This is a genomic window from Allobosea sp. 10L417, from assembly GCF_056395485.1.
Genome location: NZ_JBFTJP010000001.1, coordinates 442873 through 500543 on the forward strand (window position 1 = coordinate 442873; position 57671 = coordinate 500543).

The window sequence follows — 57671 nt, forward strand, 5'->3', positions numbered from 1 at the left end:
GGGCGTAGTCGACGACGACAAGCCCGCCGTTGGCCTCTCCAACGCGCTCCAACCGCCCGGCTACGCCCGTGAGCCCGGAAATCGCCCGCAGCGCCGCAGCCTTGTCCTCACCGGTCGCGATCGCGAGCCCGGCGGCGACCAACGCATTGCCCGCCATGAAATCGCCGACCAGAGGCAGGGCGACCGAGAACTGCTGCCCGTCGAAGCCGACCGTCAGGCGCTGCGAGAAGCCGTCGCGCTCATTGGCCAGCAGCGTGAGCGTCTCGCCCTTGCGGCCGATGCCGATGATCGGATGCCCGGCGATGGCTGCAGCCTGCGCCGCCTCTTCCGCAAAGGGCTCGTCGCGATTGATCACAACGGGCGCGCCCTCCGGCAACAACATCCAGAGCCGGAGCTTCGCGGCGAGGTAGTCCTCGAGGCTGGGATGATAATCGAGATGGTCCCGCCCGAGATTGAGGAAGGCGCCGGCCTTCAGCCGTACGCCGTCGAGACGACGCTGGTCGAGCCCGTGCGAGGAAGCTTCCATCGCGAGATGCGTGACGCCCTCGCCCGCCAGCATATCAAGCGAGGCATGCAGCGAGAGCGGATCGGGCGTGGTCAGCGAGCCGTAATCGGCCCCTTTGGCCGTCACGACACCAATCGTGCCGACGCTCGCGGCCTCATGACCAAGCGCCTGGAAGATCTGCCGGGTGAAATCCGCGACGGAGGATTTGCCGCTCGTCCCTGTCACGGCGACGATGGTCTCAGGCTGGCGCGGATGGATCTTCGCAGCGGCCAGCGCCAGTGCGAGCCGCGGATCGTCGACCTCAGCGAAGGCGACGCCCGCCGGCAGGTCGGCCGGGCGCGGGCCGCCGGAAATCACGGCGACCGCGCCGTGCCCCACCGCATCCATGATGAAGCGTGCGCCATCCGCCTTCGCGCCGGCGAGCGCGACGAAGACGTCGTCCCCCGTGACCTTGCGGCTGTCGAAGGCGACGCCATGCACCTGCTGGCTGGCGGCGTCGGCGTCGAAAGTCTCGGGGAAGAGGTCTCCGAGGCTGTATCCGGTCATCGTCATGGTCACCGTTATAGGCTGAGTTCAGCGCGAACCCCAGGCCCCGAGCTTGGCCATCAGCGGGAAGGGCGATGGCGGCGGTTCGAAGCGCGGGGACAGGCCGAGGATCGGCGCCGCACGCTCGATCACCTTGCCGGTCGTCACGCCCGCATTCCACGCGGCGGTCGAATAGCCGCCGCTCTCGGCATATCCCTTCGGCTCGTCATAGATCGCGAGGAAGAGATATTTCGGCTTGTCGGAGGGGGCGATCGCCGTGAAGGTCGTGAAGTTCTTGTTCTTGGCATAGCGGCCGTTGACCACCTTTTCGGCCGTCCCGGTCTTACCCCCGACGAAATAGCCGGGGATATCGGCCTTGCGTGCCGAGCCCTTTTCGCCGTTGAGCCTCATGATGAAGCGCATCGCCTCCGAGGTCTCCGGCTTGATCACGCGCGTCGCCACCTTGCGCGCATCCTCCTCGGAGCGCTTCAGGAAGGTCGGCTTCATCAGATAGCCGCCATTGACCAGCGCCGCGACGGCGGCGAGCGCCTGCAGCGGCGCCACCGCGAGGCCGTGGCCGAAGGCGATGGTCGCTGTATTGATCTCGCCCCAGCGCTGCGGAACGATCGGGGCGGCGCTTTCCGGCAGCTCCGTCGTCATCCGGTCGAGCTGCATCATCTTCTTGAGAAAGGCCTTGTGGCCCTCGACGCCGACGGCCAGCGCCATCTTGATCGAGCCCATGTTGGACGAGTGCAGGAAGACCTCCGGCACCGTCAGATTGCGGCCGGTGCCATGGTATTCCTTGATGACCTGGCGGCCGAACCGCATCATGCCGCCGGCGGTCGAAAAGCTCGAATTGATGTTGACCTTGCCGGAGTCGAGAGCCATCGCGATGGTCAGCGCCTTGAAGGTCGAGCCCATCTCGTAGACGCCGACATTCATCCGGTTGATCCGGTCCTTCTCCAGCGCGTCGACCGGGTTGTTCGGGTCGAAATCCGGCAGCGACGCCAGCGCGATCACCTCGCCGGTGTTCACGTCCATGATCGCGCCGGCCGCCGCGATGGCCTTGAAGCGCTCCATGCCTTTGAAAAGCTCGTCGCGCAGCAGGTGCTGGACGCGCAGGTCGATCGAGAGTTGAACCGGCTTGAGATCATTCGCCTCGGTCGCGAGGCCGGCACCGTTGAGGTCCTGCAGCCCCTGCGAGTCGATGTATTTCTCGATACCGGCGATGCCGACATTGTCGACACTCGCGAAGCCCAGCACGTGCGCCGCCGCCGTACCGTTGGGATAGACGCGCTTGTTCTCCGGCACGAAGCCGACGCCGGGGATGCCGAGCCGGTGCACCTCGGCCTGCTGGCGCGGCGTGATCTCGCGCTTGACCCAGACGAAGCCCTTCTTGGTGCCGAGCTTGTCGCGCAGATCCTTGGCGTCGAGATCCGGCAGCACGGCCGTCAGCAGTTCGGTCGCCTCGTCCTTGTCGAGGATCTTGCGCGGTTCGGCGAAGACCGAAACCGTGCGGATGTCGGTGGCCATCACCTCGCCGTTGCGGTCGGTGATGTCCGGCCGCGCGGCGGAGATGGCGTTCGAGGTGGCGCGGCGCAGGCCCACCTGCTCGTTCGGCAGCGTCGCCAGCATGACGAGCCGGCCGGTGATGGCGATGAACAGCGCGGAGAAACCGAGGATGACGAGGCCGACGCGCGGCTGGCTCTTCTCCCCGCTCATGCGGAAAACGTCGCGCAACCAGGCCAGGCGCCCGCGCTTGACCGCACCCTCGGCGGCCTCGTGCTGTTGCTCCATCGGCGCCTCGTTCTGCTTCGGCTCGGTCATGGCATCGCCCCCGGCGTCGTGGCGCTCGTCGTGCCGCCCGTCCTGGCGCTCCTCGGGGTTTCGGTGGGGAGGCCCAGGCCGAGATCCTCGAGCTTGCGGCCGATGGTATCGACCTTCGGCCCGCGATTGGGGATGTCGGAAGGCTTGACGACCTGCGTCACGACGAAGGGCTGCAGGTCGAGATGCCGCTCGGCCAGCGCCTGGACCCGGTCGGGCCTGTTCAGGAACTGCCATTCCGCCTTGAGCACCTGGATGGCGTCGCGCTCGCGCTGGGTCTTGCTCTTGAGCTTCTGGAGGTGTTCGGCCGCCAGCGTCGTCTCGTATTTGATCGAATAGGCATAGACCGCCGAGGAGACCAGTGCACCGATGGCGATGACATGCAGGAGCTTGATCACGCTCAGGATCTCCGGCGCGGCTGCGGATCGGGAACGGTCGAAAGCGCGACGAGCCCGGCATCGGCGCCGCGTGCAGGCGCCTCGTTGCGCTCGGCGGCGCGCAGCTTGGCCGAGCGCGCCCGCGGATTCGTCCGCATCTCCGCGTCGGACGGCGCAACCGCGCCCTTGGCGATCAGCCGGAAGGTCGGCTGCGCCGCCGCCACGGCCGGAGCATGGCGGGAGCCGGACGGCACGCGGCCAGAGCGCTCGGCGAAGAACTGCTTGACGATCCGGTCTTCCAGCGAATGGAAGGTTACGACGACCAGCCGGCCGCCGGGCTTCAGCACCGTCTCCGCCGCGTGCAGGGCTCTGACGAGCTCGCCGAGTTCGTCGTTGACGGCGATGCGCAGCGCCTGGAAGACGCGCGTCGCCGGATGCGCCCCACCCGGTTCCCCGCGCACGATGCCGGCGACAAGGTCTGCGAGCTGCTTGGTGGTGGTGAGCGGAACCTTGCGGCGAGCTTCGACGACGGCGCGGGCGACGGCGCGCGAGCGACGCTCCTCGCCATAGTGGTAGAAGATGTTGGCGAGGAGCCCTTCCTCAGACTGATTGATGATGTCGGCAGCGCTCTGCCCCTGCCCGCTCATCCGCATGTCGAGCGGTCCGTCGAAACGGAACGAGAAGCCGCGCTCCGCCTGGTCAATCTGCATCGACGAGACACCGATATCGAGCACGACGCCGTCGAGCGGCACCATTTTGAAGCGCTGCGCCTCCTCCGCGAGCTCGCCGAAGCAGGCCTGCGACAGCGTCAGCCGCCCGGCCATCGCCGCGACGAGGTCGGCCCCACCGGCGATTGCCGTCGGGTCGCGGTCGAGCCCAAGCAGGATCGCATCCGGCGCCGCATCGAGGATCGCTTTGGTGTAGCCGCCCGCGCCGAAGGTTCCATCGAGATAGCGCCCGCCCGGCCGCGGCGCGAGCGCCTCCAGCACCTCGGCGAGCAGGACCGGCACGTGACGGGCCGCTCCGCCCGCGGCCGCGTCCGAATGACCGGTCATGGACTTGTTCCTCCGGCCGGCCCGGCGAGGCCGCCCAGCGTGCGCTTGACGTCGCGCAGGCGCGTCCGCGCTGCCTCGAGATGGGCGCGGAAACGCTCCGGCTCCCAGATCTGGAATTTGTGGCCGTGGCCGACGAAGGTCACGGTGTCGCCGATCCCGGCATGCGCCTTCAGCGCCTCGCTCAGCACCATCCGCCCCTCCGTATCGACCTTCAGCACCTCGGAGGTGCCGTTGAGCGCCGTCGAAAGCAGCTCCCACTCGTCCGAGAACGGTGAGAAACGCGCCAGAATGTCGTCGATCGTGGCCCGCAGCGCGTTGCCGCCGGCGTCGAGCGCCGGCAGGTCGAGCGCCTGATGGACATAGAGCCCCTCGTAGCCGTCCTTCGCAAGGACCGCCCGGAAACTCGATGGAATGGAAACGCGCCCCTTGGCATCGAGTCGATTGGTGAAGTTCGAGACGAAGCGGTCCGTCAACGCCGCCTCCCGGCTTGCACCTCATGGCGCCGCAGCGCGGCGTGGCGGGCGGCGAAAAGACCCCCCGCCGAAGCAGGCAAGGCGCCTCCGACAGCCAAAATCCGCGCGGCACACGGACCTTGACCCTTGGATTGCCTGCCGGCTTCGACGGGATGATTTGGGATAGCATGGGCAATAATGGGCGTCAATGGAATCACAGGCGCGGAAGCACCCCTGCGAGGACTCCCCGCCATCACAGCTCGTTAAGGTTAAGTATCCGTAAGCGCGCAGAAATTGGCTTCGCCGAGCCGAGCGGCCCGGTGACGCGCGACATCGCCGCACCGAAAAATGTTTGCGGAAAAACGCGGTCATTCCGGGCGAGCCGCGAAGCAGCACCGATCCGGAATCCATCACAAGGCTCCGCCGCCCTGCGATGGATTCCGGGTCAAGCCCGGAATGACCGAGCGCTGCCAGTGAATGGCGGCATGCTCAAACGTCGCGGGACGCCGCCAGCAGCGCGTCACGGACGAGGTCGAGCTGGTCGCGCAGTTGCTCGGCGCCCTGCGCCGTCGCACCCAGAGCCTGCCCGATCAGACCCTGCACGCAGCGCCCCCTCTCCCGCATCTTCTCGCCCTTCTCGGCGAGCCGGACGCGAACCTGGCGCTCGTCGCGCTCGTCACGCTCGCGCCGGATGATGCCGGCGGCGTCGAGCCGTTTGAGCAGCGGCGTCAGCGTGCCGGAATCCAGCATCAGCTTCTCGCCGAGTTCCTTGACGGTGAGCCCATCCCGCTCCCACAGCGCGAGCATCACCAGATACTGCGGATAGGTCAGCCCGAGCTCGGCCAGGATCGGCCGGTAGGCCCGGTTGAAGGCATGGCCGACCTGATAGACGGCAAAGCAGAGCTGCTGCTCCAGCCGGGGCATCTTTTGTTCAGCCTCATCCCGATCAGCCATCTCACCCTCGCCCTTTCGCATTGAGGCAAACCCGAATTTGCTCGTGCGATCAACCGTCGCGAGGTTCGCGCAAATTAATTGTTGACAATCTAATTGTACACAATCTAAATAGCAAGCATCAGTTCACCGCAGAGAAGGAGCGTTCCGATGAAAATCCTCTACACCGCCCATGGTTCCGCCACTGGCGGCCGCGAAGGCCAGGCCGCAACCGATACCGGCAACGTCAAGCTCGTCCTGAACACCCCGAAGGAGCTTGGCGGCGGCGGCGGCGACGGCACCAACCCCGAGCAGCTCTTCTCGATGGGCTATTCGGCCTGCTTCCTCGGTGCGCTCAAATTCGTCGCCGGCAAGGAAGGCGTGAAGATCCCCGAGGACGCCCGCGTCAGCGCCGATGTCGGAATCGGCCCGCGCGATGACGGCACCGGCTTCGGCATTGCGGCCAAGCTGACGATCTCGGTCCCGGGCGTCGACAAGGCGGTGGTCGAGAGCCTCGTCCAGAAGGCCCATATCGTCTGCCCGTATTCCCACGCCACCCGCGGCAACATCGACGTCGAGTTGCAGGTGGCCTGAGCGGCCGCATGTGTCGAAATGCGAAAGGGCCGGGATCACTCCCGGCCCTTTTCGTATCTGGAGGTGCCAGTCGGCCTGTAAGCCGGGTTCTGGATGGCCGGAGGATCGCTCCCCCGACGTGACGGCCATTCCTCTGGGACGCGCATCGCTGCGCGCCTCGAGCAACCAACCCGGACGACGGGGCACAGAAACCTGCCCCTCCCCGCTTGCGCGGAAAGCATCGTCCCTATTCGGTTTTGCTCCCGGTGGGGCTTGCCATGCCGTCCCCGTTGCCGGGTCCGCGGTGCGCTCTTACCGCACCTTTTCACCCTTACCTCGCCAAGAAAGCCGAAGCTCTCAGCGCGAGGCGGTTCGATCTCTGTGGCGCTTTCCCTGGGGTCGCCCCCGCCGGACGTTATCCGGCACCGTGTTTCCGTGGAGCCCGGACTTTCCTCCCCCGCGAGCGGGAGCGGCCGTCCGGCCGACTGGCGAGGGGGAGATGCGCGCTGGCGCGGCCGGCGTCAAGCGCAGCCGCAACAAAGCTGTCAGTTGCGCGCCGAGATCGTGCGCACCTTCGCGCAATAGGTGCGGTTGGCGCCGCTCATATGCGTGGTCATATGGCCGCTCTGATATTTCATGATGGTGCGGCAGGTGTCGCCGCCGGCAAGCCGGTAGGCCATCGCGAGATACTTCATGCCGTAGCGCGCATTGGTCTCGGCATCGAGCAGGCCGCTCGCACTGCCCGAATAGCCCATGCCGCGCGCCGTCTGGTGGCGGATCTGCATCAAGCCGAAATTGCCGGCATGCGCTGCCCGCGGATTGTAGCGGCTCTCGACCCGGATGACAGCATCGGCGAGCGAGAACGGCACGCCATTGGCCGCGGCATGGCGCGCGACGATGGCCTTGATGCCCTCGGAACCGGCCGGCGCAGCCAATGCTCGGATCGCACGCGGCTCCGCCTCGGCAGCCGCGACTTCGGGATGGGCGGCTCGCGCCGCTTCGGCCTTGGCCATCCTCGCCGCCTTGCGCTCGGCCCTGCTGCCCGGCTTCGTGGTGACCGCTTCGGTCTGCGCCTCCCCGGCCTTCTCGCGGGCGATCTCAGCCTCGCGTACGATGAAGGCTCTGGCATCCGTTTCCGCGTTCACGAGTTCCTCCGCCGAAGCCAAGCCGGAGAGGCTAATCAGGCACACAGCCGCGAGACAACCAGAGATATATCGCATGTTGAACTGAACCCACCTTACGCCACGACTGGCTAATGGGGGCGTTCAATTGATGGTCGAATGTGTCGATAATCTGTCTCCAAATGAAGAAAAACGCACAATTAAATACGTAAACAGGAATTTATTCTATATTTATCTATTCAGTATTGATATGTATTGAGGTACCCCAAAAACTTAGCCGGCCCGCACCCACAAGAACGAATCAAGCAGGCCCCCGCGCCGCCCCATTCCCGCCCAATTTCCCGCTCGCGGAACTTTTTCGGCGCGGCAGCGGGCCGCAGCGGCTCCTCTTGCATTGGCAGCGGCGCTCCCCACATCATCCGCCCTTCGGATTCACCAGGGTCATCGTGTTCATGGCTTCCTCCTTTTGGGGTGCACTCGGCGGCGGCGGGCTCGGGCTCGTTCTCGGCGGCCCCCTCGGCGCCTTGCTCGGCGCGGTTGCGGGCCATGTGCTGGTCGACCGTGAAGGGGCACCTTTCGGCCCGGCACCGCGCGAACTCGTCTTCACCACCGGCCTCGTCGCACTTGCCGCCAAGATGGCGCGCTCGGACGGCGTCGTGACCTGCGACGAGGTCACGGCCTTCCGCCGCATCGTCGAGGTTCCTCCTGACCAGCAGCAGCGCATCGAGCACCTGTTCGATCTTGCGAAGCAGACCAGCGCCGGCTTCGAGGCCTATGCCTCGCAGATCGCTGGCGTCTTCAAGGACGAACCCGCCCTGCTGGAGGACGTCCTCGACGGGCTCTTCCTGATCGCGGCCGCCGACGGAGCGATCCATGAGGCTGAGCATGCCTATCTCTGCTCGGTCGCAGGCATCTTCGGCATCGAGGAGCGCGATTTCGCCCGCATCGAGGCGCGCCATGTCCGCCGCGCCGACGATCCCTATCTCGTCCTCGGTGCCAGCCGCGAGATGGACGACGCCGAGCTGAAGCGCCATTACCGCCGCCTTGTCGCCGAGACTCATCCCGACCGCGAGATCGCGCGCGGCCTCCCCGAGGAGGCGATCGCCATCGCGACGAAGCGCCTCTCGGCCATCAACGCCGCCTGGGACACGATCCGGAAAGAACGCGGCATGAGCCGCAATCTCACGCCTGAACCCGCATAAGCCTGCCCGCATGAACGATATCGTGAAGCCGGACGCGGCGACCCCGGACAGCCGTTTCGCCGCCAAGGTGTTCCCCTCGCCCAATCACGGCGAGCGCACGCAGCGGGACGGCGAGAATTCCGACGCCCTTCCCGGCCGCCGGCCGGACATGCTGATCCTGCACTACACCGGCATGCCCGTCGCGGGCGAAGCGCTGCAATGGCTGTGCAACCCGGTCTCGCAGGTCTCGTCGCATTACTTCGTCTTCGAGAACGGCCATACGCTCCAGCTCGTGCCGGAGGGTCGCCGCGCCTGGCATGCGGGCGCCTCGCACTGGGCCGGCGAGACCGACATCAACTCCAGCTCGATCGGGATCGAGATCGCCAATCCCGGCCATCCCGGTGGCCTGCCCGATTTCCCGGAAGAGCAGATCGCTGCGACTCTGAACCTCTGCCGCGACATCTGCGAGCGCTGGTCGATACCGCCCGAGCGCGTGCTCGCCCATTCCGATATCGCGCCCGGCCGCAAGATCGACCCCGGCGAGAAATTCCCCTGGCGGCGCTTTGCCGAGGCCGGCGTCGGCCTGTGGAGCGAACCTGCCCCGATCCGCGGCGGGCGGTTCTTCGCCCGCGGGGAGAGCGGCCAGCCGGTCGAGGCTCTGCAGGCGATGTTCGCCATGCTCGGCTATGGCGTCGCGGTCGACGGCCTCTTCGACGAGAAGCTCGAAGCGGTCGTCGCCGCCTTCCAGCGCCACTGGCGGCCGGAGAAGGTCGATGGCGTCGCCGATTCCTCGACGATCACGACCTTGCGGGACCTGCTCGCGGCAACGCAGGGCGCCCGCACCGCCTGAGCGGTCGCTAGCCCGAAGATTGCAGGAAGTTAACTCGCCCACCGTCCCGCTTTCTGGCAAAGTCGGCGCCAACTGCGCTCGCGCGCCGTGGGATGGGGAAGCGACCTTGCGCAAATGGCTGATTGGAACGGGGCTCGTCGTGCTCGCTGCAGCCGGCGGGTACTGGGCGTTGCGCCCGGCCGGCGGGGCCGCCAATGAGCCACCCTATCGCACCGCCGCGCTCGATCGTGGCCGCATCACGGCCGCCGTGCGCGCCACCGGCACGCTGACACCAGTCACCACTGTCCTCGTCGGCTCCCAGCTTTCCGGCCAGATCGTCGAGATCCTTGTCGACTACAATTCGCAGGTGAAGGCCGGGCAGATCGTCGCCCGCCTCAACAGCGACCAGATCAAGACGCGACGCGACGCAGCGCAGTCGGACCTCGAGCAGGCCAGGGCCGATCTCATCGTCAAGCGCGCTCAGCTGGACCGCGCGCGCACCGCCCGCACCAAGGCCGATTCGATCGTCCGCGATCTCGAAGCGCAGCGCGACCGCACCACCGCCCAGCTCGCCGACGCCAAGCGCACCTTCGAGCGCCAGGAGCAACTCTTCAACCGCAATACCGGCGCGCAGCAGAACCTCGACACTGCCCGCACCCAGGTCGAGATCCAGACCGCGACGCTCGCCTCGAACGAGGCCCAGCTCGCCTCGGCTCGCGCCGAGCTCAAGGGGCTGGACGCCGACATCCAGCTCGCCGAAGGCCAGGTCCAGTCCGGCACCGCCCTGATCGGCAGCCGGGAGGCCAAGCTCAAGGACGTCCTGATCGATCTCGAGCGCACGGACATCCGCTCGCCGGTCGATGGCGTCGTGGTGCAGCGCCAGGTCGATCTCGGCCAGACGGTCGCCGCCTCGCTCTCGACGCCGACGCTGTTCCAGATCGCGCAGGACCTGCGCACCATCGACATCTACTCCAATATCGACGAAGCCGATGTCGGCCGGCTGAGGCCAGGTCAGCCGGTCTCCTTCACCGTCAACGCCTATCCGAACCGCACCTTCCAGGGACGGGTCGAGATGGTCCGCCTCGGCGCTCAGACGATCCAGAACGTCGTCACCTATACCGGCGTCGTGCGCGTCGAAAACCGCGACATGGCGCTGCTGCCGGGCATGACCGCCAATCTCCAGGTCGTGACCGAGGACCGGTCCGAAGCGCTGCGCGTGCCCAATGCGGCTCTGCGTTTCCGCCCCGCCGGCGCTGTGCTCACGCCATCCACCCCCTCCGGCGCCGAGCCCGCTTCCGATGGCGCGGCAAGCGAGCGCGGCCCGCGCGCCGGAGCGGCCTTGCGCGAGCGGATCGAGACCGAGCTGCAGCCGACAATAGAGCAGAAGCAGGCCATCGCCGAAATTCTGAAGGAGCGCCGCGGCAACCGCGAGGCGATGGCTGGCCTCTCCCCGGAGGAGCGCCGCGCCGCCTTCCGCACGGCGCGCAACGAGCTCGCCGCGAAGATCGGCGCGGTTCTCGATCCCGAGCGCCGCGCCAAGTTCGAGGCGATCATGCAGGAAGGCCGCGCCGCCCCGCGCCAGGGCGTTCCGGGTCGGGTCTATGTGCTCGACGATGCCGGGCAGCCCAAGCCGGTGCCGGTCATGCTCGGCCCGACCGACGGCGCCTTCACCGAGCTGCTCGGTGGCGAGGTCAAGGAAGGCACGCAGGTCGTGACCGGCGGCGGCCCGCGCGCCACAGCGGCGCCCGAACCGCCCGCCTCCCGCCCGCGCGGGCCGCGGCTGTTCTGAGGGCGCCGCCATGCCCCTGATCGAAACCCGCGACCTCTCCCGTGTCTACGATCTCGATTCCGGCCGCGTCACCGCCCTGGACCGGGTCTCTCTCGCGATCGAGGCCGGCGACCTCGTCGCCGTGATGGGGCCGTCCGGCTCGGGTAAATCGACCTTCATGAACCTGATCGGCTGCCTCGACCGGCCGAGCGCGGGCCATTACGTGCTGGACGGCGTCGCCGTCGAGACGCTGTCGAGCGACGGCCTCGCCGAGCTGCGCAACCGCAAGCTCGGCTTCGTCTTCCAGCAGTTCAACCTGCTGCCGCGCATCGATGCCTGCGCCAATGTCGAGCTGCCGATGGTCTATGCCGGCGTGGCGCGGGCCGAGCGGCGCCGGCGCGCGCTCGCGGCGCTCGGGCGCGTCGGCCTCGCCGAGCGCGCCCATCATCGCCCGATGCAGCTCTCCGGCGGCCAGCAGCAGCGCGTCGCCATTGCGCGCGCGCTGGTCAACCAGCCGCGCCTCCTGCTCGCCGACGAGCCGACCGGCGCGCTCGACAGCCGCACCGCGCTCGAAATCCTCGCGCTCTTCCAGGATCTGAACCGCGAGGGCGTCACCGTCGTCCTCGTGACGCATGACGCCGAAGTCGCACGCCATGCGCGCCGGCTGATCCGCTTCCGCGACGGGCATCTGCTCAGCGATCTCAGGCAGGAGCCGGCCGACGCTCGCGCTGCGCTGGAAGCGCTCGATACTGGCCTCGTCTTGCCCGAGGTGGATGTGCCGGAGGCCGCCGCATGAGCCTCGTCGAGGCCCTCCGCTCAGCCCTCTCCGCCATCGGCGCCAATGCGTTGCGCTCGGCGCTGACCATGCTCGGCATCATCATCGGCGTCGCCGCCGTCATCGCCATGGTCGCGATCGGCTCGGGCGCGCGCGAGCGCGTCACCAGCCAGATCAAGTCGCTCGGCGCCAATCTCGCCATCATCCAGTCCGGCAACGTCACCCAGGGCGGCGTCAGGCTCGGCGCCGGTGCCTCCTCGACCCTGACCGACGAGGACGCCGCCGCGATCCTGAAGGAGGTCGAGGGCACCACCGCTGCCGCGCCGATCATCGTCACCCGCGCCCAGGCGGTCTATGCCGGTACGAACTGGTCGACGCAGATCACCGCGACCAATCTCGACTTCTTCGCCGCCCGCGAATGGGAGCTCGCCGACGGCCGGCTGTTCGAGCCCGAGGAGCTGCGCAAGGGCGAGATCGTCGCCGTGATCGGCCAGACCGTGGCGCGCAATCTCTTCGGCGAGGAGAACCCGCTCGACCAGCAGTTCCGCATCCGCAACGTGCCCTTCAAGGTCATCGGCGTGATGGCGCCCAAGGGCCAGTCGGCGCTCGGACAGGACCAGGACGACGTCATCTTCGTGCCGCTCGACACCGGCCGGCGCCGCATCGTCGGCCGCAACTATGCCCGCGACCGCTCGGTCCAGAGCATCATGGTGAAGTTCGCGAGCGAAGAGGCGATCAATCCGGGCATCGCCGACGTCACGGCCCTGCTGCGCCAGCGTCACCGGCTGATGGAGGATCAGGACGACGATTTCATCGTCCGCAACCTCACCGAGATCGCCAACACCGCGACGGCGGCCGCAACGACCCTGTCCTGGCTGCTTGCGGCGGTGGCCGCCGTGTCGTTGCTGGTCGGCGGCATCGGCATCATGAACATCATGCTGGTCTCGGTCACCGAGCGCACCCGCGAGATCGGTCTCAGGCTTGCTGTCGGCGCCCGCCAGAGCGCGGTGCTGATCCAGTTCCTGATCGAAGCGACGACTCTCGCGACCATCGGCGGCGCGGCCGGCGTCGCGCTCGGCATCGCGGCGGCGCTCACCATCGCCAATATCGCCGGCTGGCCCTCGGTGATCTCGATCGAGACGATCCTGATCGCGGTCGGCGTCTCCGGGCTGATCGGCGTCTTCTTCGGTTTCTATCCGGCGCAGCGCGCCGCGAGGCTCGATCCGATCGAGGCGTTGCGGCGCGAATGAAAATCCGGCATCCGCGCGGCAGCGCAAAGGTCCCTTAACGGACCGGGCCTAGGGTTGCCCCATCGGCACAGGAGGGCGCCTTGAACAGCCAGCAGCTCGTCGCGGCGACCCGTCCCCTCTATGATCGCGCCGTGGCGACGGCGGCCATCGGCGCCTGGGAATGCAACCTCGCCAATGAATCGCTGAGCTGGACCGACGGTGTCTACGACCTCTTCGGCCTGAAGCACGGCTCAGCCATCTACCGGAGCGCGACCCTGGATCTCTACGAGGACCAGTCGCGCCGCGAGATGAACCAGTTGCGCAGCACCGCCATCCGCACCGGCCAGGGCTTCGCGCTCGACTGCCGGATCAGGGCAGCGACCGGCGAGAAGCGCTGGATGCGCCTCGTCGTCGGCGTCGGCCATCAGCATGGCCGCCCGCTCCGCATCTTCGGCTCCAAGCAGGACGTCACCGCCGAAAAGGGGCTCTGGACCGAGCTTGCCGGCATGGCGCGCAGCGAACCGCTCACCGGCCATTCCGTGCCCCACAGCTTTTCCGACGCGCTGCGGCAGATCAGGCACGACCCGCGCTCCGGTCCCGACCGCCTGGCCCTCGCGATCTTCCAGATCGACCGTTTCCAGAACCTGACCGAAGATTTCGGCAAGGCGGCAACCGACACGCTCACACGCTGCATCGCCGAGCGGCTGAAGCGGCACTTCCCCGATGCCCTGGCGATCGACCCGGCTGGACCCGGCGCCTTCGCCCTGCTGCTGCAGATGCCGGGTGACCGGCGCTATCTGGGCACCGTGCTCGACGGCACGCGCCGGTTGCTCTGCCGCCCGGTCTCGCACGGCGCGCTGGTGCTCGATTTCAGGCTATCGATCGGGGCGGCGCTGGTGACGACGGACGGCTATCGCCAGCAGCAGGAAATTCTCGCCGAGGCGGAAGCCGCGCTCCATGTCGCCAACATGGCAGGCGGCGACTGCGTCCGCGTCTTCGACGGGCCGGTCACCGCGATCCGCGGCCGGGCCGCCTTGGCCTGATCGGAGCTTCGTCGCCGCTCAGTTGGCGTCCGTCTCCGCCAATGCCCGGATGAACACGATCTGCCCGTCGATCGACCGGCCCATCTCGCGCCAGCCATGGCGGCGATAGAAGCGCTCGGCCCGCGTGCCCGATCCCGTCGTCAGCCACGCCTGTGCATGTCCCCCCGCCGTCAATTCGGCGAGCGCCGCATCGAGCAGCGCCCGGCCATGGCCGCGCCCCTCATGCGCGGGATCGACGAACAGAGCCCAGATCAGCCCGGTCTGATGATTGGCGCAGGTGAAGGCCACGACCTCGCCTGCCTCCTCCGCGACGAAGAAGATGGCGTGCTCGCGATACCAGTCGACCTCCTCGGCCGTCACCAGCGACGGATCGCTGAGGACGTTCTCGCGCACGCCCATGCGGATGGCATGGATGCGCGCATGGTCGGCAAGGGTCGCTTTCCGGATCACCGAGCCCCGGCTTCAGCGCTTGCGAACGAATTCGGTGCGCAGCACGAGGCCCTTGATCGCGTCGTGGCGGCAGTCGATCTCTTCAGGATTGTCGGTCAGCCGGATCGAACGGATCACCGTGCCCTGTTTCAGGGTCTGGCCGGCACCCTTGACCTTCAGATCCTTGATCAGCACGACGGAATCGCCATCCGCCAGAATATTGCCGGCGGAATCACGCACTTCGACGCGCGCCGCGGCGGCAGAGGCGGCCGCCACCTCGGAAGCAGGGCGCCACTCGCCCGCCGCCTCGTCATAGACGTAATTGTCGTTGTCGTCGGTCATGACCGCTCAGTCCGCCATAGGGGTGCCGGACAGCCCGGCCCAGCTCGGTTATACGAGCAGGGCCGGAAATTCAACAAACGCCATCTGTAGAAATCGACGACCGCCGGCCTGGCCGCCCCTCCCTACTCCGCAGCCTGCAGCCGATAGGCGGCGGTGTCGTAGTTGAGGATCGGCGCGAGCCAGCGCTCGACCTCCTCCACGCTCATGCCCTTTCGCGCCGCGTAATCCTCGGCCTGATCGCGCTCGACCTTGGCGACGCCAAAATAATAGGCGTCGGGATGGGCGAGATAGAGGCCGGAGACCGAGGAGCCCGGCCACATCGCATAGCTCTCGGTCAGCTTCACGCCGACGCGCCGCTCCGCCTCCAGCAGCCGGAAGAGCGTCGCCTTCTCGGTGTGGTCGGGCTGGGCCGGATAGCCCGGCGCCGGGCGGATGCCGCGATATTCCTCGCGGATCAGATCCTCGTTGGTGAAGGCTTCGTCCGGAGCATAGCCCCAGAATTCCTTGCGCACGAGCTGGTGCATGCGCTCGGCGAAGGCTTCGGCGAAACGGTCGGCCAGCGCTTTGACCATGATCGAGCGGTAGTCGTCATTGTCGCGCGCGAATTTCTCGGAGATGCGCTCCTCCTCCGCGCCCGCCGTGACGACGAAGGCTCCGATGTAATCGGGAGCCCCACCCTCCGGCGCGACGAAGTCGGAGATGCACATGTTCGGCTTGCCGTCGCGCTTCGAGAGCTGCTGGCGCAGGCCGTGGAAGGTCGCGAGCTGCTCCTGCCGACTCTCGCCGGTATAGAGGCGGATGTCATCGCCCACGGCATTCGCCGGCCAGAAGCCGATCACCGCCTTCGGGTTGAACCAGCGCTCCTCGACGACGCGCTTCAGCATCGTCTGCGCATCGTCCCAGAGTGCGCGCGCTGCCTCGCCCTGCTTCTCATCCTGCAGGATCGCGGGGAAGCGGCCCTTCAGCTCCCAGGTCTGGAAGAAGGGCGTCCAGTCGATCACCGGCACGAGATCGGCGATGTCGTAAGTCCGGAAGACGCGCGTGCCGAGGAAGCTCGGCTTCGGCGGCACGTAACTCGCCCAATCCGGCTTGAAGGCGTTGGCGCGGGCTTTGGCCAGCGGCAGGCGCTGCTTGTCGGCCTCCGAGCGGCGATGCGCGTCGGCAACCTTGGCGTACTCAGCCTTGAGCCCGTCGACATAGGCCGGCTTCTGGTCCCGCGAGAGCAGGTTCGAAACCACGCCAACCGCGCGGGAGGCGTCTGTGACATAGACAGTCTGCCCCTTCTCGTACGCCGGATGGATCTTCACCGCCGTATGGACGCGGCTGGTGGTCGCCCCGCCGATCAACAGCGGGATGTCGAAGCCCTCGCGCTCCATCTCGGAGGCGACGGTGACCATCTCGTCGAGCGAGGGCGTGATCAGCCCGGAGAGGCCGATGATGTCGACATTCTCCTTGCGCGCGGTATCCAGGATCTTCTGCGTCGGCACCATCACGCCGAGGTCGATGACCTCGTAATTATTGCACTGGAGCACGACGCCGACGATGTTCTTGCCGATGTCGTGGACATCGCCCTTCACCGTCGCCATCAGCACCTTGCCGGCGGCCGAGCGCTCGGAGCCGCCGTTCAGGCGCTTCTCCTCCTCCATATAGGGCATGAGATAGGCCACGGCCTGCTTCATCACGCGGGCCGACTTCACCACCTGCGGCAGGAACATCTTGCCGGCGCCGAACAGGTCTCCGACCACGTTCATGCCGGCCATCAGCGGCCCTTCGATGACGTGCAGCGGCTTGTCGGCCTTGAGCCGGGCCTCTTCGGTATCGATATCGATGAACTCGGTGATGCCGGCGACGAGCGCATGTTCCAGCCGCTTCTCGACCGGCAGCTCGCGCCAGGCGAGATCCTTGCCTGACGCCGCGACGGAGCCGTCGCCCTTGAAGCGCGGCGCCGCCTCCAGCAGCCGCTCGGTCGAGTCCTTGCGGCGATTGAGGACGACATCCTCGCAGAGCTCGCGCAGCTCCGGGTCGAGATCGTCATAGGAGCCGAGCTGGCCGGCATTGACGATGCCCATATCCATCCCCGCCTTGATGGCGTGGTAGAGGAACACGGAGTGCATGGCTTCACGCACCTTCTCATTCCCCCGGAAGGAGAAGGACAGGTTCGAGACGCCGCCCGAGATGTGGGCATGCGGCAGCGTCTCGCGGATCGCGCGCGTCGCGTCGATGAAGTCGTTGCCGTAGTTGTCGTGCTCCTCGATGCCCGTCGCCACCGCGAAGATGTTCGGATCGAAGATGATGTCCTCCGGCGGAAAGCCGATCTCCTCGGTCAGGAGCTTGTAGGCCCGCGTGCAGATCTCGATCTTGCGGGCATAGGTGTCGGCTTGGCCGGTCTCGTCAAAGGCCATGACGACGACAGCCGCGCCATAATTGCGGCAGATGCGGGCATGGTCCAGGAAGGCGGCCTCGCCCTCCTTCATCGAGATCGAGTTGACAACCGGCTTGCCCTGGATCGTCTTCAGCCCGGCCTCGATGACATGGAATTTCGAGGAATCGACCATGATCGGCACGCGGCTGATATCCGGTTCCGAGGCGATCAGGTTGCAGAACTCGGTCATCGCCTTCTCGGAATCGAGCAGGCCCTCATCCATGTTGATGTCGATGACCTGCGCGCCATTGGCGACCTGATCGCGCGCCACGTCGAGCGCGGCGGCATAGTCGCCATTGGTGATGAGCTTCCGGAACTTGGCCGAGCCGGTGACGTTGGTGCGCTCGCCGACATTGACGAAGGGAATGGTCTCGTCGAGCGTAAACGGCTCCAGACCGGCGAGGCGCAGATAGGGCTTCGTCTCGGGAATCTGGCGCGGCGCCTTGCCGGCGACGGCCTGAGCGATCGCCTCGATATGGCCGGGCGTCGTGCCGCAGCAGCCGCCGACGACATTGACGAAACCGGCATCGGCGAATTCGGCCAGCATCTTGGCCGTGGCCTCCGGCCGTTCGTCATAGAGGCCGAATTCGTTGGGCAGGCCGGCATTCGGATAGGCGCAGATCAGCGTATCCGCGACGCGGGACATGTCCTTGATATGGGCCCGCATCTCGCGTGCCCCGAGCGCGCAATTGAGGCCGACGGTCAGCGGCGCCGCGTGGCGCACCGCGTTCCAGAACGCCTCGACCGTCTGGCCGGAGAGCGTGCGGCCAGAGAGATCGGTGATCGTGCCGGAGATCATCACCGGCAGGCGGATGCCCTTCTCGCGATAGACCTGCTCGATCGCGACGATCGCCGCCTTGGCGTTGAGCGTATCGAAGATCGTCTCGATCAGCAGCAGCTCCGAGCCGCCGTCGATCAGCCCCCTCACCTGCTCGGCATAGGAATCGCGCACCTGATCGAAGGTCACGGCGCGGAAGCCGGGATTGTTGACGTCGGGCGAGATCGAGAGCGTGCGGTTGGTCGGGCCGATGGCACCCGCGACATAGCGGCGGCGCCCGTCCTCTTTCTGCGCGATCGCGGCAGCATCGCGGGCGATGCGCGAGCATTCGACGTTCAGCTCGTAGACATACGCCTCCATGCCGTAATCGGCCTGGGCGATCGAGGTGCCGGAGAAGGTGTTGGTCTCGACGATATCGGCGCCAGCCCGGAAATAGGCGAGATGGATGTCGCGCAGCGCCTCGGGCTGGGTCAGCGCGATGATGTCGTTGTTGCCCTTGAGGTCGTGGTTGAAGCCCTTGAAGCGCTCGCCACGGAAATCCGCCTCGGAGAGTTTCAGATCCTGGATCTGCGTGCCCATCGCGCCGTCGAGCACGAGAATGCGCTCACGCGCGGCTTGGCGCAGCGAACGCTCGATCTCGGCGCCGTCGACGGGGGCTGGCTTGTAGTCGGACATCAGGCTCACTCCGCCGCCACGGCCTGCGCCGCCGGCTTCTCGGGCTTGAGGCCGACGAGATGGCAGATGGCGTAGACGAGGTCAGCCTTGTTCATCGTGTAGAAATGCAGATCGGTGGCGCCGCGGTCGATCAGGTCGAGCACCTGCTCGGCGCAGACAGCAGCGGCGACCAGACGGCGCGTCGCCACGTCGTCCTCCAGACCTTCGAAGCGGTCGGCCAGCCATTGCGGCACGCTGGCGCCGGTCTTGCGCGCGAAATTCGCAGTCTGCTTGAAGTTCTGCACCGGCACGATGCCCGGCAGGATCGGGATCTCGATCCCCCGCGCGCGGACCTTGTCGACATAGCGGAAATAGACGTCGTTATCGAAGAAGAACTGGGTGATCGCCCGCGTCGCGCCGGCATCGACCTTCTTCCAGAGCGCATCGATATCGGCATCGAGCGAGGCGGCTTCCGGATGCTTCTCCGGATAGGCCGAGACCGTCACCTCAAAATCGCCGATGCGCTTCAGGCCCGCGACGAGGTCCGAGGTCTGGTGATAGCCGTCCGGGTGGGGCTCATAGGTGGTGCCGAGGCCGCCGGCCGGATCCCCGCGCAGCGCCACGACATGGCGCACGCCGGCATCCCAATAGGAGCGGATGACCTCGTCGACCTCGGCCTTCGACGCCGAAACGCAGGTGAGGTGCGCGGCCGGCTTCAACGCGGTCTCCTCGACCATGCGCTTGACGGTCGCGTGGGTGCGCTCGCGCGTCGAGCCGCCAGCGCCATAGGTCACCGAGACGAAGCTGGGGCCGAGCGGCTCAAGCCGGCGCACGCTCTCCCACAGCGCGACCTCCATCTCCGCCGTCTTCGGCGGGAAGAACTCGAAGGAGACGCGGGGACGGCGCGAACCGTGCCGGCTGGGGCGAAAGGAATTCATCAGGCAACCTCGAGATTGATCGCACGGACCGGCAGATCGGACTGGACGCGCCGGTCGCGCCCGCGCCAGAGCATGACCGGCAACTGCCCGGAGCCGCCATCGGCCAGGGTGACTTCGCGGGAAAGATCGCAGGCGAGACCCGCCTCCGTGAACCAGCCGGCGATCTGCTGGCGGGAGAAGCCGAGCCGGCGATGGGCGTGCTCGGTCCGCAGGAATTCCATGTCGTGGGGGGCGAAGTCGACGACGATCAGCCGCCCGCCCGGCGCCAGCATCGCCGCGGCCTCGCGCACCGCCCGGCCGGGATCGTCGAGGAAATGCAGCACCTGATGGACGACGACGAGGTCGAAGGAATTGCGCGCGAAGGGCAGCGCATAGATATCGCCCTGGCGGAGCTCGACGCGCGACAGCCCCGCCCGCTCCAGATTGGCACGCGCCACCGCGAGCATCGCGTGGTTGGCGTCGACGCCCACGGCGCGGCCGTATTTCGGTGCGATTCGCTCCAGCATCCGGCCTGTGCCGGTGCCGAGATCAAGCATCGCGCCGGGCGTCCCCTCGCCGACGGCCTCTTCGACCGCCGCCTCGACGACATGGTCGGGCACATGCAGGCCGCGCAAACGGTCCCAGTCGCGCGCGACGCTCGCGAAATAGCTTTGTGCGGCCTCGGCGCGGTTAGCCCGCACGGCGGCCAGCCTCTCGCGGTCGGCCGCGAGGACCGGATCAGTGCGGTCGAGCCAGGCGGCAAGCGAAGCCGCGAAGGCCCCGCCCGGCCCGGTTTCGTCGAGCCGGAAAAAGGCCCAGGCGCCCTCGCGCGAGCGCCGGACCAACCCGGCCTCGGCTAGCAGCTTGAGATGGCGCGAGATGCGCGGCTGCGATTGGCCGAGAATATCGGTCAGGTCGGAAACGGAAAGCTCGCCCTCGGACAGCAGCGCCAGGATGCGCAGGCGCGTCTCCTCGCCCGCCGCCCTGAGGCCCGCGAGAAGCACCTCGGAAGACAATGCCGTCGGCTGTCGCACGCAAACGCCCTCCCGAAGCGCCGAAAAAAGATATAAAGATATCTTTATGTCAGAAACAGCGTTCGTGCAAGCGGATTGTCGTGCGGAAAACAGGACGGTGATCGAAACGCTCGATTGTCGGATCGTTTAGCGCTCATCGAAATGATCAAAATCATATCGATTGCTCTTGGAGAGCCGAAGCGCCATGGATCCCCCCGCATCTCCCTTGAGAATGAGTAGCCTAAGGCCGCTTGCTAGCAAGGCTAATGCTCTGATGCTGCTGGACGCTCGCATTTCAAGGAATGCTGCGGTTGGCATGAGTTGGCCCGCCCGCGGAATGTCCGCCTCCGGGCGGCGAGCCAAGTTCCGCTAATGGCGGCCCGTTACTGACGAAAAATCATATGAGTATCCAGCTCAAGCGTATTCGGGCCGGCGCGGCGTGAACACATCGAGATTGATCACCGGCTCGTCGCCGACGACCTCGCCCCAATGCTCGACATTCGACGGGATCACGACCAGCCCTCCAGGGCCGATCAGATGCTCCTCTCCGCCGATGACGAAGCGGATCGTGCCGCTGACGATATAGGCGATCTGCTCATGGGGATGGGTGTGCGGCTTCGGCTCGTGGCCAGGCATCAGCCGGTGCAGTGCCAGCGTGGCGGCACTGCCCGAAAACGCCTTTCGGTCCACACCCGGGCGCACCGGTGTCCAGGGAATCCCGCTCCAGTCGATCTTGTGAATGTCCATACCGGCTCTCCGATTGTCGCTTGGATCGTTACTTGGCCGCGCCGAGAATTCCCGAGGGCCGGATGAACAGAAACAGCAGCAGCACCGAAAGTGCCGCCACGTTCTTCAGCCCGGCACCGAAGCCGACGATGGCCAGCGCCTGCAGTAGCCCGAGCAGCAAGCCCCCGAGGAAGGCGCCGAAGGGACGCCCGAAGCCGCCGACGATCGCGGCGATGAAGCCGCTGATCGCGAAGGGCACGCCGACATTGAAGGCGGTGTACTGCGTCGGCGTGATCAGGATGCCCGCGATGGCTCCGAGCGCGGCACTGAGCGCGAAGGCGAGCGCCAGCATGCGCGAGACCGGGATGCCTTGCAGCGCCGCGGCCTCCCGGTTGATCGAGCAGGCACGCATCGCCTTGCCGGTGCGGGTCAGACCGAAGAAGGCGGCCAGCAGACCGACGATCGCGAGCGACCCGCCGACGATCCAGATGAGCTGGTAGCCAAGCGCGACGGAGCCGATCATCAGCGGCGGCCGGTCGGTGAAGACGGGCAATGTCTTGGGCTGGTCGCCGACCGCGATCAACGTCAGGCGTTCGATCACGATCTGGGCGGCAAGCGTCGCCAGTATCATGACGAACATAGTCGCCTTGCGGTTCCACAAGGGCCTGACGACGACGCGCTCGATCGCGACGCCGAGCATGGCGACCGCCGCTATCGCGATCAGCGCGGCGACCGGCAGCGGCACGCCGTTCCGCGCGAACAGCACCTGGGTGATCATGCCGCCGAGCATCACGAACGCGCCCTGAGCGAAGTTCACGATGCCGCTGGCGTTGTAGATGACGCAGAAGCCGATGCCGATCAGCCCATAGACGCAGCCGATGCCGAGCCCGCTGACGAGCACCTGCGGGATATAGGACCAGTCAGCCATTGGCCGCCTCCTGCGTGGCTGACTTGCCGGCAGCAGGCTTGCCCGTGCCGAGATAGGCCGCGATCACCGCGGGATCGGCGCGAACCTGCGCCGGCGTGCCCTGCGCGATCTTGCGGCCGAAATCGACCACGACGACGCGGTCGGCCGTGTTCATCACCAGCGTCATGTCGTGCTCGATCAGCAGCACGCTGGCGCCCTCTTCGGCGATACGCCGGATGATGCGCGACAAGGCGGCCGATTCATCGGTGTTGAGCCCCGCGGCGGGCTCGTCGAGCAGGATCAGGCGCGGCCCGGCCGCCATGGCCCGCGCCAGTTCGAGCATGCGCTGGCGGCCATAGGGCAAGCCGGAGGCCGGCTCGTCCGCGAAGGCGGAGAGGCCAGCGAAGACGAGGAGTTCGCGTGCGCGGGCTTCGACGGCAGCCTCCTCTCGGCGCGCCGACGCCGGCCGCAGCAGCGCCGAGAGCAGGCCGGCTCTGCCCTGCAGATGACATCCGACCTTGACGTTGTCGAGCACGCTCAGATCCTCGAACAGCTTCACGAGCTGGAAGGTCCGGACCAATCCCGCTTTGGCGATCTCGGCCGGCGGGCGCCCGGTGATGTCCTTGCCCTCGAAGGTGATGCGGCCAGCGCTCGGCGGTAGGAAGCCGGAGATCAGGTTGAAAAGCGTCGTCTTGCCCGCGCCATTGGGGCCGATCACGGCGGTGACGCCTTCGGCCGGCACGTCGAACGAGATGTCGTCGACGGCGACGAGCCCGCCGAAGCGTCGTGTCACACCATCGAGGCGCAGCCGGGTCATGACCGGCCTCGCGGGGCGAACAGGCTGGAAAGACCGCGCGGCGCGTAGATCAGCAGCAGGATCAGCGCCGCGCCATAGGCGAGGTCCTGATACTCCTTGAAGGCGCGGAAGGTCTCGGGCAGCAGGCTGACGATCAGCGCGCCGACGAGGGGCCCCGCGACAGTCCCGATGCCGCCGACATAGAGCATGGTGAAGGTGACGATCACCATGTGCAGTCCGAAGACCTCCGGGCTGACATAGCCGACGACGTGGACGAAGAGCGACCCGGCCAGAGCCGCGAAACCGGCCGAGAGCAGGAAAGCGGCGAGCTTGTAGCGGGAGACCTCGATGCCGAGCGCGGTCGCCGCCTCCTCGCTGCCGGCGACTGCCGAGAGGGCACGACCGAAGCGAGAGCGGCGGATGCGCGCGGCGGCAAAGGCGCAGGCGGCGACGACGAGCGAGAGCAGGATGAGCTGGCCCCTGTCGGAGCTGACCTCCCAGGAGCCGATACCGAAGGGCGGGATGCCGGAAATCCCCAGATAGCCCTGCGTCACGGACTGCCATTCGACCGTGATCTCGTAGGTGATCAGCCCGATCGCCAGCGTGCCCATGGCAAGGTAGTGGCCCTTCAGCCTGAGCGTCGGATAGCCGATGATCGCCGCGGCGAGCACGGCCGCTACCGTGCCGATCACCATGGCAGGCAAAGGGCCCCAGCCGTGGCTCGCCGTCAGCACGGCTGACGTATAGCCGCCGATCGCGGCGAAGGCGTTCTGGCCGAAGGAGACCTGGGCGGCGAAGCCCATGAACAGATTCAGTCCCGTGACGAACACGGCATAGATCAGCGCGAAGGAGACGACGGTGGCGGCATAGCCGCCCACGGCGATGGCGTAGCCGATCACCGCCGCGGCAAAGAGCCAGGGCAGCAGGCCGACCAGCCGGAGCGGGCGCCGTTCAGGCGAAGTAATGCTGGGCGAGATCGTCATGGGAGGTGATGTCACGCGGATCAAGTTCGGCGGCGATGCGCCCGAGCGAAAGCAGGTAGACGCGGCTGGCGAGTTCGAGCGCCAGCGGCGCCTTCTGCTCGACCAGCACGATCGCCAGGCCTTCGCGGTTCAGGAGGCCGAGCGTCTCCAGGATTTCTCCGGTGACGCGCGGTGCCAGGCCGAGCGAGGGCTCGTCCAGCAGCAAGAGCTTCGGCCCCGCCATCAGCGCCCGGCCGAGCGCGAGCATCTGCTGCTCGCCGCCGGACATCGAGCCCGCGGCCTGGCCGAGTCGTTCCTTCAGGCGTGGAAACAGGGTCAGCACGCGCTCGCGGCGGCGGGCGAACTCGGCCTTGTCGCGCAGGCGATAGGCGCCGAGTTCGAGATTGTCGGAGACGCTCATCGGCGCGAACAGGCCGCGCCCCTCCGGCACCAGCACGAGGCCGCGCGCGGCAACCGCGACCGGATCCTGCCTTGGCAGGGCCTCACCCCGGAAACGGACCTCGCCGCTATTGGCCGACAGCCCCATGATGGCGCGCAGCAGGGTCGACTTGCCGGCGCCGTTGGGGCCGAGCACGGCGACGAGCTCGCCTTCGCCGATGCGCAGATCGACCCCGTGCAGCGCCTGGATGTGGCCGTAGCGGGCCGAAAGGCCGGTCGCGGCCAAAATTGGACGTGCTGACCTCGGCGGAGCCGCGCCTGCCAATGGCGAGACAGCGCCGGCCTGCATCTTGGCCGCGACCGCCGAGATCATTGCACCACCTTGACCTTGCCGCCCTCGATCGTGGCGAGAACGAAGGGGTTTTCGGTGATGCCCTGATGGAGGTCCGGCCGGAAATTGTAGATGCTTGTTGTGCCCTGGAAGCCGGACAATTCCTCATAGGCCGCACGGACCTTCTCGCCCTCGAAGGACTTCGCCTTCTCGATCGCGGCGACCGTCAGCATGACACCGTCCCAGCCGCGCGAGGCCCAGTTGGGATCGCGATCCCGATACTTCTCGCGCCAGGGATCGAGGAAGGTCTTGATGCCGCTCTTGAGGGCGCCTTCGGGCAAAGCCTCGTAGACCTGCGAGGGCGAAGCGACGAAGAAGAACTTGTCGCCCAGCACCTCGGCGACGGGGCCGAACACGGCGAGATCCTCGAGGCTGGTCAGCAGCAGCATGTCGGCGCCGAGCTGCTTGATGTTCTTGGCCGCCGTCAGCGTCGTGCCGCCCAATCCGATCTTCAGGATCGCACCGGCGCCGGCCGAGCGGGCCTTGCTGATCTGCACGCTCAGATCGGCATCGTCCTGCTTGTACTGGTCGACCGAGACGACCTCGAGGCCGTATTTCGCGGCATTGCGCTCGGCCACGCTCTTCTGGAGGTTGGCGTAAGGGGTCGGGTCGTGCAGCACTGCGATCTTGCGGATTTGCGTCTTTTCCTTGAGGTATTCCAGTCGCTTGTCGATCTCGAAGCCGGCAGGCGGCAGCGTGGTGAAGGCCCAGGCCAGATGCTCGGGCTGCTGCGGCAGGATCGAGCACAGCATCATCGGCACCTTCGCGCGCAGCAGCAGGGCGGCGGCCGCGAAATTGCCGGCCGAGACGCAGCCGCTGACGAAGACGTCGACCTTGTCCGAGCTCAACATCTTCCGGTAGACGGTCACCGCTTCCTGAGGCTCCGAGCGGTTGTCCTCGACGACGACCTGGATCTTGCGACCCATCACGCCGCCCTTGGCGTTGACCGCGGCGGCTGCGAGCTCGACGCCGTCGCGCCAGGCACGGTCGACGGTCGCGGCATAGCCGGTCAAGCCGGCGGAGACGCCGATCTTGTAGGGTTCCTGGCTGCTGGCCGGCATCGCGCCGGCCAGCGCGATGCCCGCGGCAAGGCCGGCCGCAAAAAGGGTCTGCTTCATCATCGATCCTCCCGGTTTGTTCGATCCCGGCTGGTGACCCCCATGCGAGGTCCCGCCTTTTTCTGGATTTTGAGTTTGGCCGCGCTCGTCGTCAGGCCACGGGCTTGCCGTAGCCGCCGCCGCCGGGCGTCTCCAGCAGCACGACGTCGCCGGCCTGCATGGTCAGTTTCTTGGCTTCGCTGACGGGTTTGCCGTTCACGAGGAAGCGGCCGGGCGCGCCGGAGAGGCCGCCATCGATGCCGTCGGGACCGCGCTCGAGCCGGCTCGGCACGGCGTTGAGCAGCCAGGCGTGGTCGGTGCGCATATGGAACTGGATGATCTGGCCGTCCCCACCCGGCATCCGGCCCTTGCCGCCAGAGCCAGGCCGCAGTTCCTTGCGATCGAAGACGATCGGCATCGCCGCTTCCAGGATCTCGATCGGCACGGCCGCGACGCCGGTCGGGTAGCATGTCGCGCTCGGTCCCGGCTTGCCGGCGCGGGCGCCCATGCCGCCGGAATAGTTAAACATCGACGACGTGAAGGGCTCGCCGCTGGGCTTGCGCCCCTGGATCTGGATGGTCCAGACCGCGCCCGATCCTTCCGCGAGGACCCGCTCCGGCATCACCTGATGCAGTGCTTTCAGGATCGGCATCGGCACGTACATGCCGACGACGTGGCGCGCATTGACCGGCGCTGGGTAGGCGCAGTTGACGATCGAGCCGACGGGCGCGCGAACCTCGATCGGCGCCAGCGAACCGGTGTTGTTGGGCAGATCCGGATTGAGGCAGGAGCGGATCGCGAAGGTCGAATAGGCGTGGGTGTAATTCAGCACCACGTTGATGCCGGTCGTGGTCTGCGGCGAGGATCCCTCGAAATCGACGATGATCGACCCGGTCTCGGCATCGACCGTGACGGCAGTCTTGAGGGTGATGACCTCGCCGCCGGGCACGTCGAAGACCGCCTCGCCGTGATAGGTGCCCGGCTTCAGTTTGCGGATGGCGTTGCGGGTCGCCTCCTCGGAACGGTCGATGATTTCGTCCGACAAGGCCTCGATGTCGTCGATACCATAGCGCTCGCACAGCGTGATCAGGTGATCGGCTGCTGCCTCGCCGGACGAAACCTGCGCCGAGAGATCGCCGAAGACGGCATCGGGCGTGCGGACATTGCGGCGGATGATGTCGTGCAGCATTTCGCTGGGCTTGCCGCGCTCATAGAGCTTGAGCGGCGGAATCCAGAGGCCTTCCTCATGCACGTCGCGGGCGCCGGCGCCGATGCCGTAGCCACCGATATCGGTGTGGTGGATGGTCGAGCCGATATAGGCGAGCAGCTTCTTCCCGTCGAAGATCGGCGTCAGGATGGTGATGTCGAAGAAATGCCCGGCCGAGAGCCAGGGGTCGTTGGTGATCAGCACGTCGCCCGGCTCGCAGCGGCCTTCGAACAGGCGCACCAGATGCGCGCCGGCGAAGGCGAGCGAGTTGATATGGCCGGGCGTACCGGTATTGGCCTGCACAACCATGCGCCCGCGCTGATCGAACAGCGCGCAGGCAAGGTCGCCGGCCTCGCGCACGATCGGGCTGAAGGCGATGCGCTGCAGCGCCTTGGCCCGCTCTGTGACGATGCCGATCAGGTTCGACCAGAGAATTTCGAGCTCGACGCCATCCATCTCAGGTGACTTCGCCGTCGCAGGTGACTTTGCCATCGGACTTAACCTTTCGTGGCGACGATGCAGCCGAGCGCGTCGATCGTCGCGCTCCAGCCGGGGGGCAGCGCGGTCGTGGTTTCGCGCTCCTCGATGATGGCGGGGCCGGCGATGGACTGGCCGGTGGCGAGCGTCGAACGCTCATAGACGGGCACGGACTGGCCATCCTCCCAGGCATGGACGGGGCGGTGGCGCTTCGGCGCGCCGGCCGCGATCCGCGCGCGGGCCTGGCCGTCGAAATGCGGCAGGGGGCCCCGCGCGACGACACGCCAGGTCACGAGCTCGATCGGGACATGCGAGGGGTTGACGCCGTAGAGCGTGCGATAGGCCGCCTCGAACTGGGCCGTCAGCGCCGCGGCGTCGCGGCTCTGACGCGGATCGGTCTCGAAGATGATCGTGACCTCGTGCTGCTGGCCGACATAGCGCATGTCGGCGCCGACCAGGATCGTGACGTCGGCAGCCGCGCAGCCGGATTCGCCCAGCGCCGTCAGCCCTTCCTTCTCCAGGTCGCCGATAACGCGGTCGACGCGCTCCCAGTCGAGATGGTCGATCCGCGTCAGGTCGCTGCGCACGAGATCCAGCCGGACGGGGGTGACGAGCGTGCCGAAGGCCGAGAGCACGCTTGATTGCGGCGGTACGATCACGCTGGTGCTCTGCAGCAATTCGGCGACGCCGCAGGCATGGAGTGGTCCCGCACCACCAAAGGCGAAGAGCGGCAGGCCGCGATAATCGACGCCGCGATCGGTCGCATGGGTCCGCGCCGCCGAGGCCATGGCTTCCGTGACGATGCGGTAGATGCCGCGCGCGGCCTGGACGGCGCTGAGGCCGAGCGCCTCGCCGAGCCGCGTCATGGCGGCGTCGCAGGCCGGTTTGTCGAGCGACATGTCGCCGCCGAGGAAGTTCTCGGCATCAATCAGCCCGAGCACGAGGTCGGCATCGGTTACGGTCGCGTTGCGGCCGCCGCGACCGTAGCAGGCCGGGCCGGGGTTGGATCCGGCGCTTTCGGGGCCGACCTTGAGCAGGCCGAGATCGTCGACATGGGCGATGCTGCCGCCGCCGGCACCGATCTCGATCAGGTCGATCGAGGGCACAGTGACGGGCAGGCCGCTGCCCTCGCGGAAGCGGTAGCGCCGATCGACCTCGAACAGCCCGGTGATCAGCGGCGTTCGGTTTTCGATGAGGCAGGCCTTGGCGGTGGTGCCGCCCATGTCGAAGGACATCAGCCGGTCGATGCCGAGGAGTTCGGCATAGTGACAGGCCGCGAGCGCGCCCGCGGCAGGTCCGCTCTCGATCATGCGGACGGGGTTGCGGCCCGCCGTCTCGGCGCCGACGACGCCGCCCGAGGACAGCATGATCAGCGGGGTGTTGGCGAAGCCCTCGACACGCAGCCGGTCGCTCAGCCGCTTGAGATAGGGCTGCGAGATCGGCATCGCATAGGCGTTCACGGTCGCCGTCGATGCCCGCTGGTACTCGCGGATCTGCGGGGCGACCTCCGAGGAGGTGCAGATGAAGACGTCGTTGAGCTCGCGCGACAGGGCGGCCGCGACCAGTGCCTCGTTGTCGGGGTTGGCGAAGCTGTTGAGGAAGCAGATCGCAACGGCACGCGCGCCGCTGGCCCGGATATCGGCCGCGAGTCTCGCAATGTCCTGGGGGTTCGGCGCAAGCGTCACCGTGCCGTCCGCGAGGACACGCTCCTTCAGGCCGAAGGTCAGTTCGCGCGTGACCAACGGCTCGGGAAATTCGATCTGCGGGTCGTACATGTCGTAGCGGTGCTCGTTGCGGATCGAGAGCACGTCGCTGAAGCCCTCAGTGACGACGAGCGCCGTCGGCAGGCCCTTGCGTTCGATCAGCGCGTTGGTGACGACCGTCGTGGCATGGACCACCACGCCATCGACCGCGCCCGCGGCGATGCCGGCCTTGCCAAGAACGGAGTCGACGCCGCGGAAGAAACCTTCCAGCAGGTCGTGATGCGTGGTCAGTGTCTTGTCGACGCTGAGTCCGCCGCGGGAGTCCCGCAGGACGATATCGGTGAAGGTGCCGCCGATATCGACGGCCAGCGAATAGGTCATGCTCTCAGTCTTTCCAGGTCAAGCCACGCGAGATGCGTGCGGCGCTGCCGACGACCTCACGGATCTGTTCAGGATCGGGAACGGGCGGAATGAACTGCGTCGCACCGACGATGGCGATCGAGCCGACGAGAACCTTGCGGTGGTCGAAGACGGGGGCGGCGAGCGTGTTGACGCCGGTGATGACCTCGTTCGGCGCGGTGGCCCAGCCGCGCTCGCGAACGGCGTCGACCTCGGCGAGCAGCGCTTGCGTTGAAACGATGGTCGCCGGCGTCCAGGCTTCGAGCGGGCCGCTGGCGATCGCGGCGGTGCGCTCTTGCGCGCCGAAGGCGAGCCAGATCTTGCCGTGGGCGCTGGCGTGGAAGGCGAGCCGTGTGCCGGGCCGCGTGGAGAATTCGATGAGCGTGCGGCCTTGGATCAGTTCGAGGACGATCAGCTCGTCGTCGATCGCGGCGCAGACCGTGACCGCCTGGCCGGTGTGGTCGCGCAAGGTCATCAGCTCCTCGCGCGCGGCGCTGACGATATCGAAGCGCTGACGCAGGGCTTCGCCCAGCATCATCAGCTTGATCCCCGCCTCGTAACGGCCCGTCTCGGCCTCCTGGCGGACGAAGCCGTGACGCTGCAGCGTCACCAGATGCCGATAGATCGTCGCCTTCGACGCCGAGAGAGCATCCGCGATCTGGGCGAGCGAAGCCGGGCGGCTCTGCTGCACCAGGTAGTCGACCGCGTGAAGCGCGAGATCGAGCGTGCTGGTGCCGGCAGGCGCGGGCTTCCCCTTGGCTTTTGGCGGCTCTGTCGACAAAGGCGTTCCTCGCATTTCGTTTTGAATAATGAAATGCCATTTTATTATATGATATGCTATGGGTGAACCGAGTTGCCTGTCAAGGTGTCGGCCGAGACCGCGATGTCGGGGCGGCCAAACATCTGGGTTGGCGCGATGATCGGTCGATCTCCTCGCAGCCCACTTCTTTGGGAGAGGAGAAATACCTTTCTCATCGCTGAGCGACCCTGCCGATCTCGCCCGGGCCTTTGCTGCCTTCGAGGCCGTCTGGAGTGAGGTGAAGGCCTCCCTTGCGGGGCGCGATCAGGAACGTAAGCGAATGAATCTCGGGTACCTTGTTGCCCGATGCGCACCATTGGCGCTGGATGAAGAGGATCTGAAGCATGACGCCCTGCTTCAGACCGGCAGCGCCACCTGGTCGACAGTTGATGACAAAGCCCGCCAAAGCACTTTCTCGGCGGGTACAGCTCGCAGACTTCCGTCCTAAAACGATGGAACGTCACCGGCGGTCGGTCAGGGCGTGGAACCTCAACGATTCAGGAAAGAGCTCCACGACACCGCGCGTGAACCGTGGAACGCATCGCCGCCTGTTCTGTTGGTCTGGAAGTGCCCCAGGACAGGAGATTTCACATGGGTGCCCTAACAGGCAAAAATATCCTCATTCTCGCCACCAACGGCTTCGAGCAGTCCGAGCTCGAAGTGCCGCTCGCGAAGTTGAAGGAGGCTGGCGCAACGGTGCAGGTCGCCTCACCGGAGAGCGGCGAAATCAAGGGCTGGGACAAGAAGGACTGGGGGCGCGCGGTCAAGGTCGACAAGGCGCTCGATGCGATCGACGCCACTGCCTATGATGCGATCGTGCTCCCCGGCGGCCAGATGAACCCCGATACCTTGCGCGGCAACGACAAGGCGCTATCGCTGATCAAGACTTTCTTCGATCAGGGTAAGGTCGTCGCCGCAGTCTGCCACGGGCCGTGGCTCCTCATCGACACCGGCATAGCCAAGGGCCGGAAGGTAACCTCCTGGCCGACGCTGAAACAGGATCTCCTCAACGCGGGAGCCAATTGGCAGGACGCCGAGGTCATTACGGACGAGGGCATCGTAACCTCCCGCAAGCCGGATGATCTGCCGGCCTTCGTGGCCAAGATCATCGAGGAAGTCTGCGAAGGGCGGCATGACCGCAAGGCCGCATAGCATCCCGGCTCACCGACCCCAGGTGACGGACGAGCGCTCGCCCGTCCCGCCGTACCGATGCAGGTGGGAGCGCTGCGTGGTCTGGGCCGGTTTTAAGAGCTCGAGGCGCGAGCTTGACGCATCGCCACCGCGAGGATCCGCCTCGCGGGAAGGCTGGCCGCCAGGCTTTGTCGATAAAATCGTGCAGAAGCCGAAGGACTTCATCAAATCGGGCAGCGGCGATTTGGTCAGCTCCGCTTGCAGTCGTCGCGGAACCTCTTTCGGGCCTTGCCGTGAAGTCCCTTTTGATCAGCCTGCGCCGAGCACGCCTTCGACTTTGCGGTTCTTTCACTTGAGGTTGTCGTAGCCTTCTTGGCAGGCGCCGCGGGCGCAGGCGAGGTCACGGCCGGCTTGGTATCCGGGCTCATTTGCACCGGTGTTTGCGCGAAGCCGAAGCCTGTCATCATCGCGAGCGCGGCAAGCGGCAGCAGATTGCGTGAGAGGTTCATGGCGTTGTCCGTCAAACCCGGAGGATCGGGTCCAGGCAGTCGCCGGGTCGGCTGTCGGATCGTGAATGATCGCGCCGATTGAGTTGAACGGCTACTGAACAGCTCCCGCTTACTTGCTCGGCTTCGGCAGCACTGCTGCAGCAGCAGCCATATAGGTATCGGAAGCCGTCAGGGCGGTTTCCAAAATGGGCCTCACGAAGGTGCGGATACCCCCCTGGAATCACAAGCAGCCCTTCAGGGAAGCCGTATTTCGAGGTGCCCGAACGGCCTTCGCGATGAATTCTGGACGTCGTGGGAGCGAACATGCCTCGGCACGCCTTGCAGGATGAAGATGTCGATATTGTCGCTCTACAATTACTTCTTCGGCGGTATGTCGTTAGCTTCTACGGCTGGGAGAGCGCTGGGAATCTGCATTGAGAACGTGACTCTACAGCGAATACCTGCAGGCAGCGTCAAATGCGGGTTCGGCAAAGCCAAGCGTATCCCGAACGTACCGCTCGCGGCGTCGAGCACATGGTCGACCACGGAAACAAGCGCGGTATGGACACCGCCGATCGGCTGCTCCGGACGCACCTCGGCCTTGCTGCCGATACGAATTTGCCCGAAATATGCGGAGGGCACGAAGACTTCAACCCTCAACGGATCGATCTGCGCGAGCGTGAGAACCGGACTCTGGTCGTTACGGTACTCGCCTGGAACAAGGAGGCGCTCGACCACCACGCCGTCAATCGGGCTTCGCAGCGTTCGTTGATTCAATACTTCTTCCGCGTGGGCCACTTCGAGCCGAGCGATATTTAAGTTGAGCCGCGCCTCCTTAAGTTGCTGCTCAGCAACATCGACTTCAGCCTCCGTTTCCTGAAGAGAAGCAAGCGAACTAACCGCCCTACTGTGGAGCTTATCCAATCGATCGTACTTGCTGCGCAGAAATTGCACCCGCGCTTCCGCTGATTTAACTGCCGCATCATTGGTCGCGCGCGCGCGTGCGAGCGCCAGATTCGCCACCTCAATGCCATCCTCGATCTTGCCGACGACTTGGCCTTGCCGGACGATATCGCCCCGGTCGACATCAAGGCGTGCGATCAAGCCGACCACCGGGCTCGCGAGTTTGACGACCTGCTGCGGCTCGATCACACACTCGAACTCTTGTCCAGCGGCGGGCGGCACTGCCGGTGTCTGCGGCCTCGCTGGAGAAGCGGTCAGGAAGAAGGGCCCCAGCGGCCACAACGCACACCATGCGATGCAACGAAGCCACTGAATTCTATGGAATACCGTGCCATTTGATGCCGCCATACGTAATCCCGCCATGCAGCTTCTGACTGGCTTTGCACTTATAACACGCGACACCTCTCTTTGACTCATTGAAAGAAGCAGGCCTAAGATCAGCAGCTAAATTTGCTAGACACTGCATCGGGGATTGCAGGCGGGTCACAGTTTTCGAACTAAAACCAGGCTCAAGGTCAGCATCGTTACCCATCTTCGTCGGGCGACCCGGCAAAACGGCCGCTCCGTAGTGCAGGCAGTATCATTGTCGACGCGCTTTGGACGCCACGCATGTCTGAGCCAGACAGAGCCCGAGCGGTGAATGCGGACCCAACGCTCCCGTTGCATGTGGTACCGGCAGAGCCGTCCACAGCGGCGCACTGGCGCGGACTGCTGGATGCGAGCAATGAAGCGGCGTTTGGCTCAGCCTGGCTTGCTCTACAATGCAGCCGCATCGCGGGCGTTGCCGCCGGTCTCCTGCTCATCCGACCGGTCGCTTCCGACGCGCAATGCCTGTCCCTGACATGGCCCGCGCGTGACATTCAGGTCGGCGATCTTTCTCGGCTCGCCGAACAGGCTCTTGCGGAGCGCCGTGTCATCGTAGCCCACGGTCGCGTTGGCCCGGAAGCCAGTCCTGCGCAACATGTTGCCCTTGTCGTGGCCCTGCCGCTCGGCGCGACCACGCCAATCGCCGCCGCGGCCATAGCCTTGACGACAACCGCCGGCACATCCGCCGTCGCCCCAGAAACGGTTGCCGAACAATTGCGCTGGGGTGCGGGCTGGCTCGAGACCTTGCCTTGGGCGCGGCGCGCCAAGGATCTCTCGCTTGATGTTGCGCGGGCCGCAGCGTGCCTCGATCTCCTCGCGACCGTTGGGGCACGACCGCGACTGCCCGAGGCGGCGATCAGCATCGCCAATGAGCTTGCAACGCGCCTGCGATGCGATCGCGTATCGATGGGGGTGGTCAAGCGGGATGGCACAGTCCGCCTCCAGGCGATGTCGCATTCCGCCAGCTTCAAACATGAGAGCCGCGTGGCGGATGCAATCGAGAACGCGATGGATGAAGCGGTCGAGCAACGCCGTTGCGTCGCCTATCCGCTGCTGCCCGTGATGGACTACGCCGTGCACATTGCTCATCAGGCACTGGCGGAGGGCTCAAAAACCGTCGGCGCGACGACCATGTCGGTTGTGCTGAACGGCCACCACGGGGAGCCGATCGGCGCGCTCACATTCGAACGCCATCGCGCCGAGCCCTTCACCACGGATACATTGCAACTGGCGGAAACCGTCGCAGCTCTGTTGGGGCCGCAAATCGGGCTCCAGTTGCGATCGAACAGATGGGTCACGGGGCGTATAATCGATCGCCTTGGCGACGGGGTCGATGCGCTGTTCGGCCCACGGCGACCCGGTTTCAAGCTCGGCGCCATCGCTCTGGCTGCGCTGACGCTGACCGCAGCTTTCGCGCATGGCGAGCATCGCATCACCGCAAAATCGGTACTCGAAGCTGAGCTGCAACGCGCCGCCATAGCCCCCTTCGACGGATACATTCGGACCGCTCCCGTGCGCGCCGGCGATACCGTGCAGAGCGGTGATCTCCTGGTCGCGCTCGAGGACCGCGAGCTCGTTCTCGAGCGCCTGAAATGGCGTGCTGAGCGCGACAAGCTGCTGCAGCGGCATCGGGAAGCGCTCGCCAAGCACGATCGCAACAATTTTGTCCTGCTTGAGCCGCAGATTCGCCAAGCCGAGTCGCAGTTGGCACTCGCGGACGAGAAGCTCGTCCGAGCACGCATCCTTGCGCCCTTCGACGGCATCGTCGTGTCGGGAGATCTGACTCAGATGCTCGGCTCGCCGGTGGAAAAGGGGAAGGTTCTGTTCGAAGTCGCTCCGCTGTACGCTTATCGCCTGATCGTTCAGGTCGACGAGCGCGACGTGCGTTATGTCGCGGTCGGTCAGAGCGGCACCGTCGCCCTCGCTGGCCAACCCGGCAACCCGCTGCCGCTGATCTTGAGCAAGATCACGCCGGTGACGGTCGCCGAGGAGGGACGCAACTCCTTCCGGATCGAGGCGCGCCTGTCGGAACCTGGACTGCGTCTGCGCCCCGGGATGGAAGGCGTCGCCAAGATCGCAACCGGACGACGCTCGCTCGTCTGGATCTGGATGCACCCCGTTTTCGACTGGCTAAACCTAACTGCATGGAAGTACCTGCCCTGAGACGCCGACATGACCGTCGCCCCGTTCCTGAGCTCCTCCTGGTATCGCGTCGCGCTCCGCAAGCCAAAGCTGCGCGACCACACCTCGGTCCTACGCCACCGCTATCGCGGCAATGTCTGGTTTGTCGTGCACGATCATGCCAACGGCCGCGTACACCGCCTATCCCCGGCGAGCTGCATGATGATTGCCGCCATGGATGGAGTGCGCACTGTCGACCAGCTCTGGCATGAGATAGGAGCCAAGCTCGGAGAGGAGGCGCCGAGTCAGGACGACGTGATCCGGTTGTTGGCGGAACTCAATGCATCCGACTTGCTGCAGACCGAGGTAACACCCGATTCAAGCGCGCTGCTGGAGCGTGCCGCGCGAACAGGACGATCCCGGTGGCTGGGTAATGTGCTCTATCCGCTGGCTCTGAGAATACCGTGCTGGCACCCGGACAAGTTCTTCGAGCGCACGCTGCCAATCGCCCGGTGGCTGTTTGGCCGCCCGGGAGCCGCATTGTGGCTGCTCATGGTGCTGCCGGCGCTGCTGCTGGCCGCGCAGCACTGGCAAGACCTCAGTGCCGATGCCACCGACCGTATCCTCGCCACCGACAACATCGTACCGCTTACCCTGACCTATCTGCTGCTCAAGGTCATGCACGAATTCGGGCATGGATTTGCCGTCAAGGCATTCGGGGGAGCCGTGCACGAGTTCGGCGTCATGCTTCTGGTATTTGCACCGCTACCCTATGTCGACGCCTCGGCGGCATCGGGATTCCGCAGCAAATGGCAGCGCGCGCTTGTCGGCGCGGCCGGAATGATCGTCGAGGTGTTTATCGCCGCGCTTGCACTCTATGTCTGGCTTGCGGTCGAGCCTGGAATTGCTCGGGCACTGGCATTCAACGCCATGGTGGTCGCAGGTGTTTCCACCCTGGTGTTCAACGGCAATCCGCTCCTGCGCTATGACGGCTATTATATTCTTGCCGACTTGCTGGAAATTCCGAACCTTGCGCAGCGCGCTACCCGCTACTGGGGCTATCTGGTCGACCGATATGTGTTTCGCACCGATGGATTGAGAGAATTCGTTGCAACGGATGGCGAGCGCATCTGGTTCCTCATCTACGGACCCGCTGCCTTCCTCTACCGCCAAGCAGTCATGCTTGCGATCGCCGTATTCATCGCTTCCCAGTATTTCGCTGTGGGGATCGCGGTTGCGATCTGGAGTCTGTTGACGGGGATTGCATTGCCGATCGGCAAGGCTTTGTGGCTGGTGCTCACAAGCCCGCGCCTTCATCGCAATCGCAACCGCGCAATGACTGCGACCTTCGGCACAATCCTGGTCGTGGGGATCGTCCTGTTTCTGGTCCCGGCGCCGCTCTACTTCACGACTGAAGGTGTGGTCTGGCTGCCGGAACACGCAATAGTGCGCGCGGGAGCGGACGGTTTCGTGCACGGCTTCCTGATCGAGCCCGGCCAAAGGGTGGGCGTCGGCGATGCGTTGATCGAAAGCGAGGACCCCACATCCAGGACCGAACTCGAAATCCTGCGGGCGCGTGTCGCTGAACTCGAGATTCGTCTTGCCACTGAGCGCTTTGCCGATCGCATGCGGGCCGAGACGACAACCACGGAACTGGGGCAAGCGCGCGCCGAACTTGCGACGGCAACCAGCCGCGCGGCGCGGCTCATTGTACGCAGTCAAAGCGATGGCATCTTCGCGGTGATGAAATCGCAGGATCTGCCCGGGCGCTTTGTGCGAGAGGGTCTGCAGATCGGCTACGTGCTCCCCCATGACGCGCGCATCATCCGCGCAACGATCCGGCAGGACGATATTGATCTCCTTCGTCATCAATTGCGCGGCGTCACGGTCAAGCTCGCCGAGCGCCTCGATGAAACTCTGCCGGCGACAATCGTTCGCGAAGTTCCGGCGGGGCACAACAATCTCCCCAGCAGGGCCTTGGGGGGTGCGGGCGGCGGCGCGCTCACTGTCGATCCGGCAGACCAGCAAGGAACCAGGGCGCTGCAACGTGTTTTCCAGGTTGACGTCGAATTGTCCGCAGAAGCCACGCCACCGGCCGCATTTGGCAGCCGCGCCTATGTGCGCTTCGATCATGTCTGGGAGCCGATAGGCTGGCAGATGTGGCGTCGTGTGCGCCAATTGCTGCTGTCCCGGCTGCAGATCTGAGACAACGACATGTCGCATCCTCGCAGCCGGCGGCAGATCATGGATGCGGGCTCGCTCGCGATGGATGCGCCCTATGCTGAACGCGCCAGCCGCAAGGAGGGCCGCTTCGATGGCGCGCTGCTTGGTGGCTGGGGCCAGATCTCGCCCTATCTGCTGTTTACCATCAGGCAACACCGGCTCTCGCGCTTCGCGCGGCTGGTCGAATCCCTGGAGCCGCAGGTCATGAACCTGCCGGATCGCCGGCTGCGCGAGCGTGCGGATGAATTGCGCGCAGGATTGCTGTCAGCGCGCTTCCACTCGCGCGAACGGGCCCTTTCGTTCGCCCTTGCGCGCGAAGCGGCGCGTCGTCACGTCGGCATGCGCCACTTCCACGTTCAACTGCTGGGTGGCGCCGCCATGATGGGAGGGGCTATCGCCGAAATGGAAACCGGCGAAGGCAAAACCTTGACGGCGTTGCTGCCGGCGATCTCCGCCGCGCTCATGGGCCGTCCGGTTCATATCATCACCGTCAACGACTATCTCGCTCGCCGCGACGCCGAGCAACTCGGCCCGGTCTACAATGCGCTGGGCCTTACCGTCGGGCTCGCCGAGCACGGGCAATCGCCCCAGGAACGGCGGAGCGCCTATGCGAGCGACGTGACCTACTGCACCAACAAGGAGCTCGTGTTCGATTATCTCCGCGACCGGCTGGCGCTCGGCGCGCGCCGCGCGAGCACGCGGCTCCTTGTCGACCGCATATTCAAGGGCGGACACATCGGCAGCCATCAACCGCTGCTTCTCCGCGGCCTCCATTTTGCAATCGTGGACGAAGCCGACAGCGTGCTCATTGACGAAGCCCGCACGCCGTTGATCCTGTCCGGTGCGCAGGAAAACGCTGAGAACGCGGCCGGTCTCTACGAGGCCGCGCTCGAGATCGCGCGCCGTCTGAAGGCCGGCGAAGCATTTCAGATCCTGCAGAACGAAAAACGGATACGCCTCACCATGGACGGCGAAAGCGAGATCGCCAAGCTCTCGGCCGGGCTGCCGGGCTTATGGGCGATCCGGCGCGCCCGCGAGGAGCTCGTCCAGCATGCGCTTGCTGCCCAGCATCTGTACTGGCGCGACGTCCAGTACATCGTTGCCGATGGCAAAGTGCAGATCGTCGATGAGTATACCGGGCGCGTCATGCCCGACCGTTCTTGGGAAAGCGGGATTCATCAGCTGATCGAAGCGAAGGAACGCTGCGCCATCACGGAGCGGCGCAAGACGCTGGCACAGATCACATATCAGCGCTTTTTTCGCCGCTACATGCATCTCTGCGGCATGACCGGAACTGCGATCGAGCCGGCAGGCGAATTATACGCCGCCTACGGCCTGCCGATCGTTCGCATTCCAACGAACAAACCGTTGCGGCGTCTGAACGCCGGCACGCGCATGCTGCCGACCGCAGAGCAGAAATGGGACGTGGTCGTCCGCTCCGTTCGCGCGGCGACGCGGGCGGGCCGTGCCGTCCTGGTCGGAACGCGATCGGTGGAGGCATCCGAACATATCTCGCGGTTGCTGCACGAGGCAGGGCTCGACCCCATGGTCCTCAACGCGCGGCAGGATCGCGAGGAAGCGGATATCGTTGCGCGTGCGGGGCAACCGAACAGAGTCACGGTCGCGACCAACATGGCCGGGCGGGGCACCGACATCCAACTGCATGCGGTGGTGCGCGAGGCAGGCGGTCTGCATGTCATCCTGACGGAGTACCATGAATCCCGGCGCATCGACCGCCAGCTCTTCGGGCGCGCCGGCCGGCAAGGCGACCCGGGCAGCTACGAGGCCATCGTCGCTGTTGATGATGAACTCCTTCAACGCTTTTCCTCGCGCAGGCTGCTCCAACTGGTCACTCGAAGCCTGTCACCCGATCGACCTATTCCTGCCGCGATCGCACGCGCTCTACGTAACTGCAGTCAACGCGCGGCCGAACGTCTGCACCGGCGCGCTCGCCGAGCCGCTGTTGCTGAAGATCAGCGGGTCAGCAAAATTCTCGGCTTCGCGGGGACGGAATGACAAAGAAATTCACGAACAAACATCTATCGCGGCCAGATCGACCGCCTCTGCGCGCCCTCTTTCTGCACTAACGTCCTGATGGAATTAAACTAAAACCGCCCATACCGGCATGATTAACAAGCGCAGAACGGTGTGGTATTGAAGAGCGCATTGCATCGAACCCAAGAGTCCGTCGCTTGACGTTGGGAGTGCGCGATGTCGAGTTCTGTGAGCCTGTTCAACCGGGTGACGCGGCGACTTGTGAATCGGCGCCCCCGTCGCGGGAGCAGAGACAGCGAGCCTTCCTCTCCCCCTGCGCAGATTATCTTTGAAACGCTCGAACCGCGGCTGCTGCTGGCGGCAGATCCCCTCGGTATTACCGCCGGCTACGCCTTCGACGAAGTTTCCGGCACCGCAGCGGCGGATGCATCGGGCCACGGCATTACGGGTACGCTGACCAACGGTCCGACTTTCACGGCGGGCAAGTACGGAAACGCCGTGGCGCTCGATGGCGCGAATGATTTCGTGAATCTGGGCAACCCGACTGCGCTGCAATTCACCGGCAGCATGAGCGTCAGCGCCTGGGTCTATGTCAGCTCGTTTCCCTCCGATGACGCGGCGGTTGTATCAAAGCGCACCTCCGGCGAATCCGGATACCAGCTCGATCTCACCAAGGATACCGGCCCTCGCACCATCGGCTTCAAGCTCACGACCAACTCCGGCAGTGCGATGTTTCGCTACGGCGCGACGACGCTCCAGCTCAACACCTGGTATCATATCGCCGGCGTCTACAACGCCACCAACCAGACGCTGGATGTCTATCTCAACGGTAACCTCGACAACGGCCAGTTGAACGGCACCGTCAGCAATTCCCAGCAGAACTCGACAGCGAACGTGACCATTGGCCGTCGCTCCGGCAGTACCGGCTTCGAGTTCCCCGGACGGATAGACGATGTCCGCATCGCCGATCATGCGCTCACGCAGGCGCAGATCCAGACGGATATGACAACCCCGCTGGGGGGGACCACCCCGCCACCACCGGATACGGCCCCGCCGACCGTAGCGCTCACGCCGCCGGCATCGATCCTCTCGCAGACGGTCAACCTTGCAGCCACGGCCTCCGACAATGTCGGCGTGGTCGGCGTGAAGTTCTTGCTTGATGCTAACGCTACGATCGGATCCGAGGATACCACGTCGCCTTATGGCGTTTCCTGGAATACGACGACAGTATCGAACGGCCCCCACACGATTGCGGCCCAGGCGCGCGACGCTGCCGGCAACATCACCACATCGACTGCGGCTACGGTTACCATCGACAACCAGGCGCCGACCGGCACCGTCGTCATCAACGGAGGGGCGGCCGCGACCAACACCACGACCGTCACGCTTGCGCTGACCGCAACCGATGCGGTCACCTCGGTCACGCAAATGCGGTTCTCCAACAACGGCACCTCATTTTCGACCGCTGAGGCGTTCGCATCCTCCAAGACATGGACGCTCTCCAGTGGAGCCGGCGCCAAGACCGTCTATGTCCAGTTCAACGATGCCGCGGGCAACTGGTCCACAGCCGTCACCGATACCATCACCCTCGATACGACTGCCCCAACGATTTCGGCACGAACTGCCACCAACATCACCGGCAATTCGGCGCAAATCACCTGGACGAGCAACGAAGCAGCGACGTCACGCGTTGAATATGGACTCACGGCGAGTTACGGCACGACGACGACGCTTGACCCGACCTTGGTGACTGCGCACAGCGTCGCGCTCGCCGGTCTGGCCTCCAACACCACTTATAATTATCGCGTCCGCTCTATCGACGCCGCCGGCAACGAAGCGATCAGCGCGAACAGCACATTCAAGACCACCGCTGCGGCAGATACGACGCCCCCCTCCACCCCGACTGGCCTCGCTGCCACGGCCACTTCGCCGACGCAGATCAACCTCTCGTGGAATGCTTCGACGGACAATGTAGCGGTCACGGGCTATCAGGTCTTCCGCAACAACACGCAGGTTGGAACCTCGGCGACAACCACGTTCAACGACACCAGCTTAGCGTCCGGAACCACGTATAGCTACACTGTGCGCGCAGTGGATGCGGCCGCGAATCTTTCGGCACAATCGGCGCCTGCGAGCGCTACCACGCTCACACCCGACACGATTGCCCCTTCAGCGACCATCACCGCGCCGACCGGAACCGCGCCGCTCTCCGGCATGGTGACGATTAGTGCCAATGCAACCGACAACATTGGCGTCGGCGGCGTGACCTTCCTGGTCGACAATGTCGCGATCGGCGGAGGCGAGGACAAGACGGCTCCATATAGCGTCAGTTGGGACACAAGCACCGTTCCCAACGGTGTCCACACGATCGCCGCGCGCGCGCGCGACACCTCGAACAACACCGCGGATTCTCCACCTGTCACGGTGACAGTATCCAATACGCAAATTGTCGGCTTGGCCGCGGCCTACTCTTTCGATGAGGGAGTTGGCGCGACTGCCAGTGATTCCTCTGGCCAGGGAAATACAGCGACGCTGGTCAATGGCGTTGCCTGGGTGGCGGGCCAGCATGGCAAGGCCGCGAGCTTCGACGGCGTGAACGACTACATTACGATCCCGAATTCAACCTCGACCAATATTTCCGGCAATGCACTGACATTGTCGATGTGGATCAATCCCCAGCCACTGGCGAGCGGCGATTCGGTTGTTATCGGGAAATTCTGGAATACGACGATGTCCTCGCCCTACTATCAGTATGGCCTGGAACTCGGCGGCGGCAACAAGACCGACTTCTACATCGGGACAAGCAGCGGGCCGCGTGTCGCCACGGCGGGCACCACGCTGCCGTTCAACCAGTGGACCCATCTGGCCATCACCTTCGATGGCGCGCAGGTGCGAACCTATGTCAACGGCGCTCTCGTCAACACGCAGGCGCTCTCGGCATCGATTACGGCGCGCGGCAACGCCATGAATATCGGAGCGGATGCCTCGGGCAAACAATTCCAGAAGGGATTGCTGGATGACCTGCGCATCTACAGCCGCGTGCTCACCCAGGCACAGATCCAGTCGGATATGACCATAGCAGTCGGTGGTCCGGCCGCCGGATCGCCACAGGTTTCGATCGACGTCCCGGCCAACGGCGCGCAGGTCAGCGGCATCGTCAATGTAACGGCCACCGCAACCGACGACACCGGCGTCGCCACCGTCCAGTTCTATATCGACGGAGTCCTAGCAGGCGCCCCTGACGCCAGCGCCCCCTATGCGCTGGCCTGGGATACGCGAACCGTGAACAATGGCTCGCACACGATCACAGCGCTTGCGACCGATATCGACGGCCACACGGCAGTGTCGGCACCAATCGCTGTGAATGTGGCAAATGCCAGCAATTTTCAGAATGAAATTCTCGCCACCGGATTCGATCTCCCGACCGCGATCAAATTCCTTCCCGACGGGCGCATGCTGCTGGTGGAACTGGCCGGCACGATCAAGGTCTTGCCGGCGCCCTATACGACGCCTGATCCGACGCCGTTCCTGAAGCTTAGCAATATCGGCTCGGCCGGTGTTCAGCAGGGCATCTACGACGTCGCACTCGATCCCAACTTCAGCACCAACCACTATTATTACATCTTCTACACGCTGGGCTCGCCGAACGTCGATCGTTTCTCGCGGTTTACCGCAAATGCGACATTGACGGGGACCGTCGCCGGCAGCGAATTCGTCATCTACCAGGATTCGGAGATCGCCAATGCCGAACACCATGGCGGCGCGATCAACTTCAGCAATGACGGGAAGATCCTGATCACCACCGGCGAGCATTTCAACGCCGGCGAGGCGCAGGATCTCACCAAACCGCGCGGCAAGATCCTGCGCTTCAACATGGATGGCACGGTCCCGACCGACAATCCCTTCTATGACGGTGCGGGCCCCAACTTCGATGCGATATGGGCGCTCGGACTGCGCAATCCCTTCCGCGCCTATTACGACGCGCCGACCGGGCGCCTGATCATCGGCGACGTCGGCGGAAACACCTATTCCACGGCGATCGAAGAGATCGATATCGGCGCCAGGGGGGCCAATTACGGGTGGCCCAACGTCGAAACACCCAACGGCAATCCCGCCTACACCGCGCCGGCCTATTACTATCCGCATAATGGACGGGACGCCGCTGTCGTTGCGGGGTTCGTCTATCATGGCACGCAATTCCCCAGCGAGTACCAGGGCAGCTTCTTCTTTGCCGACTACACGCAAAATTGGATCAAGCGCCTGACATTCGACGCCAACGGCAAGGTTACCGGCGTCATCAACTTCGAGCCGCAGGATGGATCCGTCGATGGCCCCTATGGCGACATCGTCTATCTGACGGAGGGGCCCGAGGGGGCTCTCTACTATCTCGATCTCGGCTATTCCGATATCAGCGGCACATTCGGCGTGAGCAAGATCCGGCGCATCTCGTTCATCGATTCGAACCTGCCGCCGGTCGCGAGCGCTTCCGCATCGCCCGCGCAGGGGCCGACGCCTCTCGCCGTTAATTTCTCCAGCGCCGGCTCCTCCGATCCGGAGGGACAGCCCTTATCCTATTCCTGGAATTTCGGCGACGGCACGACATCGACCGAGGCCAACCCGTCGCACATCTATACGGTCGCCGGCCCGTATCAGGCCCGCCTCACGGTTTCCGACGGGGCCAATGCGACACTCTCGACGCCGATCGCGATCACCGTGGGCACCCGTCCAGTCGCGACCATAACCTCGCCGACCGATGGCGCGGTCTTCAGGGCAGGCGATGTCATTTCCTTCAGCGGGACCGCGACCGATGCCGAAGACGGCACACTGCCTGCCAGCGCCTACACCTGGAACATCGATTTCCTGCATGAGGGACATGTGCATCCGGGCATCCCGATCACCGGCGTGACCAGCGGAACCTTTACGATCCCGACCTCCGGGCATGACTTCAGCGGCTTCACGCGCTACCGGATCATGCTCACGGTCACGGACTCCAGCGGGCTGCAATCGAGCCAGGCTGTCACGATCTTCCCCGACAAGGTCAATCTCAACTTCGCCACGGCGCCCGCCGGTGTCACGCTGTATCTCGACGGCATCGCGCGCGCCACGCCGTTCACATACGACACGCTCATCGGCTTTCATCATGAAATCGAAGCGCGCAACGCGACAGTCGGGTCGACCACCTACAACTTCGTCTCATGGTCCGATGGCGGCGCGCAGGACCACATCCTCGTCGTGCCGGCCGGCGGCGCCACCTATACGGCGACCTACAACGCGGTCACCACATCCGCGCCACTTGGATTCGTGCAAGCCAATGCGGCCACGCCGCAAACCAACCAGACGCAGGTCCCGGTCACCTACGCCGCTGCGCAAGTGGCCGGGAATACCAATATTCTCGTCATCGGCTGGAACAACACGACATCCAACATTGCGTCCGTCACCGATTCTGCGGGCAACGTCTATGAACTCGCTGTCCCGACCGCGCGCGGAAGCGGCGTCAGTCAGGCCATCTATTACGCGAAGAACATCAAGGCCGCCGCCGCGGGGACCAACGCGGTGACGGTGACCTTCAATGCTCCCACGCAGTTCGTCGATCTCCGCGCTCTCGAATACAGCGGCCTTGATCCCGTCAACCCGTTCGACGCCGGCGCCTCGGCATCGGGCACCGGCAGTTCGGCAAACAGCGGCACGGTCAGCACGACGTCAGCACGAGAACTCATCTTCGGCGCAGGAACCACGGCGGGAGGATTCTCCGCAGCCGGCAGCAGCTTCACCACGCGTATCATCACGTCACCGGATCTCGACATTGCCGAAGACAGGTTCGTCACGACAACCGGAAGCTATGGCGCCACCGCATCGCTCTCAGGATCCGCAGCCTGGGTCATGCAAGTCGCGACGTTCAAGGCCGCGGGTTAGTTCGACCGCATCGAATGGCGAGTTCGGAGAGATCCCAGACCTACCGCGGCGGATGTTGGCGGCGGGTTCCAGATGGTCCGATACCAATCGACGATCGCATCGATGTTGCGCCATCGCGCGGGCCGTCCGATCACAGATCTGATTCCGCGCTGAGCCGAGCGTCACCACCAGGCGAGGGGCTGGTGATCTTCACTATCGGCAGTGCGATTGGCCCGGCGGGTAGCTTCGGCATGGCATGGATGCTGGTCAAGCTCCTGACCAGCGTTTGGATCAACCGCTGGAGCAACTCTCGACGCCGTGGCTCTATATCGTCGGTATTGTCTTCGCCGCTCGCGTATCCGTTGCAATTGCGGTGATCGGGGCGCAACGTGGCTCTTGAATCACCGCAGTTAAATGCCCCAGAGTGCCGCAGCAATATTAAGACGAATCTCGACTAATGATTGATAAAATGTCAGCGATTACGTTGTTTTCCTCTTCAAAAACGATCTCAAAACGATGATTTTCTCTCAAAAATCAGGTCATATGGTTGGCACTCGATCGAACGCTCCGATCTCCGTTCCTATATCTTGGATGCGTGGATTGACAGCCAAGACGATGATGTGCTGTTTCTCTACGTCAATTCGAGAGTCGACAACTGCGGGAACGTTCGCGGCGATCTGCTGAGCGTCCTGCCGCTCATTCAAGATCGCTTCTCCGATTAATGTTACTTTAATCGGGGACTTGTTGGACGCGAAGGCGAACTGTATGCTTGAAATTGGGAAGAAAAAGACTTGTGCGATTTTTCATCGTTCATGGCGTTGGCCTGTTGCGCGATCGTGACGAAATCAATTCGTCCGGCTAGGACAGTATCGCTGCACCGGATCGTCGCTTCGGGAGCGCTCCACTATGTCGACAGCCCGACCGGTGTCACCTGAGAGGCGCTTAACTGTCGCGAACGGCGATCCAAGCAGTGCGAACGAAGGTGCAGGCGGTCCAGCGAAACCCGTACCACTGTGCGTCGATCTCGACGGCACGCTCGTCAGGACCGACACATTGTTGGAGACGGCCCTCTCGTTGGGGGTGAAAGACCTTGCAACGGTCGTGCTGGGACAACTCGCAAAACCTAGCCGGGCCGGGCTCAAGCGCGACATTGCCATGCGGGCGGATTTTGCGCCGGAGCATCTCCCCTATAACTCCGATCTGCTGGACTATCTGGTCGAGGCCAAGAAATCGGAGCGAAAGATCGTTCTGGTTACCGCTGCGGACGATCGCATCGCCAGGGCCGTCGCCAACCATCTCGGCATATTCGACGAGGTCATCGCATCCGACGGCGTCCGCAATCTGAAGGGCACCGAGAAGGCACGTGAGCTTGTTCGGCGATACCGTCGCAAGGGCTTCGACTACGCCGCAAACAGCCGGTCCGATCTCGCCGTTTGGCGTGAAGCCGACCAAGCCATCCTGGTCGATGCACCAAGGTCGGTTGCCAGAACGCTGACCAGCGAGGGCCGCGTGCCGACCGTGTTCGAGCCCTCCCCTCCCTCGCGACTGAACGCTGTAGTACGTGCTTTGCGCCCCCACCAGTGGGTGAAAAACCTGCTCGTTTTCGTCCCACTCCTGACGTCCCACGATCTTGGCAACTGGCAGAGCGTATCCGGTGCCCTGCTGGTATTTGCGGCCCTGTGTGCGACGGCCTCCGCGATCTACATCGTCAATGACATCCTCGATCTCCGAGCGGACAGGAAGCACCCGCGCAAGCGTCTGCGGCCCTTTGCGAGCGGCAGCCTGCCGCTCCCCTTCGGCTTCGCGCTGTCCCTGCTGCTGCTGGCAACCGGCTTTACGCTGGCGACGTGGGCCAACTGCGCCATGATCCTGTCCGCTTATGCGGTTGTCTCGTTGAGCTATTCGCTCTCCTTCAAGCGATACCCGTTGGTCGATGTCTTCATCCTCGCCGCGCTCTATACGGTGCGGGTCCTCGCCGGAGGCATTGCCTCCGGTCACCACGTAACTCTCTGGTTGCTGGCATTTTCCGGGTTCGCGTTTCTGAGCCTCGCGCTGGTCAAGCGGTGCGCCGAGATTCCCACCCAGGCCATGGCCGATCAAATCCGCCAGAAGGTGGGAGGCCGCGGCTACTATCCATCGGATCGATCGCTACTCGTGATGTTTGGCGTCGGCTCGACGTTCGCATCCGGCGTCGTCCTGGCGCTTTTTGTCGGCAGTGAGGCAGCCCTGGAGCGCTATCGCTCACCCCAACTGCTTTGGGCTCTCGTTCCACTAATGGTATTTTGGCAGTGCCGGCTCTGGTTAGCGACCGAGCGCAGCTATATGCACGACGATCCGATCGTCTACTCCGCGCGCGATTGGGTTTCATGGCTGGTCGCAGCCGCGACCGTGGCGGTCGTGCTGGCTGCAGCCTCGGTTCAGCACGTCGCTCGATAGGGGACACGGATCGCTATGTCCTCGACCTCGATCGCGCTGCTGCTGGTGAGCGTTACGCTGTCCGCGGTTGCACAGGTGGCATTCAAGTTCGGCGTCTCCTCGGAGCCGGCCGCCGCCGCCCGCATGCTCCTGGGTCCTCTAGCGATCATCGCCACGCCGGGCGTGGCAATCGGGCTGGCGCTCTACGGCGTGGGCACGATCCTCTGGCTTCGGGCGCTTGCGGGGATCGATCTCTCCCAGGCTTACCCGTTCGTCGGTGTCGGGTTTGCGCTGACGACCTTCGCCGGCTGGTGGCTGTTCGCAGATCAGATCACCTATCAGCGGTTGGGCGGCATCGTGCTGATCGTCTTCGGCATCGTGATGGTCGCGCGAAGCTGACGCAGCGCTGGTTGTATCGTGCGAAGAGTCTCGGGGGATGGACTTTCGATGCTGAACCGTCACGATCGGCCGATGCGGCGGCTTGCCTCAACCGTCCTCCAAGACCGGCGCACACTGCTAGTGATCTTTGCAACGGCTTTGATCCTGCGGGCCCTGTGCGCCATATTCTTCAGCGGCGAGATCGAGGGAGAGGGCGCCGAATACGCCCGGATCGCCGAAAACATTCGCGGCGGCATGGGCTACAAGGGGATTGCGACGGCGGGTGACCAGCTCTTCTTCCCTCCCCTCTTTTCTCTCCTCATTGCCGACATCTCAATGCTTGGATTCACCGCGGAAGCGGCCGGGCGCCTCGTCAACATCCTGTCTGGGGCTCTACTCGTGCTGCCGGTGTTCGGCATCGCGAAGCGGATGTTCGGCCGGACTATCGGGCTCGGCGCGGCTGCGATTGTCGCCCTGCATCCGTTCCTCGTCACCTTCTCGACAACGGTCTACTGCGAGCCCCTGTTTCTGGCGCTTATTCTCGCCGCCGTCTTGACGGGGATGCGGGCGGCGGATCGCTCCGACCTGCGTCCTGCCGCTGCGGCGGGATTGCTCTATGGTTTGGCGTATCTCGTGCGGCCCGAAGCGATGATTTTCATGCTGGTCGGCCTCGCATTCCTCATCCTTCAGCGCGGCATGACCGATCGCCTGCCTTTCGTGCGGACTGTATTGCGAGATGTCCCGCGCGCAGCGTTGATGGTCGGCTGCTTTGCATTATTCATTCTACCGTATGTCACCTGGCTTTCGCGGCAGACTGGAGAATTGACCCTGCAGACCAAGAGCATACTCAACATGGCGACGGAACTCCGCATGCGGTCCGGAATGTCGACATATGAGGCTAGCTTCGCGGTCAATCCGGAGATGAAAGCCGAAGGCACTTATAACCGGCCCAACATAGACGTCATCAAGAATGGCCGCCCCGATTTCAGGCAATATCTCAAGATCGTCCCGAAGAAGACGATCGATGTCCTTCGGAGCGCGGCCGCTTTCACCGGCGGCGCTGTAGAGTTCGGTTCACCGGCACTCTTCGGTCTTGCGATGCTAGGTCTGTTTGGACGGCCGTGGGGGCCCCGTCAGTTCGTGGATGAGGTGCATCTCATCGCGCTCCTCGCGCTCACTTCGTTTGCTCTCTTCTTCATCTACTACACGTCTCACCCTCGGTTCTTCGTGTTGTTTCTCGCCGTTTCCTGCATCTGGGCGAGCGCCGGCCTGTGGCACTTCGCCGAATGGGCGCGCCTGACATTGTCGCCGCACCTGCGATCCGAGCGATGGCTGGCATGCGTGGCACCCGCCAGCATCGCCCTCGGGCTCGCGGCCATGATGCTGCCTGCGGCGCTGTTCGCGATCAAGGAACTGACCTCGATGCACGGGCTCCGACCGGTCAAGGCCCTTGCCATGAGCTTGGCAAGCAAATCCGAACCGATCACCATTGCCGATACGATGACCCCATTCGCGTTCCACGCGAAGGCAGACTTTGTCTGGCTTCCCCATAGCGATGAGGCGACCGCGCTCAGGTATCTCGCGCTGAAGGGGGTGACGCACGTGATCGCGCGCAGCGACGGACTGGATGAGGTGCCATACCTGAGGTCATGGTCGCGCAACGGCGTGCCTGATGGTGAACTGGTAGCGCAGGTCCCATACTCCAACGGGAAACTCGTTCAGCTTTTTCGGCTGCAGCGACCTGACTGATGTGGCGCCCCCTTTGGGCAATCCAATGATCCGCTGAGATCCGACTTTGTAGCGGTCCCAGCTTGAACGGAGAACAGCGAAACCCGGAGTCTGCCGCACATCGAAGTGCTCAGGAATTGCGCCCGCTCGATGCTCGCGTTTGGTCCACTCCGTTCTTAGCGGCCGCTTCCGAGCGGCCTGCTCTCGCCCCGCGGCGCCCTTTACGACCAGACCGGGTCCCGCATGCGAATGCCGATGGCATGTGCATGCTGCGCGACACGCGCGGCAATCCGGTCCTGCACGGCATCGTCAGCGGCAATTGTCGGGAATGACAGGCAGAGCCCCATGATCTCATCGCGGCCGGGATCTGCAATCGCTGCCCCGATCGAGGAAATACCCGGCGTGATAAGGCTCGATGAGCGAGCGATCCGATTTTTCCGGATGGCCGCGAACTCCGCCCTGACCTCCTGATCGCTCATCATCGCGCGCAAACCCAGCTTGCCCTGCGCATCGAGTTGCGACAGGGCGCGATCGTCATCCAAACGCGCCAGGATCGCCCTGCCGATGATCGAGTCGAAGGCCGGCTTGCGCTCAGCCACAGCGCCGGTGTGTTGCAAAGCATAGGTGCCCTGCTGGGCGACTAGCAGCACGCGCTCGTGGCCTGACACGATTCCTGCATGTCCGGTGAAACCGAATTCGCGAACAAGGTCGTCGATTGCAACGCGAACCAGATCCAGGAGGCTGTGACGAGCGAGATAGAGAGCAGCGAGGTCCAGCGCGCGGCCTCCGGCGACATATCCTTGATCACGGTCTTCGCGCTCTAGAAGCCCCGCTTCCGACAGTGTTTTCAGAAGTCGGGACACCGATGCCTTGGGCATGTCGAGCTCGCGGCATACTTCCCCAACCCGCAGGACCGTCCGTTCTTCGGTGAGAAGCGAAAGGATGCGCAATCCATTTTCGAGCGAGCTCATGGCCGTTCCATATGCGATAACGGTGTTGACATATATGGTACCTCGGGCTCTCTTATAGCAGCAGCGAGAGCCGCTGCACGATAGCAACGAGAGCGCGCAGCAGATGATGATCGGCACCGCCAAGCCTGCCAAAGGGCAGATCACCAAGGGCCATGTCGAGCTCGGCTCCTATCCCGACGGGCCCATCTATTCTCCGGTGCTGATTGCCGAGGGAGAGAAGGACGGCCCGACGCTCTGGCTGCAGGCCTGCATCCACGGCCCGGAGGTGGTCGGCCCGCTGGCGATCCAGCGCTTCCTGAAGACGGTCGATCTCAGCCAGCTTTCGGGGCGGGTCATCTGCCTGATGCTCGCCAATCCGCTCGGCTTCCGCGGCTACAATCGCCTGACCCCGCAGGACGGCTACAATCTCAACCGCGTTTTCCCGGGCGACCGCCAGGGCCATCACACCTACCAGCTCGCCCATCGTTTGCTTGAGCTGTCGCTCGCGAACTCGGATGCGATGCTGGATCTGCATTCCGGCGGCGACCTCACCATCACCTGCCATTACACGCTGTTCCACAACAACGGGACCGCTGAAGGCGTGGAATCCGAGCGGCTCGGACGCGCCTGCGGCGCTCCGAATGTCTGGAACTCGCTGGAAGAGGGCCTCTCCGGCTGCCATTTCACCCATTACACGAAGAGCGGCAAGCCTTCGCTGATCGTCGAGAGCGGCGGCGGTGCACGGGTCACGGCGGAAGACCTGGACCGGCTGACGCTCGCGATCTTCAATGTCTGCAAGGCCCGTGGCATGCTGCCCGGCGAGCCGGTCGTTCCGGCGCAATTCCGTCTCGGCGGCGATGCAATCCATCACAAGGCCACTCATGGCGGCCTGTTCATCCCTAAGGTCAGCCCCGGGGACGACGTCGTGAAAGGACAGCATCTCGCCGATATCGTCGATCTCTTCGGCGATGTGGTCGAGGAGGTTCACTGCCCGGTCGAGAAGGCCTGGATCGGATCGATCCGCCGACCACATATGCCGATTTACAACGGCGATCAGGTCTTCGAGCTGGTCGGCACCAAGGGATACGACGCGGCCTAGATCTGCAGGCGAACTCGGTAACATGGCCGGGTTTCGATACCCGGCCCAACAACAGGGGACCATCATGGGTATCAGCCACGTCAGCCGACGCCAGGCGATGGCGGCGCTCGCCGCCTCCGCCGCTCTCCCGTGGGTGCCGAGTGCGGCAAAGGCGCAATCATTCGCCGGCCGCAAGCTCGTAAGCTCGGGCTTCGGCGGCTCGACCATGGACATCATTCAGGCGGCCGTCTTCACGCCCTTCGACAGGGAAAGCGGGGCGTCATCGACCCAGGTGCCGATGCAGTCGGCCGCCGCCCTCGCCCGCATGAAGGCGGAGGCCGGAAATCCTCAGATCGACATGTTCCAGTTCTCCGGCGGCCAGGAAGCCTTCGCCAAGAGCGAGGGTCTCAGCCAGCCGATGACCGGCGTCTCGCGCCTGAGCCGGATCCCGTCCGCCCTGAAGGACCCCGAGGGGCACTGGGTGACCTGGGCCGTCATCGCCGAGGGCATTGTCTACAACAAGGACAAGGTCAAGACGCCGCCGACGAGCTACAAGGATTTCCTGAAGCCCGAATACAAGGGCCATATCGCCTTCCCGGCAATCACCAACGGTTACGGCGTCGACTTTCTGGTGATGCTCGCCAAGGCTTTCGGCGGCAGCGAAGACAATATCGAACCCGGCTTCGAGGCGATGAAGAAGATCAAGGGCGAGACGATCTTCAAGGCGGCTTCCGATCTTCCCACCCTGTTCGGGCAGGGCGACATCTGGATCATGCCCTACGACACCGGCAACACCTTCAAGCTGCAGCAGGCCGGCCTGCCCGTCGCCTTCGCCACTCCGGTCGAGGGCAGCCCCGCCGTCAACATCACCGCCTGCGTCGCCAAGGGCACCAAGAACGCGGATGTAGCCGGTGCGGCGATCGACGCGATGCTGAAGCCGGAAGCTCAGATCGAGATCGCTCGGACGATGCGCTGGACCGCCTCCAATCCCGACACCAAGCTGCCTGCGGATCTGGCGGCCGAAGTTCCCGCGGTGGACAAGCTCGTCCAGCTCGACCGCGACAAGATCAACGCCAAGCGCGCTGGCTGGATCGAACGCTGGAACCGCGAGATCGCACGGTGACGACAGCCGCTTCAGGCTCGGGCGTGGCGCGCTTCGCGCCCGTCCTCCTCTTTGCTCCCTGCGCGTTTGCCTATGCGGTCTTCTTCATCTGGCCGCAGGCATCGCTGCTCGCGATGAGCGCCACCGAGAAGGCTGGCTTCACGCTCGCGCAGTACGAGCGCTTCATCTTCGATTCCTATTACTGGGAAATGCTGGGCCGCACGCTCTGGCTCGGCTTCGCCGTCACGGCCATCACCCTCCTGCTGGGTGTTCCGACGGCCTATCTGCTGGCGCGCTCCCAATCGCGCTGGGCGAGCTTTCTCCTGCTGCTGACGACCTTTCCGCTACTGGTCAGCGCCGTCGTGCGCTCCTTCGGCTGGATGGTGCTGTTCTTTCGCGACGGGCTGCTGAGCCGGACTTTGCTGGCACTGGGGCTCGTCAACCAGCCGGTGCAGACCATGTACACGATGGCCGGCGTGATCATCGCCCTCGCGCAGGTTCTGCTGCCACTGATGATCCTGACGCTGCACGGGGTCTTCAAATCGATCGATCGCGATCTCGAATATGCCGCGATGAGCCTGGGCGCGCGCCCGAGCGTCGCGCTCGGGCTGGTCACCTTCCGGCTCGCAAGCGGCGGCATCGTCGCAGGCTCGCTTCTCGTCTTCTCCCTGGCCATCAGCGCCTTCGCGACCCCGAGCCTGGTCGGCGGCGCGCGCGCCAACGTCATGGCCACGGCGATCTACGAGCAGGCTGTCGAACTGCTGGACTGGCCGTTCGCAGCGGCTCTCGCGACCATCCTGCTCGTCGTGGTCCTAGCGGTGTCGCTGGCCTATGGCGCCTTGCTCGAAGGCCGCGGTGAAAAGGAGCCATCGCGATGACGATCTCCCTGCGTTCTCCGCTCGGCATCGCCATGCTGGTCCTGACGGTCCTGGCCTTCGGATACCTGCTGCTTCCGATCCTCGTCGTCGTCGCTGCTCCGCTGGGCGACACCGGCTATTTAGCGTTCCCGCCACAGGGGCTGACGCTGAAATGGTATGGGGCTGCGCTGCATGACACGCGCTATCTGACGGCGCTGATGGTCAGCCTCCGGATTGCCGTGGTCAGCGCGATCATCGCCTGCACGTTGGGGGTATCGGCGGCCTATGCGCTGACGCGCTTCGACTTTCCGGGCCGACGGCTGCTGGAAGCGGTGTTCCTGTCGCCGCTGATCCTGCCTACGCTCGTGCTTGCCGTTGGATTGACGCTGTTCTTCACCCGCACCGGGCTTCTGGTTGGTTCGTGGAAGCTCGTCGCCGGGCATGTCATCGTCTGCACGCCCTATGTGCTGCGCGTCTCCCTGCCGGTGCTGCGCCGCTTCGACCGCAGCCTGGAGGAAGCCGCTCGCAATCTCGGAGCCTCGCCGGTCGTCGCCTTCTTCCTCGTCGTCCTGCCGGTCGTTCGGCCGGGCATCGTCGCCGGAACGGTCCTCGCCTTCATCACCTCCTTCGACGAGGTGGTGCTCGCGCTGTTCCTGGCCGAGCCGGGCGCTCCGACGCTCCCCGTGACCATCTATTCCGCGGTGCAACTCGGCTTCGAGCCCTCGGTTGCGGCGGTCTCCGGCCTCCTCGTGCTCGCCACGCTTGGCTTCATGCTTCTCTACCATTTGTCGAGCTCCCTCGGGCGCTCCCGGACCTGATCATGGACATCGAGATCAATCACCTGCGCAAGACCTATGGCTCCGCGGTCGCGGTCGCCGATCTGAGCGCGAAGGTTCCGCAGGGCCAGATGCTGGCGTTGCTGGGCCCCTCGGGCTGCGGAAAGACAACGACCCTGCGCATGGTCGCAGGCTTCATCGAGCCGACGTCCGGCTCGATCCGGGCCGGCGGTTCCGACATCACCCGGATGCCGGCCCACAAGCGCGATACGGGATTGGTTTTCCAGAACTACGCGCTGTTTCCCCATATGAGCGCGGCCGAGAACATCGCCTTCGGGCTGCGCAGGCGTGGTGTGGCGCGGGCGGAGCGTGAGCAGCGGATCGGCGTCATGCTCGACAAGCTCAAGCTTTCAGGGCTTGCGGACCGGCTCCCCCGGCAGCTTTCCGGCGGCCAGCAGCAGCGGGTCGCGGTGGCGCGCGCGCTGGTAATCAACCCCTCGATCCTGCTGCTCGACGAACCGTTCTCAAATCTCGACGCCAAGCTGCGTGAAAGCACCGGCCTTGAAATGTCGCGGCTGCAGCGCGAGTTCGGCCTGACGTCGATCTTCGTCACCCACGATCAAACCGAAGCAATGAGCATCGCTGATACCATCGCCGTCATGAAGGATGGCGAACTCCAGCAACTCGGCAATGCGAGCGAGATCTACCAAAAGCCAGCGAACCGCTTCGTCGCCGATTTCATCGGTCGAGCGAATTTTCTCCCCGGCCATATCGCCGACCGGAAGGAGGCGCATGTATCGATTGTCCTCACCGCCGGCCTCACAGTCGAATTGCAGGCCGATGGCGTGGGCGGCTCTCCTGGAGACGAAGGGGAGGTCCTGCTTCGTCCCGAGGCCATTTCGGTCACGGATGCCGGCCAGGCCAACACACTCAAGGCGACGGTCGAGCAAATTTCCTATCAAGGCTCCATCGCCAATCTGCATGGCAGATTGCCTGACGGTAGTGCGATCGTTGCCTCCGTGCCGCCGGACACGCTCCGCGGCTTGGCTCCGGGCGATGCCGCGAGCCTCGTGATTAGGGCGAATGCAATGCGTTGGTTCGGTCGACGCTAACAAGCCCAGCGCGATCAGACAGCTGATATGAGCTCGGACCGCCAACACGTGGAGCGATTAGTCGATCGCTCTGAACGCCAGGAGCAAGCTCATGCAGAAGGTCGATCATCGTGATCCTGACCAGCGCGCTGGCGAGATTGCGCGCGGCCTCGAGACCACACCGAAGCCGGCGCCGACGATGACGACGTGATGGTCGTCCGTGGGCGTCATGGGTTCGGCTGGATCAGCGCGACAGCGGCCTCGGATGTGAGCACGCGGAAGGTGAAGCTCTCCTGCAGGTAGAGTTCGACCGTCTTGGCATCGTGGCCGAGATAGCCGATCGCGATATCCTGGCCGAGATCGAGCTCGAAATCGCCGCCGCGCGTGGTTACGAGAAAGCCGCCTTCGATCGCCGGCGCCCAGATCACCCCGCCACCGACGATGCGCTCGAGATGGTGGAAGATCGGGTACCCCTCCTCGTTGCCCCCGCTCGCCGCGCGATAGGCCTCGCCGCCCAGCACCAGCGCATAGGGGCCGTTGCAGCCGGCGAGCTTGAGTTCGTTCAGCGCCCTGGCGACCGCCTCGGGATAATCGTCGAGAGCGGCCGGCAGGGGCACCGCGGCGTTGCTGCTGCCCTTGCGGATGCCCGTGATCCCGGCTGCGGCATAGCCTTCGAAGACGGCGCGGTCTTCGGCGAAGGCGATCGTCTTCGCGGCATCCTTGACCGGCTGCCAGTCCGAATCGTCGGAGCCGCGCTCGACATCGTCGATCGCATCCCGCGTCAGCGTGAACGGCACGCGCAACTCGACCAGCGGCTGAGCTTCGCGCAGAAGCGAGCGGATGCCCGCACCCGGCGCCTCGATCGCGCGGGTGTGCCCCGTCCCGGCGGCTGCATAGGCCGTGCCCTTCGGGCCGTCGACATCGACGACGCGGCGCGCCGCGAGATAACGCTTCAAGGTGCGCGACGCCTCCTCCTCGATCTCAGCCCAGGCGGCGTCCGAGATGGGAGCGAGCTCCCGGTGCAGATTATTCATGGCCTGCCTCTTCCTTCAGGGAACCGATGCCAAGCGAGCCGTCGCCGGGAAGTTTGGGTGGAGATACGGCCGCAGACGGCTCGGACGACACGGGGGCCGGTGCCGGCTCGGCCTTCTCCGGCGTGACGCCGTCCAGGAAGGTCGCGGTCGGCACGAAGAAGAGCGAGCCGGTGACGGCGCGGCTGAAATCGAGCAGGCGGTCGTAATTGCCCGGCGGCGCGCCCACGAACATGTTCTCCAGCATGCGCTCGATCCGCCGCGGCGTGCGCGCATAGCCGATGAAATAGGTCCCCGCCTCGCCCGTTCCGGCCTGGCCGAAAGGCATGTTGTCGCGGAGGATGTCGACCGGCTCGCCATCCTCGGTGATGCTGGTCAGGACGTTGTGGGCATAGGGCTTCTTCAGCGCCTCCGGCTGCTCGATATCCGAGAGCTTGTGGCGACCGACGATGTTCTCCTGCTCCTCGACAGGCACCTTCTC

Annotated in this window: 48 protein-coding genes and 1 other RNA gene (2 of these 49 only partly in view); 21 read left to right on the top strand and 28 right to left on the bottom strand. The window is 64.9% G+C overall.

The window, feature by feature from the left end; all coding sequences use genetic code 11:
* The 6 genes from AC1DE3_RS02370 to AC1DE3_RS02395 form a co-directional block, all read right to left on the bottom strand.
* A protein-coding gene (locus AC1DE3_RS02370; RefSeq protein WP_476779068.1) for a UDP-N-acetylmuramoyl-L-alanyl-D-glutamate--2,6-diaminopimelate ligase crosses the window boundary here: on the bottom strand, window positions 1–1051 show its 5' portion. The gene continues 404 nt to the left of window position 1, outside the view; only the first 1051 of its 1455 coding nucleotides appear in the window; its start codon is at window positions 1049–1051; its stop codon lies beyond the left edge, outside the window.
* A gap of 27 nt (window positions 1052–1078) precedes the next feature.
* Complete coding sequence (locus tag AC1DE3_RS02375) at window positions 1079–2827, bottom strand: peptidoglycan D,D-transpeptidase FtsI family protein (protein WP_476779352.1); 1749 nt, start codon at window positions 2825–2827, stop codon at window positions 1079–1081.
* Window positions 2828–2853: 26 nt separating this feature from the next.
* Window positions 2854–3252, bottom strand: coding sequence for a cell division protein FtsL (ftsL, locus tag AC1DE3_RS02380; RefSeq protein WP_476779067.1), 399 nt, complete (start codon window positions 3250–3252; stop codon window positions 2854–2856).
* Between the two features lie 2 nt (window positions 3253–3254).
* Window positions 3255–4286 (bottom strand): 16S rRNA (cytosine(1402)-N(4))-methyltransferase RsmH, encoded by a 1032-nt coding sequence (rsmH, locus tag AC1DE3_RS02385; protein ID WP_476779066.1) that lies wholly within the window; start codon window positions 4284–4286, stop codon window positions 3255–3257.
* Window positions 4283–4759: a division/cell wall cluster transcriptional repressor MraZ gene (locus AC1DE3_RS02390; RefSeq protein WP_441513850.1), complete on the bottom strand. Its 477-nt coding sequence runs from the start codon at window positions 4757–4759 to the stop codon at window positions 4283–4285. Before AC1DE3_RS02390 ends, rsmH begins: the two co-directional genes overlap by 4 nt.
* A gap of 468 nt (window positions 4760–5227) precedes the next feature.
* A complete protein-coding gene (locus tag AC1DE3_RS02395; protein ID WP_476779065.1) occupies window positions 5228–5692 on the bottom strand; it encodes a MarR family winged helix-turn-helix transcriptional regulator in 465 nt (154 codons plus the stop codon).
* Between the two features lie 147 nt (window positions 5693–5839).
* Between AC1DE3_RS02395 and AC1DE3_RS02400 the strand changes: the two genes are divergently transcribed.
* Entirely contained in the window at window positions 5840–6262 is a 423-nt protein-coding gene (locus AC1DE3_RS02400) for an organic hydroperoxide resistance protein (RefSeq protein ID WP_441513852.1), read from the top strand.
* 62 nt (window positions 6263–6324) lie between these two features.
* On the opposite strand, the gene rnpB is transcribed toward AC1DE3_RS02400, so the two are convergent.
* Both rnpB and AC1DE3_RS02410 read right to left on the bottom strand, forming a co-directional pair.
* An RNA gene (gene rnpB / locus AC1DE3_RS02405) (RNase P RNA component class A) lies at window positions 6325–6730 on the bottom strand.
* A 56-nt stretch (window positions 6731–6786) separates the two neighbouring features.
* Window positions 6787–7386 carry a lytic transglycosylase domain-containing protein gene (locus tag AC1DE3_RS02410; RefSeq protein WP_476779064.1) on the bottom strand — a complete coding sequence of 200 codons (600 nt, stop codon included), beginning with the start codon at window positions 7384–7386 and terminating at the stop codon, window positions 6787–6789.
* Window positions 7387–7814: 428 nt separating this feature from the next.
* On the opposite strand from AC1DE3_RS02410, the gene AC1DE3_RS02415 reads away from it, so the two are divergent.
* From AC1DE3_RS02415 to AC1DE3_RS02440, 6 genes are all read left to right on the top strand, one after another.
* Window positions 7815–8564 (top strand): TerB family tellurite resistance protein, encoded by a 750-nt coding sequence (locus AC1DE3_RS02415; RefSeq protein ID WP_476779063.1) that lies wholly within the window; start codon window positions 7815–7817, stop codon window positions 8562–8564.
* 10 nt (window positions 8565–8574) lie between these two features.
* Complete coding sequence (locus AC1DE3_RS02420; protein WP_476779062.1) at window positions 8575–9393, top strand: N-acetylmuramoyl-L-alanine amidase; 819 nt, start codon at window positions 8575–8577, stop codon at window positions 9391–9393.
* Window positions 9394–9499: 106 nt separating this feature from the next.
* Window positions 9500–11161 carry an efflux RND transporter periplasmic adaptor subunit gene (locus AC1DE3_RS02425; protein ID WP_441513856.1) on the top strand — a complete coding sequence of 554 codons (1662 nt, stop codon included), beginning with the start codon at window positions 9500–9502 and terminating at the stop codon, window positions 11159–11161.
* A 10-nt stretch (window positions 11162–11171) separates the two neighbouring features.
* Window positions 11172–11936, top strand: a complete 765-nt coding sequence (locus AC1DE3_RS02430; RefSeq protein ID WP_476779061.1) for an ABC transporter ATP-binding protein — start codon at window positions 11172–11174, stop codon at window positions 11934–11936.
* Window positions 11933–13165, top strand: coding sequence for an ABC transporter permease (locus tag AC1DE3_RS02435; RefSeq protein WP_441513858.1), 1233 nt, complete (start codon window positions 11933–11935; stop codon window positions 13163–13165). Before AC1DE3_RS02430 ends, AC1DE3_RS02435 begins: the two co-directional genes overlap by 4 nt.
* An 80-nt stretch (window positions 13166–13245) precedes the next feature.
* On the top strand, window positions 13246–14187 hold the full coding sequence (locus AC1DE3_RS02440; protein WP_476779060.1) for a sensor domain-containing diguanylate cyclase: 942 nt from the start codon (window positions 13246–13248) through the stop codon (window positions 14185–14187).
* Between the two features lie 18 nt (window positions 14188–14205).
* On the opposite strand, the gene AC1DE3_RS02445 is transcribed toward AC1DE3_RS02440, so the two are convergent.
* The 15 genes from AC1DE3_RS02445 to AC1DE3_RS02515 all read right to left on the bottom strand — a co-directional run bounded on the left by AC1DE3_RS02445 (window position 14206) and on the right by AC1DE3_RS02515 (window position 30951).
* Window positions 14206–14637 carry a GNAT family N-acetyltransferase gene (locus AC1DE3_RS02445; RefSeq protein WP_476779059.1) on the bottom strand — a complete coding sequence of 144 codons (432 nt, stop codon included), beginning with the start codon at window positions 14635–14637 and terminating at the stop codon, window positions 14206–14208.
* Between the two features lie 12 nt (window positions 14638–14649).
* A complete protein-coding gene (locus AC1DE3_RS02450; protein WP_476779058.1) occupies window positions 14650–14958 on the bottom strand; it encodes an alkylphosphonate utilization protein in 309 nt (102 codons plus the stop codon).
* A 122-nt stretch (window positions 14959–15080) separates the two neighbouring features.
* Entirely contained in the window at window positions 15081–18833 is a 3753-nt protein-coding gene (gene metH, locus AC1DE3_RS02455; RefSeq protein WP_476852033.1) for a methionine synthase, read from the bottom strand.
* A gap of 5 nt (window positions 18834–18838) precedes the next feature.
* A complete protein-coding gene (gene metF, locus AC1DE3_RS02460; protein WP_476852034.1) occupies window positions 18839–19750 on the bottom strand; it encodes a methylenetetrahydrofolate reductase [NAD(P)H] in 912 nt (303 codons plus the stop codon).
* Window positions 19750–20763, bottom strand: coding sequence for an ArsR/SmtB family transcription factor (locus AC1DE3_RS02465; protein WP_476779055.1), 1014 nt, complete (start codon window positions 20761–20763; stop codon window positions 19750–19752). The genes metF and AC1DE3_RS02465 overlap by 1 nt, the downstream gene beginning before the upstream one ends.
* A 393-nt stretch (window positions 20764–21156) precedes the next feature.
* On the bottom strand, window positions 21157–21489 hold the full coding sequence (locus tag AC1DE3_RS02470) for a cupin domain-containing protein (RefSeq protein ID WP_476779054.1): 333 nt from the start codon (window positions 21487–21489) through the stop codon (window positions 21157–21159).
* 28 nt (window positions 21490–21517) lie between these two features.
* Window positions 21518–22396: a branched-chain amino acid ABC transporter permease gene (locus AC1DE3_RS02475; protein ID WP_476779053.1), complete on the bottom strand. Its 879-nt coding sequence runs from the start codon at window positions 22394–22396 to the stop codon at window positions 21518–21520.
* Window positions 22389–23192 (bottom strand): ABC transporter ATP-binding protein, encoded by an 804-nt coding sequence (locus tag AC1DE3_RS02480; protein ID WP_476779052.1) that lies wholly within the window; start codon window positions 23190–23192, stop codon window positions 22389–22391. The genes AC1DE3_RS02475 and AC1DE3_RS02480 overlap by 8 nt, the downstream gene beginning before the upstream one ends.
* On the bottom strand, window positions 23189–24154 hold the full coding sequence (locus tag AC1DE3_RS02485) for a branched-chain amino acid ABC transporter permease (RefSeq protein WP_476779051.1): 966 nt from the start codon (window positions 24152–24154) through the stop codon (window positions 23189–23191). Before AC1DE3_RS02485 ends, AC1DE3_RS02480 begins: the two co-directional genes overlap by 4 nt.
* The gene (locus AC1DE3_RS02490) at window positions 24123–24818 is read right to left on the bottom strand and encodes an ABC transporter ATP-binding protein (protein WP_441514507.1); all 696 of its coding nucleotides are present in this window, start codon (window positions 24816–24818) and stop codon (window positions 24123–24125) included. Before AC1DE3_RS02490 ends, AC1DE3_RS02485 begins: the two co-directional genes overlap by 32 nt.
* Before the next feature lie 83 nt (window positions 24819–24901).
* Window positions 24902–26041, bottom strand: a complete 1140-nt coding sequence (locus tag AC1DE3_RS02495; RefSeq protein WP_476852035.1) for an ABC transporter substrate-binding protein — start codon at window positions 26039–26041, stop codon at window positions 24902–24904.
* A 91-nt stretch (window positions 26042–26132) separates the two neighbouring features.
* Window positions 26133–27719, bottom strand: coding sequence for a hydantoinase B/oxoprolinase family protein (locus AC1DE3_RS02500; RefSeq protein ID WP_476852036.1), 1587 nt, complete (start codon window positions 27717–27719; stop codon window positions 26133–26135).
* 5 nt (window positions 27720–27724) lie between these two features.
* Complete coding sequence (locus tag AC1DE3_RS02505; protein WP_476852037.1) at window positions 27725–29788, bottom strand: hydantoinase/oxoprolinase family protein; 2064 nt, start codon at window positions 29786–29788, stop codon at window positions 27725–27727.
* Between the two features lie 4 nt (window positions 29789–29792).
* Window positions 29793–30587 (bottom strand): IclR family transcriptional regulator, encoded by a 795-nt coding sequence (locus AC1DE3_RS02510; protein WP_476779047.1) that lies wholly within the window; start codon window positions 30585–30587, stop codon window positions 29793–29795.
* Between the two features lie 190 nt (window positions 30588–30777).
* Window positions 30778–30951, bottom strand: coding sequence for a hypothetical protein (locus AC1DE3_RS02515; RefSeq protein ID WP_476779046.1), 174 nt, complete (start codon window positions 30949–30951; stop codon window positions 30778–30780).
* A 245-nt stretch (window positions 30952–31196) separates the two neighbouring features.
* Here AC1DE3_RS02515 and AC1DE3_RS02520 point away from each other — a divergent pair, with 245 nt between their 5' ends.
* Window positions 31197–31757 carry a type 1 glutamine amidotransferase domain-containing protein gene (locus AC1DE3_RS02520; protein ID WP_476779351.1) on the top strand — a complete coding sequence of 187 codons (561 nt, stop codon included), beginning with the start codon at window positions 31197–31199 and terminating at the stop codon, window positions 31755–31757.
* Window positions 31758–31984: 227 nt separating this feature from the next.
* On the opposite strand, the gene AC1DE3_RS02525 is transcribed toward AC1DE3_RS02520, so the two are convergent.
* Entirely contained in the window at window positions 31985–32245 is a 261-nt protein-coding gene (locus AC1DE3_RS02525; RefSeq protein ID WP_476779045.1) for a PsiF family protein, read from the bottom strand.
* A gap of 354 nt (window positions 32246–32599) precedes the next feature.
* Complete coding sequence (locus AC1DE3_RS02530) at window positions 32600–33604, bottom strand: efflux RND transporter periplasmic adaptor subunit (RefSeq protein WP_476852038.1); 1005 nt, start codon at window positions 33602–33604, stop codon at window positions 32600–32602.
* Between the two features lie 192 nt (window positions 33605–33796).
* Between AC1DE3_RS02530 and AC1DE3_RS02535 the strand changes: the two genes are divergently transcribed.
* From AC1DE3_RS02535 to AC1DE3_RS02570, 8 genes are all read left to right on the top strand, one after another.
* The gene (locus tag AC1DE3_RS02535; RefSeq protein ID WP_476779044.1) at window positions 33797–35716 is read left to right on the top strand and encodes an efflux RND transporter periplasmic adaptor subunit; all 1920 of its coding nucleotides are present in this window, start codon (window positions 33797–33799) and stop codon (window positions 35714–35716) included.
* A 9-nt stretch (window positions 35717–35725) separates the two neighbouring features.
* Window positions 35726–37879 carry an HlyD family secretion protein gene (locus tag AC1DE3_RS02540; protein WP_476779043.1) on the top strand — a complete coding sequence of 718 codons (2154 nt, stop codon included), beginning with the start codon at window positions 35726–35728 and terminating at the stop codon, window positions 37877–37879.
* Window positions 37880–37888: 9 nt separating this feature from the next.
* Window positions 37889–39913 (top strand): preprotein translocase subunit SecA, encoded by a 2025-nt coding sequence (locus tag AC1DE3_RS02545; protein WP_476779042.1) that lies wholly within the window; start codon window positions 37889–37891, stop codon window positions 39911–39913.
* Between the two features lie 195 nt (window positions 39914–40108).
* Window positions 40109–45805 carry a LamG-like jellyroll fold domain-containing protein gene (locus AC1DE3_RS02550; RefSeq protein ID WP_476852039.1) on the top strand — a complete coding sequence of 1899 codons (5697 nt, stop codon included), beginning with the start codon at window positions 40109–40111 and terminating at the stop codon, window positions 45803–45805.
* 182 nt (window positions 45806–45987) lie between these two features.
* On the top strand, window positions 45988–46161 hold the full coding sequence (locus AC1DE3_RS02555; RefSeq protein WP_476779040.1) for a hypothetical protein: 174 nt from the start codon (window positions 45988–45990) through the stop codon (window positions 46159–46161).
* A gap of 529 nt (window positions 46162–46690) precedes the next feature.
* The gene (locus AC1DE3_RS02560) at window positions 46691–48220 is read left to right on the top strand and encodes a UbiA family prenyltransferase (RefSeq protein ID WP_476779039.1); all 1530 of its coding nucleotides are present in this window, start codon (window positions 46691–46693) and stop codon (window positions 48218–48220) included.
* Between the two features lie 15 nt (window positions 48221–48235).
* On the top strand, window positions 48236–48598 hold the full coding sequence (locus AC1DE3_RS02565; protein WP_476779038.1) for a DMT family transporter: 363 nt from the start codon (window positions 48236–48238) through the stop codon (window positions 48596–48598).
* Window positions 48599–48646: 48 nt separating this feature from the next.
* Window positions 48647–50326, top strand: coding sequence for an ArnT family glycosyltransferase (locus AC1DE3_RS02570; protein WP_476779037.1), 1680 nt, complete (start codon window positions 48647–48649; stop codon window positions 50324–50326).
* 200 nt (window positions 50327–50526) lie between these two features.
* Here the strand turns inward: AC1DE3_RS02570 and AC1DE3_RS02575 are convergent, their stop codons facing one another.
* Complete coding sequence (locus AC1DE3_RS02575; protein WP_441512207.1) at window positions 50527–51276, bottom strand: IclR family transcriptional regulator; 750 nt, start codon at window positions 51274–51276, stop codon at window positions 50527–50529.
* A gap of 103 nt (window positions 51277–51379) precedes the next feature.
* Between AC1DE3_RS02575 and AC1DE3_RS02580 the strand changes: the two genes are divergently transcribed.
* The 5 genes from AC1DE3_RS02580 to AC1DE3_RS02600 all read left to right on the top strand — a co-directional run bounded on the left by AC1DE3_RS02580 (window position 51380) and on the right by AC1DE3_RS02600 (window position 56180).
* Window positions 51380–52354, top strand: coding sequence for a succinylglutamate desuccinylase/aspartoacylase family protein (locus tag AC1DE3_RS02580; protein ID WP_476779036.1), 975 nt, complete (start codon window positions 51380–51382; stop codon window positions 52352–52354).
* Window positions 52355–52418: 64 nt separating this feature from the next.
* The gene (locus tag AC1DE3_RS02585; RefSeq protein ID WP_476779035.1) at window positions 52419–53456 is read left to right on the top strand and encodes an extracellular solute-binding protein; all 1038 of its coding nucleotides are present in this window, start codon (window positions 52419–52421) and stop codon (window positions 53454–53456) included.
* On the top strand, window positions 53453–54313 hold the full coding sequence (locus tag AC1DE3_RS02590) for an ABC transporter permease (RefSeq protein ID WP_441512204.1): 861 nt from the start codon (window positions 53453–53455) through the stop codon (window positions 54311–54313). Before AC1DE3_RS02585 ends, AC1DE3_RS02590 begins: the two co-directional genes overlap by 4 nt.
* Complete coding sequence (locus AC1DE3_RS02595) at window positions 54310–55110, top strand: ABC transporter permease (RefSeq protein ID WP_441512203.1); 801 nt, start codon at window positions 54310–54312, stop codon at window positions 55108–55110. The genes AC1DE3_RS02590 and AC1DE3_RS02595 overlap by 4 nt, the downstream gene beginning before the upstream one ends.
* A gap of 2 nt (window positions 55111–55112) precedes the next feature.
* Entirely contained in the window at window positions 55113–56180 is a 1068-nt protein-coding gene (locus AC1DE3_RS02600) for an ABC transporter ATP-binding protein (protein WP_441512202.1), read from the top strand.
* A gap of 206 nt (window positions 56181–56386) precedes the next feature.
* Here AC1DE3_RS02600 and AC1DE3_RS02605 read toward each other — a convergent pair whose 3' ends face one another.
* Window positions 56387–57193: a family 1 encapsulin nanocompartment shell protein gene (locus tag AC1DE3_RS02605; protein ID WP_476852040.1), complete on the bottom strand. Its 807-nt coding sequence runs from the start codon at window positions 57191–57193 to the stop codon at window positions 56387–56389.
* Window positions 57186–57671, bottom strand: partial view of a Dyp-type peroxidase gene (locus tag AC1DE3_RS02610; protein WP_476779032.1) — the final stretch only. Its footprint extends 582 nt past the window's final position; 486 of the gene's 1068 nt are visible here — the last part of the coding sequence; the start codon falls outside the window, past its right edge; the stop codon is at window positions 57186–57188. The genes AC1DE3_RS02605 and AC1DE3_RS02610 overlap by 8 nt, the downstream gene beginning before the upstream one ends.

Bases quoted from the DNA above. Each gene is read 5' to 3' on its own strand.
- AC1DE3_RS02375 (WP_476779352.1), bottom strand. From the start codon at position 2,827: ATGGAGCAACAGCACGAGGCCGCCGAGGGTGCGGTCAAGCGCGGGCGC.
- rsmH (WP_476779066.1), bottom strand. From the start codon at position 4,286: ATGACCGGTCATTCGGACGCGGCCGCGGGCGGAGCGGCCCGTCACGTG.
- AC1DE3_RS02395 (WP_476779065.1), bottom strand. From the start codon at position 5,692: ATGGCTGATCGGGATGAGGCTGAACAAAAGATGCCCCGGCTGGAGCAG.
- AC1DE3_RS02400 (WP_441513852.1), top strand. From the start codon at position 5,840: ATGAAAATCCTCTACACCGCCCATGGTTCCGCCACTGGCGGCCGCGAA.
- AC1DE3_RS02415 (WP_476779063.1), top strand. From the start codon at position 7,815: ATGGCTTCCTCCTTTTGGGGTGCACTCGGCGGCGGCGGGCTCGGGCTC.
- AC1DE3_RS02420 (WP_476779062.1), top strand. From the start codon at position 8,575: ATGAACGATATCGTGAAGCCGGACGCGGCGACCCCGGACAGCCGTTTC.
- AC1DE3_RS02430 (WP_476779061.1), top strand. From the start codon at position 11,172: ATGCCCCTGATCGAAACCCGCGACCTCTCCCGTGTCTACGATCTCGAT.
- AC1DE3_RS02435 (WP_441513858.1), top strand. From the start codon at position 11,933: ATGAGCCTCGTCGAGGCCCTCCGCTCAGCCCTCTCCGCCATCGGCGCC.
- AC1DE3_RS02450 (WP_476779058.1), bottom strand. From the start codon at position 14,958: ATGACCGACGACAACGACAATTACGTCTATGACGAGGCGGCGGGCGAG.
- metH (WP_476852033.1), bottom strand. From the start codon at position 18,833: ATGTCCGACTACAAGCCAGCCCCCGTCGACGGCGCCGAGATCGAGCGT.
- metF (WP_476852034.1), bottom strand. From the start codon at position 19,750: ATGAATTCCTTTCGCCCCAGCCGGCACGGTTCGCGCCGTCCCCGCGTC.
- AC1DE3_RS02470 (WP_476779054.1), bottom strand. From the start codon at position 21,489: ATGGACATTCACAAGATCGACTGGAGCGGGATTCCCTGGACACCGGTG.
- AC1DE3_RS02475 (WP_476779053.1), bottom strand. From the start codon at position 22,396: ATGGCTGACTGGTCCTATATCCCGCAGGTGCTCGTCAGCGGGCTCGGC.
- AC1DE3_RS02480 (WP_476779052.1), bottom strand. From the start codon at position 23,192: ATGACCCGGCTGCGCCTCGATGGTGTGACACGACGCTTCGGCGGGCTC.
- AC1DE3_RS02485 (WP_476779051.1), bottom strand. From the start codon at position 24,154: ATGACGATCTCGCCCAGCATTACTTCGCCTGAACGGCGCCCGCTCCGG.
- AC1DE3_RS02495 (WP_476852035.1), bottom strand. From the start codon at position 26,041: ATGAAGCAGACCCTTTTTGCGGCCGGCCTTGCCGCGGGCATCGCGCTG.
- AC1DE3_RS02500 (WP_476852036.1), bottom strand. From the start codon at position 27,719: ATGGCAAAGTCACCTGCGACGGCGAAGTCACCTGAGATGGATGGCGTC.
- AC1DE3_RS02505 (WP_476852037.1), bottom strand. From the start codon at position 29,788: ATGACCTATTCGCTGGCCGTCGATATCGGCGGCACCTTCACCGATATC.
- AC1DE3_RS02515 (WP_476779046.1), bottom strand. From the start codon at position 30,951: ATGCTTCAGATCCTCTTCATCCAGCGCCAATGGTGCGCATCGGGCAAC.
- AC1DE3_RS02520 (WP_476779351.1), top strand. From the start codon at position 31,197: ATGGGTGCCCTAACAGGCAAAAATATCCTCATTCTCGCCACCAACGGC.
- AC1DE3_RS02525 (WP_476779045.1), bottom strand. From the start codon at position 32,245: ATGAACCTCTCACGCAATCTGCTGCCGCTTGCCGCGCTCGCGATGATG.
- AC1DE3_RS02530 (WP_476852038.1), bottom strand. From the start codon at position 33,604: ATGAGTCAAAGAGAGGTGTCGCGTGTTATAAGTGCAAAGCCAGTCAGA.
- AC1DE3_RS02535 (WP_476779044.1), top strand. From the start codon at position 33,797: ATGTCTGAGCCAGACAGAGCCCGAGCGGTGAATGCGGACCCAACGCTC.
- AC1DE3_RS02540 (WP_476779043.1), top strand. From the start codon at position 35,726: ATGACCGTCGCCCCGTTCCTGAGCTCCTCCTGGTATCGCGTCGCGCTC.
- AC1DE3_RS02545 (WP_476779042.1), top strand. From the start codon at position 37,889: ATGTCGCATCCTCGCAGCCGGCGGCAGATCATGGATGCGGGCTCGCTC.
- AC1DE3_RS02550 (WP_476852039.1), top strand. From the start codon at position 40,109: ATGTCGAGTTCTGTGAGCCTGTTCAACCGGGTGACGCGGCGACTTGTG.
- AC1DE3_RS02560 (WP_476779039.1), top strand. From the start codon at position 46,691: ATGTCGACAGCCCGACCGGTGTCACCTGAGAGGCGCTTAACTGTCGCG.
- AC1DE3_RS02565 (WP_476779038.1), top strand. From the start codon at position 48,236: ATGTCCTCGACCTCGATCGCGCTGCTGCTGGTGAGCGTTACGCTGTCC.
- AC1DE3_RS02570 (WP_476779037.1), top strand. From the start codon at position 48,647: ATGCTGAACCGTCACGATCGGCCGATGCGGCGGCTTGCCTCAACCGTC.
- AC1DE3_RS02575 (WP_441512207.1), bottom strand. From the start codon at position 51,276: ATGAGCTCGCTCGAAAATGGATTGCGCATCCTTTCGCTTCTCACCGAA.
- AC1DE3_RS02580 (WP_476779036.1), top strand. From the start codon at position 51,380: ATGATGATCGGCACCGCCAAGCCTGCCAAAGGGCAGATCACCAAGGGC.
- AC1DE3_RS02585 (WP_476779035.1), top strand. From the start codon at position 52,419: ATGGGTATCAGCCACGTCAGCCGACGCCAGGCGATGGCGGCGCTCGCC.
- AC1DE3_RS02595 (WP_441512203.1), top strand. From the start codon at position 54,310: ATGACGATCTCCCTGCGTTCTCCGCTCGGCATCGCCATGCTGGTCCTG.
- AC1DE3_RS02600 (WP_441512202.1), top strand. From the start codon at position 55,113: ATGGACATCGAGATCAATCACCTGCGCAAGACCTATGGCTCCGCGGTC.
- AC1DE3_RS02605 (WP_476852040.1), bottom strand. From the start codon at position 57,193: ATGAATAATCTGCACCGGGAGCTCGCTCCCATCTCGGACGCCGCCTGG.